This is a genomic window from Paenibacillus sp. FSL A5-0031, from assembly GCF_001956295.1.
Lineage (GTDB): Bacteria > Bacillota > Bacilli > Paenibacillales > Paenibacillaceae > Pristimantibacillus.
This window is the reverse complement of sequence record NZ_MRTD01000010.1, coordinates 173,014-230,684: the sequence shown is the minus strand read 5'-3', so window position 1 is coordinate 230,684 and position 57,671 is coordinate 173,014. Positions and strand designations below refer to the sequence as shown.

57 protein-coding genes (2 of these 57 only partly in view) are annotated in these 57,671 nt (G+C 44.9%); 47 read left to right on the top strand and 10 right to left on the bottom strand.

The genetic code is table 11. The annotated features are described in order from the left end of the window. From BK120_RS18950 to BK120_RS18935, 4 genes are all read left to right on the top strand, one after another. Nucleotides 1–969: the 3' portion of an AraC family transcriptional regulator gene (locus tag BK120_RS18950; RefSeq protein ID WP_076269069.1), read on the top strand. It extends 813 nt beyond the left edge of the window; only the last 969 of its 1,782 coding nucleotides appear in the window; its start codon lies off the left edge, out of view; its stop codon occupies nt 967–969. A 227-nt stretch (nt 970–1,196) separates the two neighbouring features. Then, nucleotides 1,197–2,210, top strand: coding sequence for an ABC transporter substrate-binding protein (locus BK120_RS18945; protein WP_083682190.1), 1,014 nt, complete (start codon nt 1,197–1,199; stop codon nt 2,208–2,210). A gap of 37 nt (nt 2,211–2,247) precedes the next feature. Next, nucleotides 2,248–3,009, top strand: coding sequence for an IucA/IucC family C-terminal-domain containing protein (locus BK120_RS18940; protein ID WP_076269067.1), 762 nt, complete (start codon nt 2,248–2,250; stop codon nt 3,007–3,009). A 188-nt stretch (nt 3,010–3,197) separates the two neighbouring features. Continuing rightward, the gene (locus BK120_RS18935; RefSeq protein ID WP_076269066.1) at nt 3,198–3,485 is read left to right on the top strand and encodes a 4a-hydroxytetrahydrobiopterin dehydratase; all 288 of its coding nucleotides are present in this window, start codon (nt 3,198–3,200) and stop codon (nt 3,483–3,485) included. 107 nt (nt 3,486–3,592) lie between these two features. On the opposite strand, the gene BK120_RS18930 is transcribed toward BK120_RS18935, so the two are convergent. The 5 genes from BK120_RS18930 to BK120_RS18915 all read right to left on the bottom strand — a co-directional run bounded on the left by BK120_RS18930 (nt 3,593) and on the right by BK120_RS18915 (nt 7,536). Next, nucleotides 3,593–4,447 carry an SDR family oxidoreductase gene (locus BK120_RS18930; RefSeq protein WP_076269065.1) on the bottom strand — a complete coding sequence of 285 codons (855 nt, stop codon included), beginning with the start codon at nt 4,445–4,447 and terminating at the stop codon, nt 3,593–3,595. Then, nucleotides 4,444–5,535 carry a mannonate dehydratase gene (gene uxuA, locus BK120_RS18925; RefSeq protein WP_076269064.1) on the bottom strand — a complete coding sequence of 364 codons (1,092 nt, stop codon included), beginning with the start codon at nt 5,533–5,535 and terminating at the stop codon, nt 4,444–4,446. Before uxuA ends, BK120_RS18930 begins: the two co-directional genes overlap by 4 nt. A 19-nt stretch (nt 5,536–5,554) precedes the next feature. After that, nucleotides 5,555–6,232, bottom strand: a complete 678-nt coding sequence (locus tag BK120_RS18920) for a GntR family transcriptional regulator (protein WP_076269063.1) — start codon at nt 6,230–6,232, stop codon at nt 5,555–5,557. 152 nt (nt 6,233–6,384) lie between these two features. Beyond that, nucleotides 6,385–6,543 carry a hypothetical protein gene (locus tag BK120_RS35320; protein ID WP_179089827.1) on the bottom strand — a complete coding sequence of 53 codons (159 nt, stop codon included), beginning with the start codon at nt 6,541–6,543 and terminating at the stop codon, nt 6,385–6,387. Between the two features lie 111 nt (nt 6,544–6,654). After that, nucleotides 6,655–7,536, bottom strand: coding sequence for an alpha/beta fold hydrolase (locus BK120_RS18915; RefSeq protein ID WP_076269062.1), 882 nt, complete (start codon nt 7,534–7,536; stop codon nt 6,655–6,657). 236 nt (nt 7,537–7,772) lie between these two features. Between BK120_RS18915 and BK120_RS18910 the strand changes: the two genes are divergently transcribed. From BK120_RS18910 to BK120_RS18855, 11 genes are all read left to right on the top strand, one after another. Beyond that, nucleotides 7,773–7,937 carry a DUF1328 domain-containing protein gene (locus tag BK120_RS18910; protein WP_076269061.1) on the top strand — a complete coding sequence of 55 codons (165 nt, stop codon included), beginning with the start codon at nt 7,773–7,775 and terminating at the stop codon, nt 7,935–7,937. Between the two features lie 73 nt (nt 7,938–8,010). Then, a complete protein-coding gene (locus tag BK120_RS18905) occupies nt 8,011–8,409 on the top strand; it encodes a YflT domain-containing protein (protein WP_076269060.1) in 399 nt (132 codons plus the stop codon). Nucleotides 8,410–8,610: 201 nt separating this feature from the next. Further along, entirely contained in the window at nt 8,611–9,747 is a 1,137-nt protein-coding gene (locus BK120_RS18900; RefSeq protein WP_076269059.1) for a SpoIIE family protein phosphatase, read from the top strand. Nucleotides 9,748–9,876: 129 nt separating this feature from the next. Continuing rightward, the gene (locus tag BK120_RS18895; RefSeq protein WP_076269058.1) at nt 9,877–10,491 is read left to right on the top strand and encodes a hypothetical protein; all 615 of its coding nucleotides are present in this window, start codon (nt 9,877–9,879) and stop codon (nt 10,489–10,491) included. Nucleotides 10,492–10,568: 77 nt separating this feature from the next. Then, entirely contained in the window at nt 10,569–10,901 is a 333-nt protein-coding gene (locus BK120_RS18890; protein ID WP_076269057.1) for an STAS domain-containing protein, read from the top strand. Continuing rightward, nucleotides 10,898–11,335 carry an anti-sigma B factor RsbW gene (gene rsbW, locus BK120_RS18885; protein ID WP_076269056.1) on the top strand — a complete coding sequence of 146 codons (438 nt, stop codon included), beginning with the start codon at nt 10,898–10,900 and terminating at the stop codon, nt 11,333–11,335. Before BK120_RS18890 ends, rsbW (BK120_RS18885) begins: the two co-directional genes overlap by 4 nt. 785 nt (nt 11,336–12,120) lie before the next feature. Next, the gene (locus BK120_RS18875) at nt 12,121–12,522 is read left to right on the top strand and encodes a GntR family transcriptional regulator (protein ID WP_076269054.1); all 402 of its coding nucleotides are present in this window, start codon (nt 12,121–12,123) and stop codon (nt 12,520–12,522) included. Further along, complete coding sequence (locus BK120_RS18870; RefSeq protein ID WP_076269053.1) at nt 12,515–13,204, top strand: ATP-binding cassette domain-containing protein; 690 nt, start codon at nt 12,515–12,517, stop codon at nt 13,202–13,204. The genes BK120_RS18875 and BK120_RS18870 overlap by 8 nt, the downstream gene beginning before the upstream one ends. Further along, entirely contained in the window at nt 13,201–14,043 is an 843-nt protein-coding gene (locus BK120_RS18865; protein WP_076269052.1) for a hypothetical protein, read from the top strand. The genes BK120_RS18870 and BK120_RS18865 overlap by 4 nt, the downstream gene beginning before the upstream one ends. A gap of 11 nt (nt 14,044–14,054) precedes the next feature. After that, nucleotides 14,055–15,332 carry a hypothetical protein gene (locus BK120_RS18860; protein ID WP_076269051.1) on the top strand — a complete coding sequence of 426 codons (1,278 nt, stop codon included), beginning with the start codon at nt 14,055–14,057 and terminating at the stop codon, nt 15,330–15,332. 9 nt (nt 15,333–15,341) lie between these two features. Beyond that, entirely contained in the window at nt 15,342–15,593 is a 252-nt protein-coding gene (locus tag BK120_RS18855) for a hypothetical protein (RefSeq protein ID WP_076269050.1), read from the top strand. Between the two features lie 99 nt (nt 15,594–15,692). On the opposite strand, the gene BK120_RS18850 is transcribed toward BK120_RS18855, so the two are convergent. Together BK120_RS18850 and BK120_RS18845 are read right to left on the bottom strand one after the other, a co-directional pair. After that, nucleotides 15,693–16,559: a CheR family methyltransferase gene (locus tag BK120_RS18850; protein WP_372239004.1), complete on the bottom strand. Its 867-nt coding sequence runs from the start codon at nt 16,557–16,559 to the stop codon at nt 15,693–15,695. Next, nucleotides 16,556–19,303, bottom strand: a complete 2,748-nt coding sequence (locus BK120_RS18845; RefSeq protein ID WP_076269048.1) for an ATP-binding protein — start codon at nt 19,301–19,303, stop codon at nt 16,556–16,558. The genes BK120_RS18850 and BK120_RS18845 overlap by 4 nt, the downstream gene beginning before the upstream one ends. A gap of 162 nt (nt 19,304–19,465) precedes the next feature. Here BK120_RS18845 and BK120_RS18840 point away from each other — a divergent pair, with 162 nt between their 5' ends. The 3 genes from BK120_RS18840 to BK120_RS18830 are packed head-to-tail and all read left to right on the top strand — an operon-like array spanning nt 19,466 to nt 21,155. Continuing rightward, nucleotides 19,466–19,897: a DUF948 domain-containing protein gene (locus BK120_RS18840; protein ID WP_076269047.1), complete on the top strand. Its 432-nt coding sequence runs from the start codon at nt 19,466–19,468 to the stop codon at nt 19,895–19,897. A 38-nt stretch (nt 19,898–19,935) separates the two neighbouring features. Further along, on the top strand, nt 19,936–20,376 hold the full coding sequence (rsbW, locus tag BK120_RS18835) for an anti-sigma B factor RsbW (protein ID WP_076269046.1): 441 nt from the start codon (nt 19,936–19,938) through the stop codon (nt 20,374–20,376). Beyond that, nucleotides 20,373–21,155, top strand: a complete 783-nt coding sequence (locus tag BK120_RS18830; protein ID WP_076269045.1) for a sigma-70 family RNA polymerase sigma factor — start codon at nt 20,373–20,375, stop codon at nt 21,153–21,155. Before rsbW (BK120_RS18835) ends, BK120_RS18830 begins: the two co-directional genes overlap by 4 nt. Before the next feature lie 82 nt (nt 21,156–21,237). Here the strand turns inward: BK120_RS18830 and BK120_RS35315 are convergent, their stop codons facing one another. Together BK120_RS35315 and BK120_RS18825 are read right to left on the bottom strand one after the other, a co-directional pair. Continuing rightward, nucleotides 21,238–21,384 (bottom strand): hypothetical protein, encoded by a 147-nt coding sequence (locus BK120_RS35315; protein ID WP_179089826.1) that lies wholly within the window; start codon nt 21,382–21,384, stop codon nt 21,238–21,240. 4 nt (nt 21,385–21,388) lie between these two features. Continuing rightward, complete coding sequence (locus tag BK120_RS18825) at nt 21,389–21,745, bottom strand: YtxH domain-containing protein (RefSeq protein ID WP_076269044.1); 357 nt, start codon at nt 21,743–21,745, stop codon at nt 21,389–21,391. A gap of 418 nt (nt 21,746–22,163) precedes the next feature. Between BK120_RS18825 and BK120_RS18820 the strand changes: the two genes are divergently transcribed. The 24 genes from BK120_RS18820 (at nt 22,164) to BK120_RS18705 (ending at nt 50,340) form a co-directional block, all read left to right on the top strand. Then, on the top strand, nt 22,164–22,745 hold the full coding sequence (locus tag BK120_RS18820) for a hypothetical protein (RefSeq protein WP_076269043.1): 582 nt from the start codon (nt 22,164–22,166) through the stop codon (nt 22,743–22,745). A 42-nt stretch (nt 22,746–22,787) separates the two neighbouring features. Then, on the top strand, nt 22,788–24,269 hold the full coding sequence (locus BK120_RS18815) for a methyl-accepting chemotaxis protein (protein WP_076269042.1): 1,482 nt from the start codon (nt 22,788–22,790) through the stop codon (nt 24,267–24,269). A 291-nt stretch (nt 24,270–24,560) separates the two neighbouring features. Then, nucleotides 24,561–25,580, top strand: a complete 1,020-nt coding sequence (locus tag BK120_RS18810; protein WP_076269041.1) for a phosphotransferase enzyme family protein — start codon at nt 24,561–24,563, stop codon at nt 25,578–25,580. A gap of 251 nt (nt 25,581–25,831) precedes the next feature. Further along, nucleotides 25,832–26,248 carry a hypothetical protein gene (locus BK120_RS18805; RefSeq protein ID WP_076269040.1) on the top strand — a complete coding sequence of 139 codons (417 nt, stop codon included), beginning with the start codon at nt 25,832–25,834 and terminating at the stop codon, nt 26,246–26,248. Between the two features lies 1 nt (nt 26,249). After that, nucleotides 26,250–26,777, top strand: a complete 528-nt coding sequence (locus BK120_RS18800; protein WP_076269039.1) for a nucleoside-triphosphatase — start codon at nt 26,250–26,252, stop codon at nt 26,775–26,777. Nucleotides 26,778–26,801: 24 nt separating this feature from the next. Beyond that, complete coding sequence (locus BK120_RS18795; protein ID WP_076269038.1) at nt 26,802–27,437, top strand: hypothetical protein; 636 nt, start codon at nt 26,802–26,804, stop codon at nt 27,435–27,437. A 97-nt stretch (nt 27,438–27,534) separates the two neighbouring features. Beyond that, nucleotides 27,535–27,858, top strand: a complete 324-nt coding sequence (locus BK120_RS18790; RefSeq protein WP_076269037.1) for a hypothetical protein — start codon at nt 27,535–27,537, stop codon at nt 27,856–27,858. Between the two features lie 882 nt (nt 27,859–28,740). Continuing rightward, nucleotides 28,741–29,370: a nitroreductase family protein gene (locus BK120_RS18785; RefSeq protein ID WP_256710948.1), complete on the top strand. Its 630-nt coding sequence runs from the start codon at nt 28,741–28,743 to the stop codon at nt 29,368–29,370. A gap of 104 nt (nt 29,371–29,474) precedes the next feature. Next, a complete protein-coding gene (locus BK120_RS18780; RefSeq protein WP_076269036.1) occupies nt 29,475–29,657 on the top strand; it encodes a YezD family protein in 183 nt (60 codons plus the stop codon). 24 nt (nt 29,658–29,681) lie between these two features. Further along, complete coding sequence (locus tag BK120_RS18775; protein ID WP_076269035.1) at nt 29,682–29,990, top strand: hypothetical protein; 309 nt, start codon at nt 29,682–29,684, stop codon at nt 29,988–29,990. A gap of 95 nt (nt 29,991–30,085) precedes the next feature. Next, nucleotides 30,086–31,054 carry an aldo/keto reductase gene (locus BK120_RS18770; protein WP_179089825.1) on the top strand — a complete coding sequence of 323 codons (969 nt, stop codon included), beginning with the start codon at nt 30,086–30,088 and terminating at the stop codon, nt 31,052–31,054. 98 nt (nt 31,055–31,152) lie between these two features. Continuing rightward, complete coding sequence (locus tag BK120_RS18765) at nt 31,153–32,262, top strand: ABC transporter ATP-binding protein (protein WP_076269033.1); 1,110 nt, start codon at nt 31,153–31,155, stop codon at nt 32,260–32,262. Between the two features lie 36 nt (nt 32,263–32,298). Beyond that, on the top strand, nt 32,299–35,253 hold the full coding sequence (locus BK120_RS18760) for an extracellular solute-binding protein (protein WP_076269032.1): 2,955 nt from the start codon (nt 32,299–32,301) through the stop codon (nt 35,251–35,253). After that, the gene (locus tag BK120_RS18755) at nt 35,243–36,139 is read left to right on the top strand and encodes a carbohydrate ABC transporter permease (RefSeq protein ID WP_083682186.1); all 897 of its coding nucleotides are present in this window, start codon (nt 35,243–35,245) and stop codon (nt 36,137–36,139) included. The genes BK120_RS18760 and BK120_RS18755 overlap by 11 nt, the downstream gene beginning before the upstream one ends. Before the next feature lie 48 nt (nt 36,140–36,187). Continuing rightward, entirely contained in the window at nt 36,188–36,991 is an 804-nt protein-coding gene (locus BK120_RS18750) for a carbohydrate ABC transporter permease (protein ID WP_083682184.1), read from the top strand. Nucleotides 36,992–37,003: 12 nt separating this feature from the next. After that, nucleotides 37,004–39,157 carry an SMP-30/gluconolactonase/LRE family protein gene (locus tag BK120_RS18745; protein ID WP_256710946.1) on the top strand — a complete coding sequence of 718 codons (2,154 nt, stop codon included), beginning with the start codon at nt 37,004–37,006 and terminating at the stop codon, nt 39,155–39,157. Continuing rightward, a complete protein-coding gene (locus tag BK120_RS18740; protein ID WP_076269029.1) occupies nt 39,154–41,424 on the top strand; it encodes a DUF5696 domain-containing protein in 2,271 nt (756 codons plus the stop codon). The genes BK120_RS18745 and BK120_RS18740 overlap by 4 nt, the downstream gene beginning before the upstream one ends. After that, nucleotides 41,421–42,287 carry a carbohydrate ABC transporter permease gene (locus BK120_RS18735; protein WP_076269028.1) on the top strand — a complete coding sequence of 289 codons (867 nt, stop codon included), beginning with the start codon at nt 41,421–41,423 and terminating at the stop codon, nt 42,285–42,287. The genes BK120_RS18740 and BK120_RS18735 overlap by 4 nt, the downstream gene beginning before the upstream one ends. Nucleotides 42,288–42,310: 23 nt before the next feature. Then, entirely contained in the window at nt 42,311–43,285 is a 975-nt protein-coding gene (locus tag BK120_RS18730) for a carbohydrate ABC transporter permease (protein ID WP_076269027.1), read from the top strand. Nucleotides 43,286–43,483: 198 nt separating this feature from the next. Beyond that, the gene (locus BK120_RS18725) at nt 43,484–44,818 is read left to right on the top strand and encodes an LLM class flavin-dependent oxidoreductase (protein WP_076269026.1); all 1,335 of its coding nucleotides are present in this window, start codon (nt 43,484–43,486) and stop codon (nt 44,816–44,818) included. Beyond that, complete coding sequence (locus BK120_RS18720) at nt 44,818–46,134, top strand: LLM class flavin-dependent oxidoreductase (RefSeq protein ID WP_076269025.1); 1,317 nt, start codon at nt 44,818–44,820, stop codon at nt 46,132–46,134. Before BK120_RS18725 ends, BK120_RS18720 begins: the two co-directional genes overlap by 1 nt. Nucleotides 46,135–46,162: 28 nt before the next feature. Next, on the top strand, nt 46,163–47,533 hold the full coding sequence (locus BK120_RS18715) for an ABC transporter substrate-binding protein (protein WP_076269024.1): 1,371 nt from the start codon (nt 46,163–46,165) through the stop codon (nt 47,531–47,533). A gap of 25 nt (nt 47,534–47,558) precedes the next feature. After that, nucleotides 47,559–48,881 carry an LLM class flavin-dependent oxidoreductase gene (locus BK120_RS18710; protein ID WP_076269023.1) on the top strand — a complete coding sequence of 441 codons (1,323 nt, stop codon included), beginning with the start codon at nt 47,559–47,561 and terminating at the stop codon, nt 48,879–48,881. 73 nt (nt 48,882–48,954) lie between these two features. Continuing rightward, complete coding sequence (locus BK120_RS18705; protein ID WP_076269022.1) at nt 48,955–50,340, top strand: ABC transporter substrate-binding protein; 1,386 nt, start codon at nt 48,955–48,957, stop codon at nt 50,338–50,340. Nucleotides 50,341–50,477: 137 nt separating this feature from the next. Here the strand turns inward: BK120_RS18705 and BK120_RS18700 are convergent, their stop codons facing one another. Beyond that, nucleotides 50,478–51,602 carry an NAD(P)-binding domain-containing protein gene (locus BK120_RS18700; RefSeq protein WP_076269021.1) on the bottom strand — a complete coding sequence of 375 codons (1,125 nt, stop codon included), beginning with the start codon at nt 51,600–51,602 and terminating at the stop codon, nt 50,478–50,480. A gap of 287 nt (nt 51,603–51,889) precedes the next feature. On the opposite strand from BK120_RS18700, the gene nfsA reads away from it, so the two are divergent. From nfsA to BK120_RS18675, 5 genes are all read left to right on the top strand, one after another. Next, on the top strand, nt 51,890–52,642 hold the full coding sequence (gene nfsA / locus BK120_RS18695; protein ID WP_076269020.1) for an oxygen-insensitive NADPH nitroreductase: 753 nt from the start codon (nt 51,890–51,892) through the stop codon (nt 52,640–52,642). A gap of 414 nt (nt 52,643–53,056) precedes the next feature. After that, the gene (locus BK120_RS18690; RefSeq protein WP_076269019.1) at nt 53,057–54,415 is read left to right on the top strand and encodes an LLM class flavin-dependent oxidoreductase; all 1,359 of its coding nucleotides are present in this window, start codon (nt 53,057–53,059) and stop codon (nt 54,413–54,415) included. Nucleotides 54,416–54,496: 81 nt separating this feature from the next. After that, nucleotides 54,497–55,471 (top strand): aldo/keto reductase family protein, encoded by a 975-nt coding sequence (locus BK120_RS18685; protein ID WP_083682180.1) that lies wholly within the window; start codon nt 54,497–54,499, stop codon nt 55,469–55,471. Between the two features lie 149 nt (nt 55,472–55,620). Then, nucleotides 55,621–56,211 (top strand): PadR family transcriptional regulator, encoded by a 591-nt coding sequence (locus BK120_RS18680; protein ID WP_076269018.1) that lies wholly within the window; start codon nt 55,621–55,623, stop codon nt 56,209–56,211. Next, nucleotides 56,208–57,671 carry the 5' portion of an ABC transporter ATP-binding protein gene (locus BK120_RS18675; RefSeq protein WP_083682178.1) on the top strand. Its footprint extends 378 nt past the window's final position, so only the first 1,464 of its 1,842 coding nucleotides appear in the window; the start codon lies at nt 56,208–56,210; its stop codon lies off the right edge, out of view. Before BK120_RS18680 ends, BK120_RS18675 begins: the two co-directional genes overlap by 4 nt.

The window sequence follows — 57,671 nt, the reverse complement described above, 5'->3', positions numbered from 1 at the left end:
TACCGAGAAATGATGCATCATCTCAAAGTTGATGTTTCGGAGAATGGTACGGTAATTATGCCTAAGCTGGAATTGGAAAGCGGCGAAAAGAAGGCGGCATCAGATCCTCTGGATGCTGTTATCCGTCGCTCACAGCGGACGATTGTTCATCTCAAAGGCGAGCTGCTGCTCCAGCGGCAGCCAGAGAAAATTGCTGTGCTGGACCCGCAGTTTATGGACCATATGCTGGCTCTAGGTGAGCTGCCGGCGGGCAGCGTCATCGTAACTGGAGATCATAGCAGTGTTCCTGAGTATCTAATAGACAAGCAGCGTTCGGTTAAGGCCTTGGGAACGATGGCTGAACCCGATCTGGAAGCTTTGCGTGCCTTAGAGCCCGATTTGATCATCTGTACTGAGTTCCACCAAAACATTTATAGAAGCCTCACGCATATTGCGCCGACCATCATGCTAGAGCGAAATCGCGATTGGAGAGAAACCTTGCGAACCATCGGGCGGATTACGGGCAAGAAGCTTGAAGCAGAGCAGGTCTTACAGCAGTATAAGCACAAAATCAGCGGACTGAAATCGGCACTGGCAAACAAGCTACATGGACAATCAGTCATGATGATTCGGCCGCGGGATAATATCATTAGGCTGCATACAAGCGCTCATCGTACAGCAGCCATTCTATACAGCGATCTGGGGCTGCATCCGCCGAAGCTAGCGGTTGACCGCAAAAGGACCAGCTCATTGATCGCTTTGGAAGGGCTGCCGGAGCTGGATGTTGACCATTATTTCGTATTGACCGACAACAAATATAAAGCTTGGTCGGAAGAGCTTCAGACCACTGCGACTTGGAAAAACCTGCGTGCCGTGCAGCAGCAGCATGTTTACCACGCCAAATCAAGCATTTGGATTGCTTATTACGGCCCCATCGCGATGAACCAGGTGGTCGATCAAGTGGCAGAGGTTTTCTTAGATGCCAAATAATTTGATATAACGGAAATAGTGAAGCATAACTAGCGCTTCGATTTCCATTTCTTATATAAACACGGTTGCATCCGAATCTACGTATTCGAGCAACGGTGTTTTTTTTGTCGCCACAATCCATGGGCAGTGGCGCAAATATCCATTGAAGATAACAGAGGGAGTCGTTATAGTGTTGTAAGTGAAGATGATTGTCATTCTCAACAAGAAAAAGAGGAGAGATTATACATATGTATTCAAAAACCAAATGGATTTGGACCTTCAGCCTGTTAGTAAGTTTGGTTATGATTCTTGGCGCATGCTCAGACAGTTCAAACAAAGGCAGCAGCAATGCTGGGGGAGGTAAGACGAATCAACCTCAAGCCCAAAATGGTGAGTCCGATAACAGCGGCTCCGTAACAGAACCGGCCCTTGCAGCACCAGTCACGATCAAACATTTGAAGGGTGAATTAACTCTCGAGAGCGTACCTAAGAAAATTGTCGTGTTGGATGTCCAGTACGCGGATCAAATGCTGGCGCTGGGCTTTCAGCCGGCGGGCAGCGTAATAGCTGAAACCGACAACGGACTTCCTCCCTATCTGGGCGATAAGATGGGCAATATCCCGTTACTTGGCACGTATATAGAACCGAATTTGGAAGGAATCATTGCGATAGAGCCAGATCTCATCATTGCAACAGAATTCCATGATGATATTTACGAAGATTTACTTAAAATCGCACCGACGATCACACTAGAGCGCAATGAGGACTGGCGGACCGTACTTTTGAAATTTGGGCAAATCTTGAATAAGCCGCAAGAGGCGCAGGCGCTGGTTGATGGTTACAAGCAAAAGATAAGCGATCTAAAAGCAGCATTGGCAGATAAAATGAAGGGACAAACGGTTGCTTTGATTAGGCCTAGAGATGAAATGATTCGTCTCCAAACGACATCCCATCGAACTTCACAGATTTTGTATGACGATCTAGGTCTGACTCCACCTAAAATGGCAGTTAACAGCAAGGACTCAAGCATGATGATTTCTCTTGAAGTTATCCCAGAGCTGGCTGCCGATCATTTATTTCTACTTCAGGATGAAACGAATTTGGAGCTAACAACTGAATTTCAAAACACATCGATCTGGAAAAGCATGAGTGCGGTTAAGGAAAATCAGGTATATGAGGAAAACACAGCGCAGTGGATTGGTTATTATGGACCGATTGCCATCAATTTGATTGTTGATCAGATCGCGGAGGCGCTCAATTAAAACCTTTTTGAACCAAAATGCCAGAGGGGGATTGTGTATGAATAAGCAGTCGCAGCTCGCGCAGAATGAGAGGGATTATTTGAGCCAACATTTTGGCTTGTGTGAATATGATGGAACCCGCTCAGTCGGATCGGTGAGAGCTTTGGACTTGCTTGACATGGAGATGTGCTCCGACTATTTGGACAGGCTGACCGTCATTCTACAGTCCCCATCGAGGATGGTCACAGCATCGCAGTTTTTTAAAAGGTACGCCTTTTTAACTACAGCACCGCTGCTGTACGCCATGACAGTTTACAACAAGGGACTGAATTTATCTGCACGTAATTGTATTCTTGGATCGTCACTGGGCCACTCTTGGCTGGAGCATGTCAGTCTTGCCGATAGTGATGCTGCAATGCCAGAAGCCAGCGAGCGGCATGTTTGGCGCAATACGGTTATGCAAGCTCTTTTTGCTGAGAACTTAGGGAAATTAGTTGCGGTCATGTCTAGAGCAGCGAACGTGCCAAAACCGATATTATGGGAAAATGTTGCGGTTCGTATATTCTCGCTCTACGAAAAACGAATCGGATTAACGGGTGAACAGCAAGAGCAATCCCGAGCCCGAGCAGATTTTCAGTATGTGATTCATCAGGCTCCTGGTGTTTTATTTGGGGAAAAACAAAATCCGCTAAGCCGCTTTTATGTCGAACCGACCTGTTCATCTGTTTCTAATACACCTATGCGGGTTCGCAAAACCTGCTGCTTCTACTATGAGGTCACAAGCGACAAAGAATACTGCACCAACTGCCCGAAGCTGTAGTGTTAAGGGGCACAAGTATCGTTCATCCAATAAACAGGATAAGCCTTAAAAATTAACGCTGTCCAGTTCCCTGGGTGGCGTTTTTCGTGTGGCCAAACTTGTTCAATCCTTTTCCTTGCTATAACATTATGAAATAAGCTGGGTGTTGTACAGTAGTGGAGTCATAGTGAGACGAGGGAGTGGAATGTATGAAGCTAACGGAGCCCGAAATCGAAAAAAGCTTGGCGGCATGTGAAGGCTGGAAGCGGGAGGAGGGTAAATGGATGATCAAAAAATATCGCTTTAAATCGTTTCCAAGCGCTATCGCTTTCGTAAACGAGGTTGCGCAAGCATCCGAGCGTCTGAACCATCATCCATTCATAGCTATCGATTATAAAATGGTAACGCTCCGAATGACGACATGGCATGATGGCGGCCTTACGGAGCTGGATTTTACAGCAGCAGCAGCTTTTGACCTTGCTTATGCCAGCGCTTGAATATACCCTTGATTAAGCTGAATTTTCTAAGCAAATGTATGGGAAAAGGTTAGCAGGCTGCCCCAGACGATAAGTTCATTAGGCAGCCTGCTATTTTTTATGAAAAACTAAACACCTGAATAGGCTAAAAAACCGCCGTCAACTGGAATCGTTGTACCAGTGACAAAACCTGCCGTTGTCTCGTCAGCGAGCCATAATAGAGTACCCAGCAAATCTTCGGGTTTGCCGAATCGGCGCATTGGAGTATGGGAAATAATTTTGCCTGAGCGTTCGGTTAAATGACCATCCTCGTCCAATAGCAGCTTTCTGTTCTGTTCAGTTAGGAAAAATCCAGGAGCAATAGCGTTAACTCGAATGCCGGATTCAGCTAGATGAACGGCCAGCCACTGCGTGAAATTGACGATAGCTGCTTTGGCTGCACTATAGGCAGGTACTTTGGTCATCGGCGATGGAGCGCTCATCGATGAAATATTTATGATCGTTGCGCCCTGACGGCCAAGCATTTGTTCTGTAAAGATTTGCGTTGGAATAAGTGTGCCGATAAAGTTGAGATCCATGACGCTGCGGAATCCTTCAATGCTCAAATTAAACAGCGTCGTTATATTTTCTGATTGAAGATGCTCCGGCTTAAAGGTCTCGTTCGTCGTATTCGCGCTAGGATGATTGCCGCCTGCACCATTAATTAATATATCGCATGGACCAAGCTTATCGAGCACAGCCGCTGCTGCTGCTTTCGTGCTCTCAGCGCTCGTGACATCACATGCGACAGCGCTGGCGATCCCGCCGGCAGCCTGTATCTCCTCAGCCACGGCAATCCCTTTCTCAGCGGTGCGATTGAGAATGGCGATTTTGGCACCTTGCCTAGCAAGCTCAAGCGCCATGACTCGGCAAAGTACGCCCGCACCGCCAGTGATGACAGCGACCTTGCCTTCAAATGACTCATGCTTAGGCAGCTGTGTCATGATTTGCCCTCCGAACCTGCAGTCGTAGCGGCTGCAAGCTGATACGCGTCCCAAAGCCCCCATAAATACATAATGCCGAGCGCGCGATCGTATAGGCCATATCCCGGTCTACACTGCTCATCGAAGATATGACGCCCATGATCAGGCCTTGCATATCCTGTGTAGCCAACCTCGTGATAAGCCCTCACAATGCCGGCGATATCAACGGTTCCATCTTCTGTACGGTGAGAAGTCTCGATAAAATCTCCGTTCTCATACACGCGGACGTTGCGGATATGGGCAAATGGGATACGGTCTGCAAACTCATGAATCATAGAAATAATATCATTGCTAGGATTTGCGCCGAGCGAGCCGCTGCAAAGCGTGATTCCGTTAAAAGGACTATCATACAGCTTGAGGAAAGTTCTGAAGTTTTCCTGACAAGTCATAATACGCGGCAACCCGAACACAGACCATGGCGGATCATCCGGATGAATGGCCATTCGAATGCCGTTGCGTGCTGCTACAGGTATAATTTCATTTAAGAAGTAACGAAGATTTTCCCATAGATGCTCTTCGGTCACGCCTTGATAAGCCTCAAACAGCTTCGTCAAATGCTGAAGCCGCTCAGGCTCCCAACCCGGCATAGTTAACGCTGAGTTCGCGTTAATCTCTTCAACAAATTGGAATGGATCGGCATCAGCTATTCGGCTATTTTCATAAAATAAAGCGGTTGCACCATTGCCCATCGGCTTGTGCAAATCGGTGCGCAACCAATCGAAGATGGGCATGAAGTTATAGCAAATAACTTTAACGCCAACGCTGCCTAGCTTCTCAATTGTTTTCTTATAATTGTCTATGTATAAATCACGAGACGGCAAACCAAGCTTAATGTCCTCGTGCACGTTAACGCTTTCAACGACATCGATATGCAAACCGTTTTGCTCTGCTTGCTGCTTTACCTCCAAAATTCGCTCCAGCGGCCATTCCTCTCCTGCCGCAACATCATGAAGCGACCAGACGATACCGTCTGTACCGGGAATTTGTTTAATATAGCTAAGGGGAACCGTATCGTTGCCTTCTCCGAACCATCTAAAAGTCATTTTCATGCGTATCAATCCTCCCGTTTTATTTGTAGTAATGAGGATACTTTTCCTTAAGCACGGCCTGATCGGATATGTTCTGAGTAAGATGCTCCGTCATGAGCCGTTCAGCAGTATCCGCATCTTGAGCTTCTACAGCTTCTGCCATCATGCGATGCTGCGCATAAAGATTTTCCCAGTGGAGATCATCCACTAGACGCAGCATACGGCTTCGATTGAGATGCCCATTCATTTGCTGCATATTCGACCAGGTGTTGCTCTTGCTGCAGCCTTCAAATAAGATGCGATGAAAGGCTTCGTCAAGCGAAAACATACTTTGGTTATCTTTGTTGTGAATGCTTTCCTGCTGAAGGTGAAGGTTGTTCTGAAGCTCGAGAAGGTAGGGCGCAGGAAAATGGCTGCACGCTAACCGAATGACAGCCCTCTCTAGATGCTCTCGCATAAATCTTGCTTCCTCTACGAGTGCAGTGTCGATTAATGAAACGAGTGTTCCCCGCTGTGGAAGCACTTGAACAAGACCCTCTTGAGCGAGTCTAAGGAAGCTTTCCCTCACGGGAGTACGGCTGACCTTGAACAAAATGGAAGTCTCATTCTCTGAAAGAGCTGTTCCAGGCGGCAGTTCCAGCTTCAAAATCTGTTCTCTTAGCTGCATATAAACGGAGTCTCTAGTGGATAGGGGCTGTTGACGTACATGGTAATCCATCGGCTCATTCCTTTCATCTTCACACTACCATACTACCATACAAGTATACAAGTGCGTAAGCATAAATTTAAAATGCCAGAAGGGCTGCCCCAAAAGTAGATAAACTACTTTTGAGACAGCCCTTCAATATGGTTCCATACGTTTATTTTGCGCTAATCGGCATTACTCCAAGTTGTTTCATTACCGCTAATAGGACAAGCAGGGAATTTTTCTCCCTTTTGGAGCTTATCTTTCTTGCCTGATTCTGAAATGTAGTTCCCAGCATGCTTAACAATTTCTCCCGTTCGATAAGAAGTATTCGTACTACTCATAGTAACTAGCACCTCCAGTTATTTTGTAGCAGGTAGATAGGGGGTTACCTGCTTATTCTTATTTACCCCGCTTAGCATGATATGAAACAGTTTGTAGTGAAAAAAGATAACTTAGCTGCTTGCGGCATTTTCCGTTTTTGCTTCAGTTCTCGTTTTCTCACGTTCTAATAGCGTTTTCAAATACGTCGACATCACTCTCGCTAGCTGATCGGATACTTCCATAAGACTCATATGTCCGACATCCTCGAATGTTGTCTCCAGAATATGAGGGTATTTGAACGTCGTTTCAGGTTGATCCAGACTCGTAACCGTGAACGTATCATTAGGTTTAATGACACCATCCTCTGCGCCTGCTACTAGCAAAATAGGGTATTTGGCTTCTGCCAGCACATGGCTGCGGTCGGGACGCATCTTCATCCCCTCTAATGTAGCGATAGCAGCGTGCGCCTCCATCTCCTGACCTACTCCAATGAGCTGATTGACCTCGTCGCGCATTTCTCCGACTTTATCATCGGTAAATAGATTAGGAATGATGCTGTACAAATATTTTGAAATGCCTTTTTCGTGAATCGCTTCAATATCTGTATCACGTTTCTCCTTTGTAACCTCGGAGTCGGGAAGCACAGTCGAATGGATAAGGGCAAAACCTGCGAGCTTGTCCGGATATTTCTCTGCAAAGGCAGCTGTTACATAACCGCCCAAGGAATGACCGAACATAACAACCTTCTCAATTGCAAGTGCTTCCAAAAGTGCTGCAATATCCTCGGCCATAGTCTCCATTGTATACGGGCCCTCAGGAGCAGATGAACCGCCGTGACCGCGGAGATCAGGGATGATGACGCGATATTGATCACCTAATACAGGACAGATTTTTTGCCAGTATTGAGATGAGCCGCAAAAGCCGTGGAGCAATACAATGACGTCTCCTTTACTACTGCCACATTCTTCATAGACTAAATCGATGCCATTAACGTGTATACGCTGCTTTTCCATCGATCATCACCAGCCTTTTCTATTATCGATTTGTTTTGGTGTAGTCTCTTAACCTATTCCAGAGCTTCTGAAACATTTGAAAAAACGGATTATTTATTGCTTCATTAATAGCCCTATTTTCAATTCGGAAGTCTGAGAATGGGTTGTTTCAAAGGTCAATAGGCTGGTTAATAACATGACAAGTTAACAAATTAACCAATCAACAAAAACACAGCTTCAAAGGAAGGATGATTCCGATGTTAGGATGGGCATTATTATTTTTCATCTTTGCCATTGTCGCAGGCATTTTCGGATTTCTAGGCATTGCCTCCGCATTAGCCGGGATAGCAAAAATATTATTCGTCGTATTCGTTATTCTCTTTATTGTTTCTCTCATCGTTGGTAGAAGACGAGTCAGTTAACTTCATCTAACAAAGTAGAACAACACTAATTTAAACAAAACGATTCCAAACAAAAACTGAGGAGGAATTTACTATGAACCATTTATCCAATACGAAGGTACACACGGTAAACAACGCTGTCGAGGTGCAAGAGCAGGTTTATAAATTTCAAACGGAAGGTTATGCGAAGGACAAAATTTTTGTACTGACGCATGACAAGGACCGGACAAATCGTATTGCTGACAACACGGACGCTGAGAAAATCGGCATTTCCGAAGAAGGTCTAGGATCGGCGATCGCAAACATTTTCCGCTCGACCGGAGATGAGCTGCGGGCTAAGATGAGATCACTTGGTATTTCGGAGCAAGAGTCACAGCGTCTTGAACGCGAGATGGATCAGGATAAAATCTTGGTCATCGCATGGGGCGGTAAAGAATATACAGGTGAAGAATTTGACCCTGCCGTATACTACTACCCTCAATACATGGGTTAACAAGAGGCTCCACAACTACCAAGAATTCAATCAGGGCCTATCCGCGAGGGTAGGCCCTTTATTAGAAAGCTAAGTTTCAATTTTATAAGTAAGCTTATAAGTTAATATGCTGCTTGGTAATTTTACTTATAAAAATTTGACTCTACTACCGCTTACGCTCAGAATATAAGTAGTAGTTATTGGAGCTAAAGGAGCCTGCATATGAGTATTATAATTGTAGATGATAATGCTACTAACCAGATTATTATTAAAGCTATTTTAAATAAAGAAGGTTATAAAAACTTGAAAATCGCGTCCTCGGCAAAAGAGCTTTATACGATGCTGGACATTGATTGTACGTTATCGACTGAATCAAACGTAGATTTGATTTTGATGGATATGATGATGCCGGAGATCGATGGCTTAGAAGCTTGCAAACGAATATTGCAGGTGGAGCGCTATAAGGATGTTCCGATTATTTTTGTTACTGCGCTTGGCGATTCCAGCAAGATGGCGGAAGCGCTTGATGCCGGTGCCAGTGATTACGTGATGAAGCCGATTAACAAGATGGAGCTGCTCGCTAGGATTCGTTCTGCTTTAAGGCTCAAGCGTGAAATTGATTGGCACAAAGAAAGAGACAGGCAGATTAAAGCAAAGCTGGAGCTAGCCAAAAAGGTGCAACGAAATGTATTAAGCCAGCCGATCAACGATGATCATGTGGCGATAAGCGCTGTATATCAGCCTTCTTCGGAGCTTGCGGGCGATTTCTACGCATGGTACCCGATTGATGAGAATCGTTACGGCGTTATTTTGCTGGATATGATGGGACATGGCATTTCTTCTTCATTGGTTTGCATGTATATCTCCTCGGTTCTTAAGGATACAATTACGCATATTACCGATCCAAGTCTTGTTATGCGCGAGCTGAATCGGTATATGAACCAGCTGTATAAGAAGGAAGAACTGCTTAACTATTATTTTACCGCCATTTATTTAGTACTGGATACGAATAAGCGGGTCATTGAATATGTAAATGCCGGACATCCTCCGGGAAAAGTACTAATTGGCGACGAGACAACCTTGTTGACTGCAGGCTGCTGTGCGATTGGGCTGTTTGAAAATATCGACATCCAAAAGGGCAGCATCTCTTACGAGGATCATATGAAGATCGTTCTTTATACGGATGGATTAAGTGAATCTCTTGGAGATAAAGAAGAGGATAAGCTTAATATGCTTGTCGAACAGCTAATAAAAGAAGATGCGAGTGAGCATGCGGAAATGGTCAGTGCATTTTTATCGGAGCATGCGAGTGTCAGCCAGAAGGACGATATATGCTTAGTCATGATTGAAACCAAATAAATTTCCGGCTTGGAGATATCATTATATTTTAAAAATAAATGTTTAACCTGTTTCAAAGCAATCCGAACGGTTTATATGTAAGTATAAGCAAAAGGAAGCTCGACAATCCCGCATAGGAGGGAGATAATTATGAGGACGTTTATTCTTATTGGTTGTTTAATCGGAGGTATATTCGCATACACGGGAGATATTGGACAGGTCACCGCAACGTATTCGCCAGTGACTGCTTCAAGCCCAGTGAAGGCGATAAAGGCTGAGGAAGCAACTCATGAAATTGTAATCGCTTCTGCATCTCCCTCTACTGTAACCGAAGTTACCTATGCAGCAGAATCAACACCGGTTGTGAAGGCAAAGAAACCAAAATTTACGCTTCAAACGGTTAACGGCATCACGCTTTATGATGATCCAAGCCTTGTGATTCAGAAGCTGGGAAAACCAAAAAGCAAAACGGTGGACCCGGATTTAACCGATCTGATCACCTATGAATACCCGAATATGAATGTCATCTTTAGCGGTGAGTTCATACAATCTGTTGAAATGGCGGAGAATACCAAAACGCTGCTGATTGATGGAAGTGAAGTTGCAGCGACAGTAGATGCTGTAAAGGATGCGTTAGGGGAACCCGATTATGTGACGGAGGACGGTATCGTATTCGAGCGAGATGAAGCCTTATTAAAGCTTTTCATTGATGCGGATACGCAGAAGCTGACGTCCATTCATTACTTCCACAGCTTCTCTATGTAATAATTCACTTGTACAGCTTGTACAAGGAGAAGGATCTTGATACTATTTATTAAACAAAAGTGAGCGGAGTGAATGGAATGAAAGCTGAGCAATTTCAAGTCAAGCAAGAAGAGACACAAAATCAAATTATTCTTCATGTAAGCGGAGAGTTGGACTTATCTGTAGTGCCGCAGCTGCGGGCAGCTCTGGAGCCGGTTATGAACCGCGAAGATAAAGCATTGATTCTAAATCTTAAACATTTAAAATATATCGACAGTACCGGAATCGGCATTATCGTTTCGGTGCTAAAACTTCGTGATGAGCTAAAAGCGCCGTTTTTCGTGCGGGATATTCCTTCCGCGGTTAAGCGTCTGTTTGACATCACAGGCATTTCAAGATATTTAATAGAAGGGACAGAGGCCCAAGCATGAATGCCATTCGTTTACAAATACCGGCCCATGCGGACTATATCGATCTGGTCAGAATCTGTCTATTCGGAATTGCCTCAAAGATGAGTTATGCATATGAAGAAATGGAAGATATGAAGGTGGCTGTTTCTGAAGCCTGCAACAACGCAGTTATTCATGGCGTTCAGAACTCCGCTCAGGAGGTTATCGACGTTTCCTTTGAACCAACTGAAACGGGATTAACGATCAAAGTAAAGAATAGTGGATCAGCTTTCCCTTTATCGGATGCACTCGATAAAGCAGCTCCGCTCCCTGAAGCCGACGTTAGCGGGCTTCGTGTCGGAGGCCTAGGCATTTATTTAATGCAGGCGCTGATGGACGAGGTAGAAGTTCATCCATTGGAGAATGGTACGGAAGTCGTCCTAACCAAATATTTGGATGCAGCAGCAGAGGATTAGTGTGATTAAGGTTACAAAAACATAAAAAAAGCGGTGCAGGAATTTTTCCTGCACCGCTTTTTTTAATTTCGATCCAGGGTTACTGGTTGTAAGCATGAGAAAGCAAAACGCGGCCTAGGCATACTATTAGCAGCTGCGAAGCAGAAATAGCTTGAATTCCTGCTTATTTTTTTCCTGCTCATATTCACTGTGGGTTTTAGTCAAACTTCTGAGCGACAGCAAATAACGTTCCTCGCTGCATCGCTTTTTTTCACTTGTTATTTGCAGCTTATATCCCTCAGAATGACTCGAATTTCTGATCTCATCCCATTCAGGCAACCTCTGTTTATGGAAAAGGACTAAGCAATGATCCACATCCACACAAGCTCGCTTATCTAACGAACTGTAATGTGCTTATAATGCTGAAAACTAAGGTTCTGAAGTTTTAACGAATCCTATTGGCGTTATTTCATGCTTTATAGGGTGTCATAAGCTATTTTCCTCGAAATAACAATTCTGGAGTTCGTTAAAAGTATAATTCATTACTAATGGATGAGATAAGAGCTGCTGGGTTCGTTAGCTATATATCCAATAAGATAACGATCCGCTCGGAGATTCATTCTGCTTAATGTCTACTAAATAAAAAAGGAGGCGCTATTTCCAGTGTAGCTGTATCCACTTTTGGGAAAGCCCTTCTTTTTTATTGTCTAATTTCCCATTGACTTCCAAGTGTATTACATGCATAATACGCTTATGAAGTGTATTACGCGCGTAATACACATTTGCGATGAATGTGAGGTATGACTATGAACACGATTGAAGGCTGGACGGAAGTTGCGTTCAATAATCGGGACCCTGTTTATTTGCAGGTGGTCCGTCATTTTAAAGAACGAATCGCAACGGGCAAGCTTGCCGCTGGCCAGGAAACTCCCTCCAGAAGGGAGCTGGGCACGCTTATGAAAATTAATCCCAATACGGTACAGAAAGCGTATAAGGAAATGGAGGAGCAGCAATTGATTATTACGGAAGGAAACTCACCTAGCCGAATTACGAATGATAAAGAACTGCTGAATCAAATAAGATCGGAGCTCATTGGCGAGGCGGTAGGTGCTTTTGTGGCGTCGGTGCGCAAAATTGATGTACCCATCGAAGAGCTGCTGCAGCTGGTAAAGAACAAATATGAGGAAGGTGAGCCGGAGCATGATTGAGGTAAAAGATATACATAAGCGGTATCGACGCCGCGATGTTCTGAGTGGCGTTTCTTTTACCGTGCAAAAGGGAGAAATCGCTTGCCTTATCGGCGTGAATGGAGCTGGTAAGTCAACGATTCTGAAGGCAATCATGGGACTGACTCCAATATCGGCAGGCTCGATCCTTATTGATGAACAACTTTTAAGTCCAAGCTTGTATGAGAAAATAGCGTTCGTGCCCGATCATTTGACGATGCCAACCAGCATGAAAATATCCGATGCAATCAAGTTTATGGCTGACTTTTATGAAAGCTGGAATCCAAAACGCGCAAGTGAGCTCATGCAGTTTTTTAAGCTGGAGTATTCGGATAAAATCGGGAACCTGTCGAAAGGAACTGCCGCTAAATTCAATCTCATGCTGGGATTAGGACAAGATGCTGATTATATCTTAATGGACGAACCGTTTTCCGGCATCGACTTGTTCAGCAGAGAAACGATAGTGGACGTGTTTACGAGTGAATTGATTGAGGGGCGTGGCGTTTTGCTCACAACGCATGAAATCGGAGAGATGGAGCAGCTCATTGATAAAGCTATTTTATTGCAGAACGGTAAAATAAACAAATCGTTTTACTGCGAAGAAATGCGCAGCGAGCAAGGGAAATCAGTCATTGATGTGATGAGAGAGGTGTACCGAGGATGAACCGTTATTTGAAGCTTGTTCATATGGAAGTACATCGTTTTCGCTGGGTGCTCGCTATTCTAATGGCAATTGTTGCGATTACCCAATTTGCTTCGCTCATTTGGGCGACGACCAAAGAATTGTCATTTCGAGAAAAGCTATTGTTAGAGACTGTAGACAAGAGTCTCCTGGGTGGCTTTTCTCCTCAATATTTATCGTTTGAATGGGCCATTTTCAGCTCGCAGATGGGTTATATTTTGCCGATGTTCCTTTGTATGGGTGTACTTGCCTTATATGTTTTTGTTATCTGGTACCGTGATTGGTTTGGCCGTTCTACTTTTGTATATCGATTGCTTATGCTGCCAACGGCTAGAAGGAATCTTTATTTAGCCAAAATATCGGCATTTCTCCTGTTCGTTCTTGCGTTTATTTCGTTTCAATTACTATTGCTCATGGTTCAGCATATCGTATTCAACCTCATCGTTCCGGCTGATCAGCGAATAGACTCCCATATCGTTGAAGCAATCATCAGCAATCAAGCACTTATATGGCTTATTCCGCAGCAGTTTGAACAGTTTGTTTATTTATACGGCTTTGGAGCCATCGTTGTAGTAGCTGTGTTTACTGCCATTTTGCTGGAGCGAAGCTATCGTCGTTTAGGCATTTTGTATGGCGTGCTTTATTTGGCCGGTTGTGTGTTTGTTGTGGCAGCTCCATTTTTATTTTTGTATATGGATCAGTACTATAGTTATTTGTATCCCTATGAAATATTTGCGCTTGGGCTAACCTTGTGCATTCTTGTGCTCGGCATTTCGGTGTGGCTCGGCATGCGGCTGATGGCCAAAAAGATTACGGTGTAAGGAGAATGTTCATGAGACGTTATTGCTTATCGATCTTAATGGTTGTGCTCGTTGTAAGCGGAATAGCCACTTATTATTCATATGGCAGATTAGATTTTTTGCCTGATTATAAGCTGGAAACGATACAAGGCGATGCCAAGGAAGGCGCTGTTATCGAATTATCAGGCTCTCAATATTTAGAGAGACGCTCCGAAGCTCTAAATATTAATTCCAAAGGAAGCGAATATTACAGGTCGAATGAAAATATGCGTAAAAATGTGCTTAGCGGAGACTCGTGGTTCTATAAGCAGCCTGACATTAAGCAAATGATAAAAGACCATAAGTCATTTATGCGGGGTAAACTTAATGCTCAAGGCTTTTACAGGGACGAGGAGTGGGTCATTTATGCAGAAGTCAAAGCAGAAAAAAAGGGCTCAGAAGCCGCAATGGCGGTATTTCAGCTGCAGCTGCTTGAAGAATCAACAGACAAAGTATCGAAGCTTAAAGTGACTTATGAGCTGCCGAGAGCTGTGAAAACGACAAGAGTGAACAATTTCAGCAATAATTATATGAATTTAGTGGATGTTCAAAAGGTAGATGAAGAGATTCATTTGCTCGTCAGTACATATGATTACGACAACGAGAGCAGCAGGTACGAGATATTTGTCATCGATATGAAAAGCGGGAAGCTGCGGCGTAATACGAATATCGAGTCACTGGGCATCAAGTCCACAAGCAATAAAAAAGATGTTCAAATCCAAATTGGACATATGGGGGATTCAAGTGGCCAATACAGTACTCCTCTCGAGAAAGTACTCTTTATTGTAAGGGAAGAGAAAATTAGCCAACAAGATCGAGAAGCGAACAAGGTGCCAGAAACGCTAAGCGAGAAATATTATGCCTATTCCTACCGTACGGGCTTAATGACTGAATTGACTAATTTAGTTATTAAGGAAGCGTGGACGAGTCTGCAGGGCGATGAATATTATGTAGCAGAAAGTGGACCTGAACACATCACCTTATCGCGGTATCATTTATCAACGAATAAATTCGAGCAAGCTTATGCCAAATTATCCGCAGACCAGTTGAACGTAGACGAGATCAAATTCCCGTTGATTAAATCAAATCGTGTATACGTTATGACCAATCATGCAGATGTTGCCGGAGCATCTGTACTCGATCTTGCAACAGGGGAATTGCTCTACACAGGGCGTGTAGTTGAAATCGGCAATGACAAGCAAACACCAGAGGAATTGAAGGAGAATCTACATTTGAATAATATGGATATCGTCGGAAAAATAAATGGATGAGGAAATGTTATGAGCAGAGCCATTCTAACACCTTGCAAGCTCCAGCAGCTAAAAGGGATTGAGCAATACGCCTATCAGGTTGCTCACTTTATTTTGCAAGATGCATATCTCGCAGAAGAGGCAGCAAAAGCTGCTTTATTGCAATTATGCCTTGCTCACAAGCCATTCGAGGGAACGGCGGAGGAGCTGCAAGGCCTAGCGAAAAAACTAACGATTAGTGCCTCAATTAAAGCAGCAGGTTCGGTTTCGATTAGCCGATAGGAGACAAACGAAATCATCCATACGTTAAAACGGAAAGAGCCAAAATCCTTAGGAAAGGATTTTGGCTCTTATTTGTTTCGTGAGCTGAAGCAGCTTTAGCTAATTACTTATTTTGCGGAAAATTCGTTCTGACTGATTAAAATCCTCGTATTTGATTTTATGAACCGAGATTAGTGATTCCATATTGCCTAGTGCCAAGAAGCCTTGTAGAGCGAGGCTTTCAAAAAACAAAGTATGAACACGACTTTGCAGATCCGGGTCAAAATAAATGAGAACGTTCCGGCACAAAATAACATGAAACTCATTGAAAGAACGATCCGTTGCCAAGTTATGCTGAGCAAACATCAAATTTTCTTTGATGTAAGGATGGAATAAAGCATGCTCATAATCAGTCGTATAATAAGAGGAAAATTCTTTTGTACCGCCAGCCTGCAAGTAGTTTTTGGTGAATCCTTGCATTCGTTTGAGCGGGAACTTCCCTTGTTTTGCACTCTCGATAACATGCTCATTCATATCCGTCGCATAAATCTTCGCTTTATCCAGCAAGCCCTCCTCTTGGAGCAGGATAGCCATCGAATAAACCTCTTCTCCAGTCGCACAGCCCGCATGCCAAATGCGAATTTCAGGAAGGTTCCTAAGAAAAGGAATTACATCCTTGCGGAACGAAGCAAAGAAATTTGGATCACGGAACATTTCGGTTACTCGTATGGAGAAATCATTAAGCAAAATATGAATAAATCCAGGTTCATGGAGCACCTTCTCTAGGAGAGAGGTGATCGTAGGCAAGCCTTCCAGATTCATTCGATGCGTAATGCGTCTGCGAAGCGATGAACGCAAGTAATTGCGGAAGTCATAACCATAGACGCGGAAAATGCCATCCAATAACAAATCGATTTCGATTCGTTCCAGATCATCGAGCGTTAATTCATTATAATCTACAGCTTCTTCATTTCCTTGACTGGTCAATTGCCCACCTGCTTCGTCAACCATACCCGCATCAGCGAGAAAAGCTGGTCCATATTTAGAGGTTTGCTAATATAATCGGAAGCACCGGCTTCCAAACATTTGTCGCGATCGCTTTTCATCGCTTTCGCCGTAAGCGCAATAATTGGCGTATCCTTCATTTCAGTATCCTGACGTATGATTTGCATCGTTTCAAATCCATCCATAATTGGCATCATAATGTCCATGAGCACAATATCGAAGTCGGATTGTTCTTTTATAATGTCCAAACATTGTCTACCATTGCTTGCCACTGTTACGTTAAATGCTTTGTTCTCAAGCGCTTTGACGAGAGCGAATACATTACGGGAATCATCCTCGACAAGCAGCACCTTTTTCCCTTTAAATAGAGTGCATTCATCTTCCGATAAGTCAGAAATGTTATGATCGGCAATATCAGGCGCGGCATCGATGGCCACAGTTTCTGAAGCTGCTGCAACCTCTTGATTAAGGGATACAAGCTGTTCTTTCTCCATATCAGGCAGGCTTGGTACGTAGAGAGTAAAAGTACTCCCTTTTTTTGGCGAGCTTTCAAGGACGATACTGCCGCCAAGAAGCTTAGTAAATTCATTGCAAATGGATAAACCTAAACCTGTTCCGCCATATTGACGATTCGTTTCGCCATCGACCTGCTGGAACGCTTCAAATATTAGCTGCTGTTTATCCAGTGGAATGCCTATTCCGGTGTCGGTTACAGATATGGCCAAAACGTCTTTATTTATATGTGCTGGTACAAGTTTTTGTACTTCATGCGAGCCAGCCTTTTGGATGCTCAGAGTAACTGATCCTTTTTCCGTAAATTTAAAAGCGTTGGATAATAGATTTTTCAAAATTTGCTGCAGCCGCTGACCATCTGTATAAAGCAATTGAGGGACATTAGCATTGACGTTAATATGGAAAGCTATCTCTTTCTGCTCAGCGACAGGTTGGAATAGCAGCTTCATATGTTCAGGAATTTCACTTACGTTTACTTCATCCATCGTCAAGATGAGCTTTCCGGCCTCGACTTTAGACAGATCAAGAATGTCATCTATTAGCGTTAATAGATCATTACCGGAAGTATTAATGACTTTAGCATACCCTTCTTCATCCGAATTAAGCGTATGGTTCTCATTTTCCGCAAGGAGCTGAGAGAGAATTAAGATGCTGTTTAATGGAGTACGAAGCTCATGAGACATATTAGCCAAGAAATTGGATTTGTACTGCGAGCTTTGTTTAAGCTGCTCCGAATAGGCCTCAAGCTCTTCTTTTGCTTTTTCCAATTCCTTTGTTTTCTGCTCAGCAAATAGATTCTGTTCCTCTAGATGCTCGGTAGTCATGCGCATTTCCTCTTGCTGCATCTGAAGCTCTTCAGACTGTGTCTGCAGCTCCTCGGTTTGCGTTTGAAGCTCCTCCGTCATCACTTGCGATTCGCTAAGCAGTCGCTCGATTTCCATTCGGCCAACAACGCTGTTAATCGCAACGCCAAAATGAGTATCGATTTGTTCAAGCAGCTTTAGGTGCTGAGAAGTGAACGACTCGGTGGAAGCAAATTCAACGACAGCTACTACTTTGCCTTCATACTCGAAAGGCACGATCAGGATGCTCTTAGGCTGAAGCGTTCCAAGACCTGAGGTTAAGTTAATAGGATGCTCTGGAGCCGTGTTCAACAAAAACGTACGTTTTTCAAGCGCTGCTTGACCGACAAGGCCTTCGCCCAACCGGAAGCTTTCTAGTCCAGACTGGTCGCCATGGGCTGCATAGGAAGCCATTTTCACAAGTCTCTGCTGCTCGCCTGCACCTTGGCGGAGATAAAATAAGCCATAGGCAGCACCTAGAATTGGAGCAAGCTTCGTGAGAAACGAATCGGCTAGCGTTGAGGTATCATTAATGCCTTGATTCATCGTTGCCACTTCGGCAACTTTTGTTTTGATCCAATCTTGATCGTTTATATTATCAAGCAAACTGTTGGTTGCTTCGGCGAGATCTTTAATTTCATCTCGTGTATTTACTTTAATACGAGTGGATAAATCCCCTCCGGAGGATGCGATATCGTTTATCGTCTTCACAACCTGTTGGATCGTTTTGACGATTGCGCCGGAAACAAATGAAACAATAATGAAAGCAACAACGGATACGATAAGCAGCATGAGATACAAGCTAATAATGAGTATGTCATTTCGATTTTCCAATTCAGCAATGTGCTCTTTCGTTGAAGTGATCTCATTTTGTCGCAAGGTTTCTAACTGTATCCGAAGCGAATCAATATGGTCTTTTCCAATGTCGTCATTAAAGAAATCAATAATGCCTTGCGTATCGTTATTTTTGCGCATGGTTAGAGTAGGCTCACCGGCAATTTCGATCCAATTTTGTATGGTCAGTTTTATCTCTTCCATACTTTTGAGTGTAGTTGGATTGTCGGATAAATACTGGTACAGTGCGTTATAGTTGGCTTCCCATTCGCTTTTTCCACGAATATAGGGCTCTAAATAAAGGTCATTGCCCGTAATCACATAACCGCGCTGGCTAGTCTCCATGCTTACGACATTATAGCGAATACTGGTAATCAAATTATGAACTTCGATGTCTCGACTTGTAATGGACTCAATTTCTGTTTGTAAGGATGATATTCTCTCGCTGACGACAAGGATAGAAACGCCCAAGCAGAGTATGATCAGAAAATAGCCGAGTAAAATCTTTGAGCGGATTTTGAAACGTAAATTACCCAATAGAATAAACTCCTTTATATGAAAGAATTCTAGTAACAGTCTCTCTTTATTATAGCATGAAAGAGTGCATAGAATATTCCTACCTCTATTATGAGAAAAACCGCTTTTTGTTTCAAAGAATGAAATAGGGGGTATGTAATGAAAAAAAGGAAGTGATGACCGATGGATCTACTTATGCAAATCAGTATTGCGGTTATAGCGATTGCTTTTCTTGTTCTCTTGTATTCACTAATTCAAACGTTGAAAGTATTGCGAGGTGCACTCGATGAAATGAGGCAAACCGTTGGCTCGCTGCGAACCGAAGTGACTCAAATTAGTGTTGAGGTGAAGGAGGCCATTCATAATACGAATGCAATGACACTAGATGTACGAACGAAGCTAAGCTCGCTCGATGTGTTGTTCGCATCTGTCAATGATCTTGGTCACGCCTTGCACTCATTTACTGGAGCGGCTAAGGAATCCGCAGCAAGCGTAGTTGCTTCCATTAAAGGTGAAGGCAAGAAGAAACCAGCGTCAGAACCTAGCTTAATAAGTACGATATACGATGGTGCGATTTCCACAATAAGGATATGGAATAAAGTTAAGAAAATATAAGCTATAATAGGAACATAGAAGAGAGGACAGAAGCGACTATGAACTCATTCATTCGTTTATCGATTCCGGCGAGAGCAGAATTTATTGATATTGTTAGACTTACATTATTTGGCGTTGCGAACAAAGCAGGTTTCTCCTATGAGGAAATTGAAGATATGAAGGTTGCTGTAACCGAGGCTTGTACGAACGTTGTACTCCATGCGTACAGCAACAGCCAGCCTGGTGTAGTGGATATTAGCTTCGAACTTGAGGAAGAAGGGCTTTCTATTCGCATCAAGGACGAGGGTACGAGCTTTAAATATGAGCCATCCGCAAGTAAAACCGAGTCTCTGCACAATAAAGAACTAAGTGAAGTAACGGCTGGTGGACTTGGGCTGTTTATGATGCATGCATTGATGGATAAAGTGGAAGTGTTTTCTGAGAGAGGCACCGAGGTAATTTTGACCAAGCTATTTGGTAGGAAAGAGGAGATGGCATGAACGCAAATTCATCCTTCCTGGATCCAGAACATATGATTGAAAAAATAAAATTGTATCAGCAATCGAATTGTAATGAAGTTGCAACCGTATTGCTGCAGCATTTTGAGCCTATTGTGAAAATGGCCGCTGCAAAGATGTCGCGCAGCAGACCAGATCTCTATGAGGATTTATACCAAGTCGGTCAGCTGTCTATGCTGCGTTTATTTAGGCAGTATGACAGCTCGCGTGAAATCCCATTTGAGGGATATGCAATGAAGAGCATTATCGGGCATTTGAAAAACTATTTGCGAGACAAGTCTTGGTATATCCAGGTGCCGAGACGGATTAAAGAAAAAGGCTTGCTGATTCAGCAAGCCATCGATCACTTAACCGTCGAGCTCGGCCACTCGCCCAAAATGGAAGAAATTGCGGTTCATTTGGGGCTTTCGGTGGAAGAAACGATAGAGATACTCTCTTGCCGCGAATCCTATCATTATGTATCGCTTGATACTCCATTATCAAGCGAAGGGGAAAGCGCTGCTACTATAGGCGATCTAATTGGCTCAGACAAGGACGATTATCAGAATGTTGATAATCGTCTAGACTTGGAGGAGGCGATGGATCAACTGAAAGCAGAGGAGAAGAAGGTACTCATTCTTGCTTATCACAATGGTCAATCTCAGCGTGATATAGCTGATCAGCTTGGCGTATCGCAGATGAGTGTTTCTCGCATACAAAAGCGGGCTATTGAGAAGCTGAAGGTACTCTTAGCAGATCATAGCACTGAATTTGGAACGTAAAAGCACTTTTATTATTTTATAATATATTAAAAACCCCCTTTCCATCTTGATGGAAAGGGGGTTTTTGTTATAAGCCATATAGTTATTGAACAGGATCGGGTACCATGCCATTCTCAATGACTTGCGCATTGGTTTCCATGTTCTCCATATCCTCGCCAAGCTTAATCATCTCTTCTTCTGTAGGTGCCATTGAATTTGTAGTTGATTCAAGCTCGTCCTCGTCTTTCATTTTATTACCTCCCGGTTGTTGCAAGTCCATCCTTGACATCATCTTTAGCAGAGGAAATGGAATCCATAATATGCTGATTTGATTTTTTGGCGTGATCTACCAAGTCGCCAGCTTCCTCTTTGATATTAGTTGCTATATCCTTCGTGTTTTGTCCAACGGTAGCAGCTAAATCCTTTGTATTATTTCCCACCGTAGTGGCAATTTCCTTTGTCTTCTCGCTAATCGTCTTGAACTTGTTGGAGAGATCCTCCCGCAGGTTTGCACCTGTTTTTGGTGCGAACAGCAGAGCTGAAATAGCACCGATAGCACCTCCTACGATTGCGCCAATCAATACGCCGTTACTAGAGTTTTCTCGTGACATTTGTCATCTCTCCTCGATTTGTATTTGTCGATCAAGTTGATCAACGTTGTTTGAATTTCTTAATTATATATAAACGAAAACAAACGTTTTGAAACAAAACAATAAGGAAACTATTGACAATTAAAGGGAGACGATGCTACGATTTGTTTCGATTTCTCACTTACTTGCTAGGAATTATGTGATATGAACGGTTGAGTAATCGAAAGCATGGAATAATTTATATAAAAAGATTGAGAAGGAGGGCGTTTATATTTAGTAAGAAGAAAAATTGGAAGAAGCTTTAGAAAAGTTTTTAAAATTAATATATTTATTCTCTTAAATTGGTTAATTATTGAGTTAATTATTCCGATAAAAAAATTGCCTGCCTATTTCACCTATGTAGAAACTCGCAAAAATAGAGAGATAGAGGAGAGAAATCATGTTTAAACGAGTGGAGAATGAGCTGGAGCTGGCTATGTTTAACGGCATTTGGACAACCGTCTGGATGGAGAAAGGTTTTGAACTTGAATTTTCTGAACACACTCTTGAGAGATTCGTCATTGTGACAGAGGAAGGACATTATGTAGGGACATCTGAAATTAAGCCCTATTCCTTGACTTCAAGCTCCATTAACGATGCAGGTCCGTTTCAAACGCATCCGAAAATTATTGAAGCAGGCGACGCTGTAGCTGAAATTGACAAAATTGCACTGCTCCGATCCTATAGAGGAAGGCATATCTCAGATTTGCTCTCGTCGGCAGTCTACATAGCAGAGAAGCTGCAGCTGAAATATTTTGTCTCTTTGCTTGAGCCGAAATTTATGAGGGCACTTCGTATTTCATATCAAGTACCATTAGAAAAAGTAGGAGAGAAGGTGTTCTATAAGGGAGATGACGTCATTCCCGTATTGTTCGATATGGAAAAGATGTATCGCAACAAAAATAGTTATGAATGGCTCGTCTATCCGCAAGAAGCGGTTTTGGCTGCAAACGGTGCAGGAGGAACTGGACGTACCGTTTAAACGTATGAAAACATGAGTTAACTCAGAAAAGGCGGAAATGTCATGAAAAAAGAATTAACAGAACTAGACAAACGGAATCGATTGTTAATAAAAATCCTGTGGAGTTTGCTTGCTCTCGGGATCGTTACAGATCTTGCTATTGGGCTTGATGCAAAGATGGTTCTTCTTCTTGCGGGAGTCGGTATATTTTTGTGCGGTGCAGCTACTTTCATGACATACCGTGGCATTTTTACACAATCTATTAAATTTTTTGTACCCTTTATATTGACCATTATCGTTACTTTATTAATTGTATCGGATCCGAATCCTATTGTGAGCACGTACTTTTTAGTTTATGTAAACCTCGCAATCATTACTCTTTACGCAGACTATAGACCGATTATTTTGACAGGTGTTTTGGGAGCCGCAGTAAGCACATATTTATTCTTTGATCCTGTGCTGCAGCCTAAGCTATTCCCTAACGAATCGCTTGTTTATTTATTTTTGTATCTCTTATTTGCTACCGTTGCACTCGCATTCTCAGCGGGCTTCAGCGGCAAATTGCAGCGGCAGGTAACAGACAAGCAGCGGGAAGCTTTAGCTTCTAAGGATATGGCAGAGGCGCTGCTCGCTAAACTAAACTCTTCTATTATTGTGTTAACGGAGTTCAGCAGCAGCCAGCAGCTGACGGTTCGTTCCACTGGAGAAATATCGAAAGAGGTAACGGCAACGTTCTCCGAAATGTCGGCTGCGATCGAGAAGCAGACAGGGACTATTATGAACATTAGTGAATCCTCGCAGGTCATTGATACTTCGGTTAAAACGCTTTTGGAAGGTACGGAGCAGCTGAAGCAATTTTCTACGGTTAACGCAGATTTGACGGAGAACAATCGGGAGAAAATGGCTGTGTTATCGTCAGAGGTAGAAAGCGTTCGCTCTATCATTACACATACCGTGGACATGATGATTGAACTCAATGAGCAAAATGATCGTGTAAGCTCAATTGTAGAAACGATTAGTACGATTGCTGAGCAGACGAATCTACTTGCGCTTAATGCTGCGATTGAAGCAGCTCGCGCAGGAGAGCACGGCAGAGGTTTTGCTGTCGTATCAGGCGAGGTGCGCAAGCTTGCAGATAATGCGAGAGCGGCGACGAATGAAATATCTGAAATTTTGACGGGTATTCGTTCACAAATCAGTGCTGTACATGCGCAAGTTGAAAGCGGCCAAGCGGCAGTGACAACGAGCAGAGATGTATCTTTGCAGGTTGAGAAGCTTATTGATCAGATAAACGAGAATACGGAGCTTGTAAAAAGGCATTCCGATTCAGTTGGCAGCTCTGCCAATGAATTGCATGAGCGTTATGCGAGCATGTCGAGTGAAATGCTCAATATCGCAGCTACAACGGAACAAAATATGGCTTCTGTTGAAGAGGTCCATGCCAGCATGGAAACACAGGATATGAAGATTCATACGATGGTAGAAGAATATGCTCAGCTTGATCAATTGCTTTCAGAGCTTAAGCAAATGGCGGCGAAGCATTAAGCTGATTTGTCATAAGCTTTATTGAAAACGCCAATAGAAGGAGTCTGCTTACCTCGAATGGGGCTGGCGGCTCCTGAAATGGCGTTTTTTTGTTAGTTTTATATGAATATGCATGAATAATTTACGCGCAAATATGGAATCACAAACCTCTGTTATCGTTGAGCAGATAATGGAGTAATTTTGCGTACTAAATGATTTCTAAATGTTTATTACTTAGGTTCACGGCATGATAGCCATTATAATGACAAGAACAATGAAAATAGTGGTTAGAGCCGTTGAAGGGGATAAGATATGATTGATTTTTTTTGTTTTGATACAGATGAGAATAGGATATCACTGCTAGCTCGAGCGAGAAAAGTTGCATTATCGGCACTGCTGGAGTATGACTTGGAATGGGTGAGCATTCGATTTGTTCAGCTATCCGACACGATCACATATAAAATTGAGACAGATACAGCGGAAAAATATTTGCTACGAATTCATTCGGATCGACTCAGCATAGAGGAAATTCGTTCAGAGCTTGCTTTGCTTCAGGCCTTAAATAAATCGGAGGATTTGCATGTGCCAGAAGCGCTGGCAAGCTGCAGCGGCGCTTATGTTTTGGAGATCGATACGGAAGCCGGCTATCGTCGTCCGTATGTTACTCTGATGCGATGGGTAGATGGCGAGCACGCTAGCGGGGAGTTTTCGGATCATACGGTTCAGCTTATGGGAGTCATGATGGGAAGGCTTCACAAAGCGGCTGCAAATTTTGTCCCAACTTCTGATTTTGTTCGTCCTGTTTGGGGAGCAGAGAGCTTTAGTCGTCAAATGGCTAAGCTGGAACAGTATTATGGATGTTTTCTATCGGGTGAGGCATGGAGCTCGTATCAAGCAGCAGCTGAGAAAATCATATCGGAACTGGCTGCAATGGAACGAAGCGGAGATAACTACGGACTCATTCATGCGGATTTGCATAGCGGCAACATCGTTTTTAACGAGGATCTGCCGTATGCCATTGATTTTGGCAGATGCGGTTTTGGTTATTTTCTGTACGATATGGCAGGCTCGCTATTAGAGCTTTATCCGAAGCATCGCTGGCTGTTTATTCAAGGCTACGAGAGCGTAAGAAAGCTGGAAACGGACTATGTTAAGAGGCTTGAATGTTTTTTCGTCATGTTCATGATCGAGAATTATTGCCACCATGCTTCCGATCCAAGAGAAACAGATAGTTTAATTGCAGAACAGCCGTATGCTCAGGCGTATATAAGAGATTATTTAAACGATACACGGTTTTTATTCCAAGTTATCGAACCTATGGAAATCGATTAACTTAGGAAGGAAGGATAAAGGAAACTGGCAAATGTTTTTCCATCAAGGTACACCTGTATAACGAGGGTTGATAGGTGGAAAATATGATTTTAGTTCCACAAAGGCTGATCGTTGTTAAGTCCGTGCGCTGCGCGGGCTTTTTTTGTGTATGGAGCGAAGCATCAAAATAATAAAACAGATAAGGCAATTGTGAAACATTGTAAATTAAATAAACGTTTAATACTTATCTAAGCAAACAAGGCGGTGTTTAATTGGAGATAGTCAAACATTTTTTTCTTTGGATTTTTATGATTATATTGTTTGTTGCGGCAGCGGTGGTCTTGGAATTATTCGAGGGGAGCAAAATTATGACAACCGAATATTATGGTCTCCGTAATATCGGGCTGACGTTCGTTTTGCTGATGGTTGTTTACGCCTTCCTTTTTTATCCGATTACATTGCTGCCCATCTCTTTGGTTGTTCATAAGCTGGTGAAATCACTAATGATTAAGGCTTCAATCTATATCCTGTTTGGTGGATTGGTGGGCGTATATATGTTTCATTATTTATATGATAATTTTGTCTCGGGATACGAGTTGAATAGAAATAGCTCTATTATAATATTTGCGGTTGTGGGTTTGTTATATGCCCTAGCAGAAAATATGCTGCACCGCCGAATGAGGGAATGATATGGAAACCTGTTTTTTGTTGACTGGGAAACCGCGAGTAGGCAAATCGACTGCCATTATACAGCTCATTAACCGAATAGGCGCTGAGCATGTTGGAGGATTTTATACGGAAGAAATACGAAATGAGACGGATCGTATTGGATTTAACTGCGTAACATTGGTTGGAGAAAGCGTAAGAATAGCAAGTGTAGATAGTACAAGTTCCATAAGAATAGGAAGATATGGCGTTGAATTAGAAGCTTTTGAGAATTTAGCTCTAACGTCAATTAGACAATCCTTGAAGACGAAGAAGGTAACGGTTATTGATGAAATTGGCTACATGCAAATGTTATCGGTACCTTTTCGGAAAATGGTCTTTGACCTAGTTTCAAGCTCTCAGCATCTCATCATAGGCACGATTTGCTTGGATAGCCATCCCGAAATTGACAAGATAAAGGAACTGCCAGGCATTAAGCTTTACGTTATGAATGAAGAAAATAGAGAATTAACAACAGAGGCGTTGGAGAACGATCTTTTTAGGTTATTGTAGGTGGTATAGGGGGAGATATAAAGAATGTTTGATGAAATCCACGACAAGCTGGAAGAAATGCGTAAAGAAACAGATGAGTGCTATTTCTGTATTGATAAGAGTGAGTATGTTGACGAGAATATCATATTAACGATTACAATCTATAGAGATGAGTCAGGAGTAAGAGTGGAAAAGGGGAAACAATGGGAAATTATTTGTGAAACCGTATTGGATCAAAGGCTAAGGTTAGATAAGGCGTTTGGCTACCTTGATCTTTTAAATAAGCATCCTTATTTGTTTAAGTATAATAAACCGGAATATAATATTTATGGTCCAAAAGAAGCTTTTAAAAATGATGAAATAGCTGGAGCCATTTATCACGAGTTGCAAAAATATTTACAACGCTTTTTTGCGTTGGAGACGATAAGTCATTACATGCCTAGTTACGGCACATACGGTTATCAGGAAAAGGACAGATATGCTTCATTTTGTTCAGGACCGATAGAAATCGTAAATATTTATAAAAAGGTGTTTCAAGCCCACTCCTTAAATCCTGGGATTGATCGTTCCCCTATTAATCATAATGATAAGGGTAAAATGAAACTTTTACTTATGCGTCAACATGAAGAGCCTTCTTTTGTAGTTGCAAAGAACTTTACATACAGGGAAGTTGAATGTTGAAATACATCTGTTATCTATGGCACTACGCAACGAAGTAGAGTAGTCTGAGTCTCAACATATTTTGGTGAAAATTTTTATTAAAAGGGGAAATCATGAGATGAGTTATGATATTCATATTACGAGAGCAAATCATTGGACAGATAGCGCGGATAATCCAATAACATTGGAAGAGTTAAAAACCTATTTTGCTGCGAAAAAAGACTTTGAATATTCGAATCTGTTTTCTATTGCCGGTCCTTTCAATATTTCAATTGATGGAGAGTTTTTCATTTGGTCATATGAAGACATTAAAGTACCATTTAGTTATTCAAAAGGTAGGATAACAGTCCCTGAGGCTGAAGGGGAAGTAATGGATAAGATGAAAGAAATTGCGACTGAATTGCAAGCGATAGTGCAGGGAGACGAAGGGGAAGCTTATTAATTTGATAAAGAAGCTTCCTAATCCACGTTCTAAGTGGGTGGGGAGGCTTTTTTTGAATGGGCAGATTTGCTCGATAATGAGTATGTGTGAGGTTAATCGTATTTTGAGTAATCGATCTACTAACAGGAAAAACTCCTGTTAATTTCTCAGTTTATACGTCAAATGCTCAACTAACAGGAAAACCTCCCGTTAATTTCGCGAAATTAGCTCTAATTGAGGAATAAGAAGAAATTTAACGGGAGAATTTCCATGTAATTAGTTGAATTAGCCCCTTTTTGATGAATTAACAGGAGAAATTCCCGCTAGCGTAGGGATTCTCGTAACAATTGAAGGGATTTACGTGTAAAGAATCGATTTAGTAAAGGGTTTGGGTAACATTTGCGTGAATCCCGCGTAAAAATCGAGTTAGCGTAGGGATTCTCGTACCAATTGAGTGGAAATCCCGTATGAAGAATCGAGTTAGTATAGGGAGTTTCGTATCATGGGGAAATTCATACGAAGAATCCAGTCAGTATAAGGATTTAGGTAATAAATTAGTGAATTGAGCGTGTGAATCTTCAGTTGGCGTAGGGAGCTCAGTAGCAAGTGGCGAAGCAAGCTTGGCCTTTGCAGCAGCGAAAGCATGGTGCTAATTTGTAAAAAAGAGTCGTATAAATTAGTCCGATAAGTGTTGACGGATGGAAAACATCATGTTAAATTTAATTTATCCTATTGAATTAGTCGGAAATGAATAATGACACTTGCATCGTCATTCATGGCAATGGTTTCGCTGTATTTGATTGCAAGTCGCGCTCGCTAGAAAACTGGAGGCGCATGCCAACCGAATGCCGAATCGGTTGTCGTGCGCCTTCTTTTTATTCAAAGGAAGAGGAGATGGGGATAGTGAGTCATGTTGGTTTTGGAGCTAATGCTCAGTCACTTGAGCAGCAATACAGTAAAGAGGTTGCCGATGCAAGAAGCCCTGATTATCCTGTACACCCGCTTATTCTGAATCGATGGTCGCCACGCTCCTACTCGGAGCAGCTTGTGAGCGATGAAGAGCTTTATACGGTTTTGGAGGCTGCAAGATGGGCGCCATCGTCCAGCAACTTGCAGCCATGGAGATTTTACGTCGCAAGGGAAGAAGCCGAGCATGAGCAGTTCCGCAAGTTCATCGTGCCTGGCAACCGCTTGTGGACTGATCGCGCACCCGTGCTGCTGCTTCTAGCTTCTGAAGCGGTTAAGCAAGATGGCAATCCGAATGTGTCCCATGCTTTCGATACAGGAGCTGCTTGGGCAACTTTGGCGCTGCAAGCGAGGCTGCTTGGTCTATCGACTCGTGCCGTTGGAGGATTTGACCGAGCGGAAGCACGCAAGATTTTAGAAGTACCCGAACATATTGCACTGCATGCCGTCATTGCACTCGGTCATCGTGGAGGACTTGATACGCTCGATGAAAAGTTTCGCGATAAAGAAATTCCGAATGGGCGACGCCCCTTGGCTGAGAGTCTATTGGAGATTAAGGTAGATTAAACGGCTAATCGCATTTCTGGAAACCCGTGTGACCAAGCATTTGGTTTGATGGCACTTATACATTTAGTTTGAACACACTCATAAATTTGGAGAGGATGTTGAATATGTCCAGAACGGTTGAGGTTGCTGATGAATGGTTGAAGCGAATACAGGATCAATTGGCAGGCGTTCAATATGGCATCGTTCAAATTACGATTCATAATGGTCAAATTGTACAAATTGATCGGACGGAGCGCAGCCGTTACGAGGTGGAGAAGCTGCCATCTGCTGCTCGCAAGCAAAGATAACCGTTATAAGTGGAGAGGATGCGTATGAAGAACGATAGGAGCTCCAGTTTATATGAATGGCCGGATCTTGCCTTCCATCATTACTGCTTGCAAATGTATCGGCTGAACCGTGGTGTCTACAATACCATTGATCAATGGCTGTATGACAACGGTTATGCTGGAATTAAAGGCCGGCGGAAGATGATTATTCAGTTTCTAGATCACATGATCAAGCTGCAGGCGGAAGAAGGCCATAAGTATTTATCTTTTGGCAAAGGAAATTTGGTCGCTCAGCTTAGCCAATTTGCTGCTGAACACAAAGTTCCGGTAATAAGAGCCTTGGCCGCATACTAATAATGAATATATTCGACCGGAAAACCGGAGACATTTTGCAAATGCAAACCCTGTCTCCGGTTTTTTTTGTACAAAATTTGAGGAGGATAATGAACATGGAATATCGTAAATTGGGAAGAACAGGACTAAAAGTATCTGAGGTGAGCTTAGGTACGATGGCGTTTGGAAGATGGATTGATGAGGATGCATCTGCTGCGATTTTGGATGCCGCGCTGGATCATGGCATTAACCTCGTTGACACTGCTAATGTATACGGGGAAGGCGAGTCGGAACGTATACTGGGCAATTTGTTAAAAGAAAGGCGCCACCAAATTGTGCTGGCAACCAAAGTTCATGGCCGCGTAGGCGAAGGGGTAAATGATTCGGGGCAAAGCCGCTATCATATTTACAAAGCTGTTGAAGACAGCTTAAAAAGGTTGAAAACCGATTATTTGGATCTGTATCAGGTACATCGATTTGATTCTAATACCCCCCTTGAAGAAACGCTTCGAGCGTTAGATGATCTGGTGCGTCAAGGGAAAGTAAGATACATAGGCGCTTCTAATTTTGCTGCATGGCAGCTTGCGAAGGCTCACGGTATAAGCGCGCTGCACAGCCTGCATCGCTTTGAAAGTCTCCAACCGGAATACAGCATCATCTCGCGTGAAATTGAGAAGGAAATTATACCTTTTGTGCAATCGGAGCAAGTTGGCGTTATCGTTTATAGTCCGCTTGGCAGAGGAATACTCTCTGGCAAGTACCGGGTTGGAGAAGCGCCGCCTGAAGGATCACGGCTTGCGGCAGGCGAGCAAAGGCTGGAGGAGCTTTTGAAGAAAAATGCAATTCCAGTTGCTGAGGCGATTAGACCTTTGGCGGAAGAAAAGGGCCTTACTCAAGCGCAATACGCATTGTCTTGGGTACTAAGTCGTCCTGGCATTACGTCGGCAATTCTAGGCGCTTCGAAGCTTGAGCATATTACGGAGGCTGCAAAAAGCTGGGATGTTAAACTAAGCGCTGAGGAACTAGCGAAGGCCGATGAAGCAACCTCCAATTTGGAGCCGGCAAAAGAAGCCATTCCGAGCTAATTCTATAATTAAATACATTCTACCGTATCAATGGAGGATATCAGAGCAGTGCGTGATATCCTCATTTTTTTATCAAGTTCGGATGGGAGGCGGTAAGCATGGCGGGAGTAACGATTAATCATCTATACAAAAGATATGGCAAAGACAAACACGCGGTTGTGCAGGATTTCCAGCTGGAAATTAAAGATAAGGAATTTATCGTTTTCGTCGGTCCTTCCGGCTGCGGCAAATCGACGACATTAAGAATGATTGCGGGGCTTGAAGAGATCTCCGAAGGCGAGATTTATATTGGAGAGCAGCTCGTCAATAAGCTACCTCCGAAGGACCGTGATATTTCGATGGTTTTCCAGAACTATGCCCTCTACCCCAATCTAAGTGTATATGAGAATATTGCGTTTGGACTGAGGATGCGCAAGCTTCCGAAGCATGAGATCGATTTGGCGGTAAAAAATGCTAGCCGAATTTTGGAGATTGAGCCTTATTTAAATCGCAAGCCAAAGGAGCTGTCGGGCGGTCAACGCCAGCGGGTGGCGCTTGGCAGAGCTATCGTGCGTGATCCGAAGCTGTTTTTGATGGATGAGCCGTTGTCTAACTTAGATGCCAAGCTTAGAGTAACGATGCGAATGGAAATAACGAAGCTGCACAAAAAATTAGGAACAACCTTTATATTCGTTACGCATGATCAGGTGGAAGCGATGACGATGGCGGATCGTATTGTCGTGATGAAGGGCGGCGTCATTCAACAATGTGATACGCCGGAGCTGATCTACTCCAAACCTTCGAATACGTTTGTTGCGAGCTTCATAGGTTCTCCTCAAATCAATTTCATTCATGGACGCGTGCAGGAGAATCCGCAGGGGCGATTAGAGTTTCATACGAATCGTTTTCAACTGAAGTTAAATGAAGTGATGGAGGATATTTTACGCAAAAATAACCAACTAAACAAATCGGTAATATTAGGTATAAGGCCGGAAAATGTGAAGCTGGAAGGCTTGTTCTCGGAGACGATCATTACCGGAACCTATAAGGACAATGAACTTATGGGCGCTGATCGTTTTCTTTATTTAGACATCGGACAGGAGAAGCTGCTTATTGCACGCGTCGATCCCGATAATCGTTTTGCTGAAAATGAGAAAGTGAAAGTAGAGCTTGATCTATCGAAGGCTCATTTCTTTCATAAGGATACGGGTGAAAGATTTACAGAATGATCGGTATTTGCGAAGGAGGGAGGCGGCTTAACCTTTATGAATAAAAAACGGAAATGGCTTGTCTATGGTGCCAGTATTGTCATAGCAGCATGGCTGCTTAATGCTGGAGCGGCAGTAAACTCAGAATCTGGAGACAAAACCGATACGGTCCAATATGACAAGCTCGTAACTACATTTAATTATGAGGTTGACCCTTATTTTAGCGATGCGCTGGCAGCATGGCAGGAGAAGGGGCTGAGCAATGCAACAACTTCAATTCAGCTGGATGCAGCGAAGCCATCTCGTGTATCGAATGAAGAGGAGATCAAAGCAGGCGATTACGACGGTAAATCAAACATACTGATTTGGAATACAAGGAACACAGGATGGGTTGAATATCAAGTTGACGTTGCAGAGAGTGCGCTGTATGAAATCCACGTTTCTTATAACCCTCTGAAGGATGGAAGAAAGGGACCGATCGGGTGGGAGGTAACGATAGATGGCCAAAGACCGTTTAGGGAAGCCTCTTCCATATCCTTATATCGGACATGGGAGGATGTGCGTCCTATTCTGAAAAACTCAGACGGCGATGAAATTCGTCCTCGTTCGATTGATGTGTCGGGCTGGAGCGAGAAGCCGTTAACGGATTCAGGAGGGGCATATGCGCAGCCTTTGCAATGGCATTTCGAACAAGGAACGCATACCATTCGATTGCAAGGGTTTGACCCTGTTGCGCTTGAGCGAATTAAGCTTGTTCCGAGCAAGCAAATACCAGATTATGCTGAAGTTAAGGCTGCGTATGCCGATACGCCTTCTCTTGCAGGCGATGTATTGACGATTCAAGCGGAGGATTTCACGAGCAAAAATGATACGGCAATAAAGCTATTTTCGGATAAAAACTCACGCACGCTGCCGCGGTATACGGGAAGAATTATTTACAATACGGTCGGCGGTCCGCGCTGGCTTGAACAAAATCAGGAAATCTCATGGTCGTTTGAGGTGCCGGAGAGCGGCTTGTACAAAATAGGCTTTCGCGCTCTGCAAAATACGATAGCTCAGAAAACCTCCTACCGGGTCGTTCGAGTGGATGGAGAGGTACCGTTTAAGCAATTTTTAGCGTATGGATTTCCTTATTCTACTGGTTGGAACGGAATGATTTTGCAGGACGAAAAAAAGAATCCGTATTTGCTTAAGCTTGAGAAAGGAAAGCATACGTTGTCGCTAGCCGTCACACAATCGCCTATCAAGTCAATTGTTGTGGATGTCGAGAAGCTGATCGCTCATTTGGATGCGATTGACTGGGATTTGCGTACGATTACAGGTTCGAGCTCGAAGAAGACCATTGACCGCAATCGTACGTGGAACATGGAGCAGGACTTCCCGGGGATGACTGACAAGATGGCGCTGGCAGCGGATGTCATGGAGTCACTGTCGAAGCGGGTAGTGAAAGCAAACGGCAACAAGGATTCAATCAGTCAAGGACTCGATACATCAGCGAAGGATTTGCGTGCATTGCTTAAGAAGCCTGAAGAAATTCCTTATCAGGTCGAAGAGATTTCTTCGATGAGAGAGAAATTCGGTACTTTTATCGATACACTGCTCAAGCAATCGCTGCAGCTGGATGAGGTTTATATTATTCCCGAGAAGACGGATGCTCCGAAAATGGAAGCTGGTTTTTTTGGTCGGCTATGGGGCAGCGCTCAAAACTTTATTTATTCTTTCGATGCGAGGGACAGCCTTAACGACTTGGATGACAAGAAGCTGAACATTTGGGTTCAGCGCGGCAGGGATTACGTGGATCAGCTGCAGCAGCTTGCAGATGAGTCGTTCACGCCAGAAACAGGCATTGAGGTAAAGGTGAACCTGCTTCCAAATGCTGAGCTGTTGCTTATGTCTAATGCAGCTGGCGTGCAGCCGGATATTGCCCTTGGCTTGACGCAGGATTTGCCGGTCGATTATGCCATTCGCGGTACGCTGCAGGATTTAAGCAAGTTTGAAGACTTTGATCAGCTGTATCCGAAGTTCAGTCCGGGATCATGGCTGCCGCTGCACTACGATGGCGGTTATTATGGCGTGCCGGAAACGCAGTCGTTCCAAGTTCTCTATTATCGCAAGGATATTTTGAAGCGTATTGGAGCTGAAATTCCCGAGACATGGGAGGACGTTTATCAGTTATTGCCTACGCTGCAGCAAAACTTTATGAACTTCTACGTAAATCCGAAGGAGTTTACGCATTTTTTCTATCAAAACGGCGTGGAGTTTTATGAACCCGGCGGTGTGAAATCAGGTCTCGATGGTCCAGAAGCATATCGTGCCTTCAAGCAGTGGACGGATCTATTTAATACATACGCTGTGGAGCGGGAGGTGCCGAGCTTCTATCAGCATTTCCGCAGCGGAACGATGCCAATCGGCATATCGGATTACAACATGTATGTGCAGCTTTCGGCTGCTGCGCCTGAGCTGAATGGCCGCTGGGGTATCGCGCTTATTCCCGGTACGAAGCAGACGGACGGATCGATAAGCCGCTGGGCTGGCGGGGGGCAGCGTACGGGTGTCATTTTTGACAAGTCCAATAAAAAAGCAGAGGCATGGCAATTCCTGAAGTGGTGGTTGTCAGCTGAGGTGCAGGAGCAATATGGCTCTGACTTAGAAGCGGTCAATGGCGTCGCTTTCCGCTGGAATACGTCCAACGTGGAAGCCTTCACGCATCTGCCGTGGAAAAAGGAGGATGCTGAAATTATTTTGAACCAGTGGAAATGGTATAAGGATATTCCGAATGTGCCCGGCGGATATTTCTTGGAACGCGAGATTCATAATGCATGGAATCGATCCGTTGTTGGAACGGCGAATTATATGTCCTCCTTGGAGCAAGCCGTTCGGGACATTAACCGTGAGCTTCTAAGGAAGCAGCAGGAATTTGGCTACATTAATGAGCGAGGCGAACAGGTGAATAAGCTGGACATTCCTATTGTCGATCAGCCTTGGGAAGGGATTGATCGTTATGTGGAGTAGATTATGGTCGTATCGCATTTCGTATTTGTTTATCGCGCCGTTTCTTATATGCTTCGCTCTGTTTATTGTTATTCCGATTCTTGCGGCGGTAGGCTTAAGCTTTACCTATTACAACGGGATTGAGCCTCCTCGCTTTATTGGCTGGAGCAACTTTCAGTATTTGATCGCGCAGGATCTGCTGTTCCTAAAATATGCGCTGCCCAATACATTTAAGTTTGCTGTCATTGTTGGTCCCGGCGGTTATGCTGCCGCCTTCCTGCTCGCATGGCTTATTTCACGGCTGCGCGGCGGCGTTCGCAAGTGGGTGGCGCTTGCGATGTATACGCCATCGCTTACCGTTGGCATAGCGATGACGATTATCTGGCTTCCCTTGCTGTCGGGCGATCGCATTGGCTATTTGAACAGCTTTCTATTAAAAGCAGGCCTTATCGACGTGCCAAAGTTATGGGTGACAAGTCCAGAGTTTCTTATGAACTCGATGATCGTCGTCACGTTGTGGTCGAGCATGGGTGTAGGCTTCCTAGCGATGCTCGCGGGTATTCTTAACGTGGATACGATACTTTATGAGGCTGGAAGAATCGACGGCATCAGAAACAATATACAGGAGCTATGGTATATTACGATTCCGTCCATGAAGCCGCAAATGCTGTTTGGCGCCGTAATGGCGATCGTTACGACCTTTAAGACCGGATCCATTGGTGTTGAGCTATCCGGTCAAAACCCGACGCCCGAATATGCCGGGCATTTGATTGTGAACCATATTAACGATTATGGTCTCATCCGTTTTGAAATGGGTTATGCGGCGACGGTTTCGGTGTTTCTTCTTATATTTATGTATTTCGCGAACAAGCTCAGCTGGGGATTGTTCGGTACGAAGGAGGAATAACAGCTGAAACAATCAAGCCTTGGTATAAAAATAAGCTTTAATCTGTTTATGCTCATCCTATCCGTCATCATGGTCCTGCCGATCATTTATATTTTTAATCATGCCTTCAAGCCTTATCATGAATTGTTCGTCTATCCGCCGAGCTTCTTTGTGAAGGAGCCGAACATTCAGAACTTTGTTGAGCTCTTTTGGGTAACGTCCAATTCAATCGTTCCGGTATCGCGCTACTTGTTCAATAGCTTGTTCATTTCGGCTGCGAGTGTTGTTGGCGTGACGTCGGTGAGTGCGCTTTGCGCTTATCCGCTGTCGAAGCATCCTTTTCCGGGCCGCGCATTCATCTTTGCTACGATTATTCTGATGCTGATGTTTACACCAGAGGTAATTCAAATTCCGAGGTATTTGGTCGTCAGCCACCTTGGCATTATGAATACGTACTGGGGGCATTTGCTGCCCGTACTTGCTTTGCCGGTAGGCGTGTTCCTGCTCAAGCAATTCGTGGATCAGATTCCTGATTCACTGCTGGAGGCTGCACGAATAGACGGGGCAAACGAATTTATCGTATTTGCTCGAATCGTCATTCCGATGTGTATGCCGGCCATCGCGACCGTTGCGATCCTCGCCTTTCAGAACTCTTGGGGCAACGTGGAGACATCGATGCTGTTTATGCAGGACGATGAAATGAAAAACTTTCCGTTTTTCCTATCGACATTGACCAATAACTTGGCGAACAATGTGGCACGTCAAGGCGCCGCTGCTGTAGCAGCGCTTATTATGCTCGTTCCGAATTTAATTTTCTTTGTTATTTTGCAAAGCAAGGTCATTTCGACAATGGCGCATTCCGGTATTAAATAAGGGGGAAATCGTTTGAAGAACAGGAGGCTGCGGATTCGTCCGATCATTATAATCCTGATTACGGCGATTTACATAGCTTGGCCCATCTCACCGGCCACAGCCTCGCAGTTACCGTACGAAACCTACTATAAGGATGGATTCGGACAGCTGGTGAAGACGCAAGCGGCTTACATTCCTGCTGGCATTATTGGCACGGATGTTGAGATTACGGAAGCAAACCAAGCTGCGGGAGCCGAAGGGAAAACAAAGCTGCAGCTTAATCAGCCCAAGGATCTATTTGTGGATGATAAGGACCATATCTACATTGCAGACACGGGCAATAATCGAATCGTACACTTGGATGAGCACGGCCAATATATTCGTGAAATCAAAGTAACAGAAAGCCCGCTCAAGAAGCCAAGCGGCATTTATGTCGATGAAGCTGGAGAGATTTACGTTGCAGATACGGGCAACAACCGGGTCGTAAGGCTCGATCAAGAAGGCAAGCTGCTAAAAGCATTTGGCCGTCCGGAGTCCAGCTATTTGCCGCCGGCTTTCAAGTATGACCCGGTTAACCTCATTGTAGATAAGCGCGGCTTTATTTATGTAACGACGCTTGGCGCTTTTCAAGGCTTGGTGCAGCTGGATCCTGAAGGCAATTTCATTAGTTTTTTTGGGCCGAATCGCGTAAGCTTCTCTTTGTTTGACGCATTTAAGCGATTTGTATATACGCGGGAAATGTATCAAAGGGAGCTGAAGAAGCTGCCTGGAGCTATTGCGGGCTCAACGATAGACAAGAACGGATTTATTTATACGGTGACGAAGGAAATTAGCTCGGATCAGGTCAAAAAGCTCAACATCGCGGGTCTCGACCAGCTGGTAGGCAAAGGGGAATTCGCCGCCTTGCAGCCAGTGCGTTCTTACGGAGAGGTATTTCACAGAACTAGGCAAAGTGTAAGTCCTCAGCTCAATGATATTACGGTGGATGGTGCCGGCAACTTTACTGTGATCGACTCTGTAGGCAATATGATTAGCCAATATGATTCGAATGGCAATCTGTTGTTTTTCTGGGGCGGGGATGTCATTACCGCTACGTCCAAGACAGGAATCGTCAAAGCGCCAGCAGCTATTGCGAGCAATTCCAAGGGTGAACTGCTCGTGCTGGACAGCGTTAATAATTTCATTCAAGTGCTGCGGCTGTCTGAGTTCGGCCATCTCGTCCATGAAGCGAATCAATTAACGCAGGAAGGGAGATACGAGCAAAGCGAGCCGCTCTGGAGCGAGGTTCATCGTTTAAATGCACAATATACACCGGCACTGATCGGTTTGGCGAAGGCCGCTTACAAAAAAGAGGAGTATGCAAGGTCGGAGCAGCTGTTTTATCAGGCGGGCGTAGTAGGCGGCTATTCAGAATCCTTTTGGCAAAATCGGTTGACATGGTTTCAGAAGCACTTTGGCGTCCTCATGAATGTGGCGCTCGTGCTCGGCGTCGTGTATCTTCTATGGAATGCTTTATCCAAAAAGCTTCGCTTAAAAGGCAAATCGTCAGCTAAACGCAGTGCTAGGCATCCGATACTTGAACAGCTGCAGCATATGTTCTATTTAATAAAACATCCTGTAGACGGCTTCTATGCTATTCGGTACGAAAACAAGGCAGGTTGGTTAAGCAGCATACTGATACTTATATTTGCACTAGCATCGTACGGATATATACAGGCGGGAACAGGCTTTGTCTTTAACCCTGCTGTGCATGTCGGTATTGATCTGTTTCCCATTACGATTCAATTTGTTGGGATTTGGCTCGGCTTTGTCGTCTCCAACTATTTAATCAGCTCGCTTCTTAGAGGTGAGGGACGGTTCCGAGACGTATTTTATGGCAGCTGCTACGCCTTATTTCCGATTATTCTCATCGGTATACCTGTAACTCTGCTCTCCAATGTGCTGACCTTAAACGAGCTGGCGATCTTTAAGTTTTTGAAGCTGTTTATCGTTTTATGGGTAGTCTTCCTGTTCATATGGATGGTGCAGGGCATACACAACTACACCTTTATTGAAGCTATTTTTATTATTCTACTATCGTTACTTGCGCTTGCTATTATTGTCATTCTCATTTTCATCTTAATTAGCTTAAGCATAGAATTGGTCAACTTTATTAATTCCTTATATCAGGAGGTGATCATCCGATGACTGTGCGCAAAATAAACATAAAGCTCGTTATGAAGCTGCTGCTCTCTGCTGTTTTGCTGATCGGTATAGGATGGTTTGCTCTTGTGGCGGTTGGGTTATGGGGCAAGCCCGCTGATGTGGCCGTAGTTGCTGGAAATCCATTTGAAATGAAAGGAACCGTTCCCTATAAGGCGGGATTGCCAGTTGAAGCAAATTTTGAGCAAATCGCAGAATCAGACCAATTAAAGCTACTTGTAGATAAGGCATCTGCTCACTTCCAAGTAATCGATAAAGCAACAGGGAAGATATGGCGTTCTTATCCAGAGCCGAAGTATTGGGAGGAAGAAACGGTTCCGAATACGTGGAAAAATAATTTAACTTCTCCTGTCATTATTGAATACGTAAATGCAAAAAACTACAAATCCTCCTCTGTAACTGCCGGATTAATCGAGAACCAAGGTTACTTGGAAAATTTCCAGGCTGCGGAAAATGGATTCACAGTGACCTTCGCGCTGCCGAAGGTGCAGTTGAAAATTCCGATTGAGGTGCGTCTGCACAAGGATTATGTAGAGACGAGAATTTTGGATGAGGGAATCGTAGAAGGCGCATTAAGCTTATTGAATATTAAGCTATATCCTTTGTTTGGGGCCCAGCCGTCTGCTGGGCAGGAGGGTTACCTTTTGCTGCCGGACGGCTCCGGTTCGTTGATCCATTTTGAGGCAGATCGTTTGATGCAGCAGTTGACCTACAATGAGAGTGTTTATGGGCAGGATCTATCCTATTACAACGAAAATACAGGCAGACAGGGGATTACGATGCCTGTATTCGGCCTAAAGTCAGGAGATCAGGCGTTTGTTGCGATTATCTCTGAAGGGGAGGCGTTCGCGAATGTTTATGCAGCGCCGTCAGGCGCGGTGGGCCGCTCAAACTGGGTGACGACCGAATGGCAGTATCGGAAGAAGTTTTTCCAAAGTGTAAGCAAGAGCACGGGTGAAGGCTTCTATACATACAGCGGCGATAAGTTTATAACGAATGCTCGCGCAACACGTTATTATCCACTGCTCCCTAATAAAAGTGATTATGCTGGCATGGCGGAGGTTTATCGCAATTATTTGATTCAAGAGCAGGGTGTAAAACCGCTGGAAACAAATAAAAAGGACATTCCGCTGTTTGTGGACATTGTAGGCGCAGACATCGAGAAGGGGCTTTTTGCAGATTCATATTTAAAAGCGACCACGACAGAAGAGGCGACCGAGCTTGTTCGTTCGATTTATGACAGCGGCATTCAGCATCTGCAAATTCAATTCTCAGGGTGGCAGCAGGACGGTTACAGCACGCATGGCGGCTACTTTCCTGTAGATAAGCGCTTAGGTGGAAACAAAGGGATGAAAAGCTTTATTTCCTTCGCTCATACCTTGGATATTCCGGTTTATTTGACTGCGAATTATACGCTCAATACGAATGGCGATGATCGGTTCTGGTGGAGACGCGACGGCTTGCGCAATTTGGCAGGAACGGTGCTGGAGGAAAGGGGAAATGAGGACCAGGACGCAGCGAAGTTTGTAAGCCCGAGGTTTTATGAGAAGGTGGTCTCGGCCGATTTGAACAGCTATAAGAGCTTGGGAGCAGACGGCATCTATTTCGAGGATGGCATCGGCAAGCAGGTCAATACGGATTTCAACAGCCGATACTCGGCGAGCAGGGCAGAGGTTGTCGATGTACAGCGCAGCATTTTGAACAAAAGCAAGGAAGCACTCGGGTCGCTTGCGGCGAATAATGTGAATTTCTATGCGCTAGCCCAAATCGATCATGTCCACCGCCTAACCGCTGATTATTCGTATGATGTCTTCATTAGTGAAGCGATTCCTTTTGCCCAAATCGTTCTCCATGGCTTGCGCACATATTCGCTGGAATGGTCTAATTTGCGCGATGAGTTCGATGATGAGCTGCTTCGCAGCATTGAATATGGGGCGTACCCTGCTTATGTGCTTAGCGGCGACAAGGCAGCTGATTTGAAAAATTCCTATTCCTACTGGTATTACAGCTTGAACTATAAGGATTGGATCGATCATTTACGAGCTGAATATGCCAAAACAAATGAGGCGCTTGCAGCTGTGCAGGAGCAGTTTATTACGGGACATCGTACACTCGCTCCAAATGTGAAGGAAACAGAGTACGGCAGCGATTATCGTATCATCGTCAATTATAATCAGACCGATTACAGCAAGGATGGCATTATCGTTCCAGCAAAAGACTTTGTCGTCATAAAAGGAGGAACGAAGCCATGAGATGGAGTCGCAAGCTGGAAAATACGACAGTTAGAAAGCTCGAAGGCTCCCTATTTATCGCGCCATGGGTGTTTGGCTTCCTCGTTTTTGTGGCTTTCCCGCTCGGCTATTCGCTGTATATGAGCTTTCATCAGGTGAAAATTACGGTGAGCAGCGTCAACTATACGTTTATTGGACTAAGCCATTACCGGGAAATATTGATCGCGAACGGAAGCTTGCTCTATGAGGAGCTGTTCCCGTTTCTAAGGGAGTCAGCCATGATGATTCCGATCATTCTTGTCTTTTCCCTGTTTGTCGCTATTTTGCTTAATTTGCGTTTTCCAGGCAGAACGCTGTTTCGGGTTATCTTCTTTTTGCCTGTTATTTTCTCCTCCGGCCAGATCGTGCAGGAGTTTATTGCGCAGGGGGAAGGCTCTCTCAGCATTATGGAGACGCTGCGTATCGACTATTATTTGCGTGAATACGTTCCGGGATCATGGGCGGCTCCGATACAAAAGGTTATGAGCTCATTTGTGCTTGTCCTTTGGTATTCAGGCGTGCAAATTCTAATTTTTCTCGCGGGACGCCAGACGCTGCCGGCATCAGTGTACGAGGCTTCCCGTATTGACGGCTCTGGACCTTGGAATACATTTTGGAAAATAACGCTGCCCGGACTTGTCCCTTATATTTTCTTGAACTTAATGTACACAGTAGTCGACTTATTCACCTTCCCATCCAATCCGATTGTCAGCCGAGTGAATACGAGCAATTATGGCAGCTCCAGCGCTTTGGCATGGATCTATTTTTTAATCATCCTAACCTTCGTACTCTTGACCTTATTGCTATACAGCCGAGTGGATAAGTCGCTTTCAGGAAAACGATAAGTGGGAAAGAGAGGTGAGCGTTCATGAAAATTGTGAAAAAAGGAAATGAGATTGCGACTAATCTATATAGCGATGAAAAGCTGCGAAGAAGCTTGACTGGTCTCAGGTATCGGCTGCTTGGAGCTGAAATAGATAAGGGCATTCTCTTCAAGCTGTTTGTTTATATTATTCTGATCAATGTCGCCTTCATCTATATGAAGCCGATTCTATACATGGTGACGACGATGGTGAAGGATGCGAGAAATATTCTTGACCCTACCGTTATTTGGGTGCCGCGGTCCATATTTTTGGGGCATCTGCAGCAGGCGAGTGAAATGCTGAATTACACGAAGAGTTTCCTCATTAGCGTCTCGCTGGCTTCTTCCGTAGCGGTGCTGCAGGTATTTTCCTGTGCAATTGCCGGTTATGCGTTCGCAAGGCTGGAGTTCCCCTTCAAAAAAGTATGGGGAGCTCTGCTGTTGTTTACGTTTATTATGCCGCCGCAAATTACGATTTTGCCATCGATTATGCTCTTTAAAGAGTTCGGCTGGCTGAACACGTTTTTGCCGATGGTTGTCCCCGCTTTATTTGGCCATGGCTTGAAAGGAGCGATGTTCGTAATCATCTATCGATCCTTCTATTCCACATTGCCCAAAGAGCTGGACGAGGCTGCGCGTATGGACGGCGCAGGCCCTTTCCGCCTGTTCTTTCGCGTCATGTTTCCGCTGTCGAGGTCGGCTACCGTTGTGGTCGTACTATTTTCCTTCGTCTGGAACTGGAATGATTTTTACTTTCCGTCACTCTTTATGTTTACTGCGGAGAACGTACCTCTCTCCATTACGCTGGCAAGAATGGCTGGCGAGATGAAGCTTGCAGAAGGAGCGGGGGAGATTACCGTTTATGCCGAAGCGATCAAGATGGCGGCTTCTTTCCTAATTATTATGCCGCTGCTTGTCGTGTATTTGTTCGCTCAGCGGTGGTTCATTGAAGGGGTAGAACGGACAGGATTGGTAGAATAGTAGATCAAAAAAAACGTTGACATTACGAAGTTGAGATGATAAATTCTTAGCACTTACTATAATCCTTATAAAACCAATTGATTTAATTGGAAATAATCGACCGGATAGCCGGAGATTGCCTTAGGGCAGCTCTGGCTATTTTTTTTGGGGAATTGAACAAGGTATTTCATTCGAAAATGACTTAAGGGGAGTCGTGCGATGAGTGGATCGGAGAGAAAACTAAATCTTAATGCGTTTCTGGCCGCATCAGGCCATCATGAAGCATCGTGGCGGCATGCGGATACGCATCCGGAGCGAGGTGTTGATATTAAACACTACTTGAAGCTGACTCAAATTGCCGAACGCGGCTTGCTCGATTCTGTATTTCTGGCGGATGGCTACTGGGCGGGATCGGGATCGCTTGAACCGTTCACCATGCTGGCAGCATTAGCAGCAGCAACCAAACATATCGGTCTAATTGCAACGGTAGAAACCACCTATAATCAACCGTTTCATATCGCAAGGAAGTTTGCTTCCTTAGACCATATTAGCAAGGGTCGTGCAGGCTGGAATATCGTGACGGGAGCGGGACCGGCTGCAGAACAGTTCAGCAGGGAGCAGCATCCGGAGCATCATGATCGTTATGAATCAGCGGAGGAATTTGTAGAAATCGTCAAGCAGCTGTGGGACAGCTGGGAGGATGACGCGCTGCCAAATGACAAGATAAGCGGCATTCTTATCGATGAAGCCAAGGTTCATACGATTGATTATGATGGGAAATATTTCAAAGTTAAGGGACCGCTGAATATCGCGCGGCCGCCGCAAGGTTATCCTGTACTCGTCCAAGCGGGCTCATCTGAGACGGGCAAGGAATTTGCCGCTAAGCTGGCGGAGGTCATTTTTACTGCTCAACTAACCTTCGAGGAGGCAGCAGCCTTTTATAAAGACGTGAAGTCACGTTTGGCGAAGTATGGCAGGACGGCGGATCAGCTGAAAATATTGCCTGGACTTAGTCCGATATTGGCGGATACAGAAGCAGAGGCGCAGGATCTGGAAAATGAGCTGTTTGAGCTTATCGATCATGAAGGAGCGATTAAGCGGTTATCGGGCCGCTTAGGCGTTGATTTGTCTAATCATTCGCTTGATGACCTTGTCAATTTGGATGGTGCACAAACGACAGATCAGGTAAGCGGCATGAAGAGTCGCCACCAGCTTATTTTGGATTTAGTAGAACGCGAACAGCCGACGCTCAGGCAATTGATCAATCGCTTAGCAGGGGCAAGAGGGCATTTTACTTTTACGGGTACACCGCTGCAGCTGGCCGATGTCATTGAAAAGTGGTTCAAGAATGGGGCGGCTGATGGCTTTAATGTGATGCCACAGGTGTATCCGAGCGGGCTGGAGCGCTTTGTCGATAAAGTTATCCCTGAGCTGCAAAATCGCGGATTGTTCCGTACCTCCTATGAAGTGCAAACGCTGCGTGGAAATCTAGGTTTAGCAAGACCTGCAAATAGCTGGCAGGCCAAAAAAACGGAAGAAGAGGTGCATTTCTAATGAGTGAAGCGAGTCGAAAGGTTCATTTGAACGTTTTTTTGAGAGCGACAGGCCATCATGCGGGAGCTTGGCGGCATCCGGATGCGCGTCCGGATTTGGAACTGGACATTGATTATTTAGGGCAGCTGGCTCGAATCGCTGAGCGTGGCAAGCTGGATTCCGTATTTTTAGCAGATGGATATGCAGGCGGCGGCAGCAAGCTGGAGCCGTTTACGCTGCTCGCAGCACTTGCTTCTGTAACGGAACATATCGGCTTGATTGCGACAGTCGGGACCGTATATAACGATCCGTTCCATGTCGCAAGGCAATTCGCCTCGCTGGATCATATAAGCGGAGGCAGAGCTGGCTGGAATATCGTGACGGGTGCGGGCTCAGCTGCCCATAACTTCAGCAGAGACGAACACCCAGAGCATGCGCAGCGCTACGAGACGGGCGAGGAGTTCGTGGAAGTGGTGAAGCAGCTATGGGACAGCTGGGAAGACGACGCCCTTATTTTCGATAAAAAAGCGGGTAAATTGCTGGATGCAAATAAGGTGCACGAGATCAACTTCAAAGGACATACCTATTCGGTGAAGGGACCGCTCAATATTCCGCGTCCGCCGCAAGGATATCCGGTGCTCGTGCAAGCAGGCTCCTCCGAGCAAGGCAAGGAGCTTGCAGCGAAAACGGCGGAGGTTATTTTTACGGCGCAGCAAACGTTCGATGCAGGCCGTGCCTTCTACTACGATGTGAAATCACGTTTGGCGAAGTATGGGAGAACGGTTGATGAGCTCGTTATTTTGCCAGGGCTCGCTCCGATTGTGGCTGATACGGAAGCGGAAGCGCGCGAGATTGAGGAGGAGCTGCATGCTTTTGTAGATACAAGGCGTGCGCTTGATAGCTTATCGGAGCGATTCACGGTGAATTTGAATGATTATCCGCTGGATGCGCAGGTGCCGCTGGAGAAAGCCAAACCTGCTGAGGAGTTCAACGGCATTCGCAGCAGGCAGGAGGTCATTATCGATGCGGCGCGCAGAGAGAGCTTTACGATTCGCCAGCTTCTTTATCGCAGCAATGGAGGACATGGGCATATCACGTTTACCGGGTCTGTGCTTCAAACCGCAGATTTTATTGAAAAATGGTTTAAAAACCATGCGGCTGATGGCTTCAACGTGCTGCCGCAGCTCTTTCCTACAGGGCTTGAAACCTTTGTAGACAAGGTCATTCCAGAGCTGCAAAACCGTGGGTTATTCCGTTCCGAATATGAAGGTAAGACGCTTCGTGACAGCTTAGGGCTTCAGCGTCCCGCCAATACGCGCCATCTTCAGCAAATATAAATAAATAATAGAAATGAGAGGATATCGGATGAAGAAACTAGGGGTTATTATCGTCATATTTGTTCTTGCAGCATCGATCTCCGCATGCGGGGGAGACAATAACGCACCTGCAAAGCAGAATGATGCATCAGGCAAGAAGGATGCAACGAACAGTGCGACCGAAACCGCGGATTTCAAGAAGCTTGGGGATGAGCCGCTAAAATTATCGTTTTATTCCACTGGTGCTACCTTTACGGACGTGGAATTCGAAGCAATGATTGCAGGTCCCATTCATGCGAAGTATCCGAATGTAACGATTGAACGAATAACGCCAGCAGCGACGACGACTCCGGAGGAGGTGCTGTCCACACATGTGCCGGACATTATATTTGGCAGTGTGCAGCAGCGGGTTATTCGGACAGGTGTATATCAGGATTTAAGAGAATTAATCAAAAAACATCATTTTGACGAGAGCCGTCTCAAACCGATTGGCTACGATTATATCAAGGACATAACGAAGGGCAAAGGAGATGCAGTTCTCGCGCTACCTTTCAATATCAATCAGCATGTTTTGTATTACAACAAAGATATTTTTGATAAATTCGGCGTTCCTTATCCAACCGAGAAGCAGTTGACATGGGACGAAGCGGTCGAGCTTGGCACGAAGCTGACCAGAACAGAAAACGGCATTCAATATATCGGGCTAGTTGTAGACAATTTAACTGGTTTGGGCAAATCGCTGGGCATCCCTTACTTGAACCGCGAGACGGGGCAAGCTGCGCTCGATACGCCGGAATGGCTTCGTGTATTCGAACTGCAGAAGAAGATTTTTGAAATACCGGGTTATGTAGCGCAGGACGGCACATGGAACTGGACTCGTGACCATTTCATGAAGGATCAAAACATTGCCATTCGGGTATCTTGGCTTGCCAATATGGTTGGTCCGCTTGAGGAGCTGCGCCAACAAGGTGTGGAATTCAACTGGGATATTGCGCCGGCGCCAAACTTCAGCGATCAGCTTGGCAATACGAGAGAAGCGCAAATCCACTCTATTGCGATCAACAGCCAAAGCCCGCATCAAGATGAGGCGTTTCAAGTGATCGCAGAAATTTTATCGGATGAGGGGCAGCGGATTATTGCTAAGAACGGGCGTGTTCCAGCTATTATCAATCCGGAACTGGAGAAGGATTACGGCTTAGAAATACCGGTTCTACAAGGCAAAACCGTTCAGAATGTTTTTATTGGGAAGCCCATTCAAGAGCATTTCATTCATCCTTATGAATCGAGCATTACGATACGGCTTACCGAAGCAGCTGAGGATCTTGCTATCCATGGTCTAGATGTTAACTCGGCTATACGCAAAGCAACGGATGCGATTAATAAAGATGTAGAGACTTTAAAAACGACGATCGGTCAATAAGCAGACGATGGAGAGGGGATTAAATATGGGAGAATCGGAGCGCAAATTAAATCTCAACGCCTTTTTGTTCGGAACCGGCCATCACGAAGCTTCATGGCGGCTGCCGGAGGCGGAGCCGAGCCGCAACCTTGATTTCGAGCATGTGCTGCAAATCGTTCAGACGGCTGAAAGAGGACTAATGGATTCCGTATTTTTGGCTGATGGCTATATCGGACGCTCCAATAAGCTCGAGCCATTCACAGAGCTGGCTGCGCTGGCAAGCAGGACGAAGCATATCGGTTTAATTGCTACGGTTGGCACTACGTATAATGAACCTTTTCATGTGGCACGGAAGTTTGCCTCTCTAGACCACATAAGCAAAGGGAGAGCGGGCTGGAACATCGTTACGGGTGCTGGATCAGCCGCACATAATTTCGGGAGGGAGGATCATCCCGATCATGCGCTGCGTTACGAGGAAGCAGATGAATTCGTAGAAATCGCCAAGCAGCTTTGGGACAGCTGGGAGGATGAGGCGGTCATTAATGATAAAACGTTAGGAACTCGCGTCCATAAGGACAAAGTCCATACGATTGATTTTAAAGGAAAATATTATTCGGTGAAGGGACCTCTGAATATCGCAAGGCCGCCGCAGGGTTATCCTGTGCTGGTGCAGGCGGGTTCCTCGGAGAGCGGCAAGGAATTTGCGGCAAAGGTAGCGGAAGTTATTTTTACCGCGCATCAAAGCATTGAAAGTGCTCAGCAGTTTTATAAGGATGTGAAATCAAGACTGCCGAAGTATGGAAGAGAGGCTGACCAGCTGAAGATTTTGCCGGGTATTAGCCCGATATTGGCAGACACGGTGGAGGAAGCGAGAGAAATCGAGAGCGAATTATTCAATTATGTAAATAAAGATGGTGCAATTAAACAGCTATCGGAACGATTAGGCATTGATTTATCCGAGTATCCGCTTGATGAGCCGCTTTCATTGGAGGGTGTGCGTGAAACGGATGAGGTTAATGGCAATAAGAGCAGACATCAGCTCATACTGGATCTCGTCCGCCATGAGCAGTTAACGCTGAAGCAATTGATTAATCGCCTAGCAGGAGCCAGAGGACATTTTACGTTTACGGGTACGCCTCTGCAGCTTGCAGATGTGATTGAAAATTGGTTTGTTAACGGCGCTGCTGATGGGTTCAATGTTATGCCACAGATTTTCCCGAGCGGCCTTACGCAGTTTGTAGATAAGGTGATTCCAGAGCTGCAAAATCGCGGATTGTTTCGGACGGAATATTCAGGAACGAGCTTGCGAGAGCAGCTTGGATTGAAGCGGCCGGCGAATATTCGTTATGAGAGCAAAGCTGTACTTTAAAAGACTAGGTGAGAGCTTGTTGGCTATTAAACGACACAGCTGTACCTCATGATAGAGGAGAGAGAGTTTAATCATGAAAAAACTTACGATAGGCGTAGTTATTTTAATGTTGTTTGCTTTATTGGGGGCTTGTGCCAGTAAGGACAATACACCGGCCAATAAGGCTGAGAGCAAAGCAAATAAGCAGCAAGAAACGAACACAGCCGTAGCGGAAGAAGCGGACTTCAAAAAGCTCGGCGACGAGCCGATTACGTTAACCCTTTTCAGCACGAGCGGCACTTTTCCTGACGTGGAATTTAATACGCTTATAGCGGACCCAATTAAGAAAAAGTATCCAAATGTAACCATCGAAAGAATAACGCCTGCGGCAACAACTACAAATGAAGAAGTGCTTTCCACACATGTTCCGGACATTATTTATTCCTCCTCTTCCTCCCATCAGCGCATTATTCGAACGGGTGCCTATGAGGATTTGAGAGAGCTGATTAAACGCCATCATTTTGATGAGAGCCGGATCAAACCGATTTTGTATGACTACATCAAAGATATAACGAAAGACAAGGGAGGCGAAATCTATGCGATTCCGTTTAACTCCAATCAGCATATCCTCTACTATAATAAAGATATTTTTGATAAGTTTGGTGTTCCGTATCCTACAGAAAAACAGCTGACCTGGGATGAGGTGCTGGATATTTCTGCAAAGCTGACTCGTACGGAGAATGGCGTGCAGTATATCGGTCTATCGGTTGATAACCTAACGGGGCTAGCCAAAGGGCTGGGGCTGCCGTACGTCGATCATGATACGGGAAATGCTGCACTCGATACGCCCGACTGGCTGCGCGTGTTTGAGCTTAACAAGCGCATCTTTGAAATTCCTGGTTACGTAACGCCAGACCATACATGGAACTGGGGACGCGATCAATTTATGAAGGATCAAATTATCGGCATGCGGGTAACTTGGCTGGCAAATATGATCGGTCCGCTGGAGGAGCTGCGTCAGCAGGGCGTTGAGTTTAATTGGGATTTCGCTCCGGCACCAAACTTTAGCGACCAGCTGGGCAAAACAAGAGAGGCGCAAATTCATTCGCTTTCGGTGAACAGCCAGAGCAAGCATAAGGATGAAGCTTTCCAAGTCATTGCTGAAATTTTATCGGATGAGGGCCAGCGGATTTTATCTAGAAATGGCCGGGTTCCGGCTGTTATTAATCCAGAGCTGGAGAAGGAATATGGGCTGGACATTCCAGTGCTGCAGGGTAAAACGGTGCAAAACGTGTTTATTGGCGAGCCGCTGCAGGAGCATTACGTTCATCCCTACGAACTGGAAATAACGACAAGATTGACAGAGGCGGCTGAGGATTTAGCCATCAACGGGTTGGATGTAAACTCTGCAATTCGCAAAGCAACGGAGGCCATCAATAAAGACGTTGAAACGCTCCGAACGACAATAGGAGATAAGTAGATTAGAGAGCCAAAGCAAAGGTGCAGCGTAAAATGCGGCCCCTTTGTTTTGTGCTGTTCATTTAAGCAGATTGGAATAGGATAAGGAAGGAAAGCGAAGGAGCAAGTGAATGTTGCATTCATTTGCCCCTGCTTTTATTACGTATGCTGCTGGATATGAGGAATAATGGATCGGCATGCTTGGCGCAAGCCAGCAACGAAGCCGAAAGCGGGACCATGTGTATAGGTCGCTAGTGGGCCGGCAAAGTAAAGTCCAGGTATGCTGCTTTCAAATTGCGCGCTTAGCAGAGGGAATTTTGCATTAGAATACGGCTCTCGCTCGATATGCTGCAATACATGGGGCGGCAGAAAAGGTACTTGGTCAAGATTGATCTGATAGCCGGTAGCGGCAATAACATGATCGACGAGGCGAGTTTCATTGTTTCCAAGCTGGAGCAGCACCTTGCCATCAATCGTAGCTTCTGCATGCGCAATGGCTGCGCCGCCAGTCATCGTCACTTTCCCTTCTACGTAGGGCTTTAAGAAAGGAGCAACACTGCTTTGACGCGGTGTATTTCGCCGCTCCTCCTTGAGCTGGTCGGACTGTAGATAGAACTGTTCAGCGGAGTCGAGGAGCTTCTGGCCAGATTCGACATTATCCTCGCTTGCATACTGAACGGCGTCACGCCGGAACAAAAGCTCAACCTCGCTTCCAGCCATATGAAGCAGCGCGGCAGCTTCCCAAGCGCTTTGGCCGCTGCCGATAACAGCTACCTTCTTGTTTGCGTAGGGCTTAAAATCACGATGAGCGAAGGTGTGGGAGATGAGCTGAGGCGGCAACGAGCTTAGTACTGGAGGGATGTAGCTATAATGCTGCAAACCTGTAGCTATGACCACATGTTTGGCTTGATATTGCTTACCTTCGTGAGTGATCACGATGAAGCTTGAGGATGAATAATGAAGCTCTGATACATGCTCCGAAGTGAAGATGATATCGGTTTGTTTGGCAAACCATAAGGCATAATCAACAAAATGAGGACGAGGAAAGGGGGGCTGCAGTTCTATGCCGGTTTCGCAGCTGAATCGTTCAATGGTGAATTCATCATTCTTATCGGAGAGACTGATGTAGCGGGGATGGGTGCGAATGAACATATTTTGCGGCATTTGCTCCTTCCAGAAAAACATAGGTTTGCCCAGAAGGACATAGGACATTTTGCTTGCGGCTGCATGAGCGGCAAGTGAAATTCCGTAGGGGCCGGCGCCAATAATGATGAGATCAACCACAGATTTCACCTCCATTTGAGTTGTTTTGATTTTATGACGAGTATTATACTAAGAATAATATGTTTTGCAATACACTTTTTTCTAAAAGGTACGATAGATCGTATTGCGTACAACAATGATGATTGACAAAAGATTTATTACGTGATAAATTTTCAGTACATTTTTCGCACTAAAACAGTTTGAATAATCGGAATTATAGTTCTACCGGAAAACCGGAGACAACAGTTGATCTGTGTCTTCGGTTTTTTTGTTTCAAGAGCACTTATTCATGTAGAGGAGGTATAGCAATGAACGAAGTTATTGCTTTATTAAAAAACCATCGCTCCATCCGCAAATATAAAGACTCGCCCATTCCTGAGCAGCATTTGGAACAAATCATATTGGCAGGGCAAGCAGCCTCCACCTCATCCAATATCCAAGCTTACAGCGTAATTGCGGTAAAGGACTCTGGGCGGAAACGAAAGCTTGCGGAGCTTGCTGGCAATCAGCAGCAAATAGTGGAAAGTCCGGTGTTTCTCATCTGGTGTGCCGATCTAAATAAAGTCAGATTGGCAGCAAGGCTGCATGAGGATGTAGAGCTTCGTCAGAACGTGGAGCTGTTTCTGCTCGGAACGATTGACGCGACACTGGCTGCTCAAAATGCGGCAATCGCTGCGGAGTCACTTGGTTATGGGATCGTTTATATCGGTGGAATTCGCAATAATCCTAAAGAAGTAACGGAATTGCTTGAACTGCCTGAGCTTGTCTATCCGGTGTTTGGCATGTGCGTAGGCGTTTCTGATCAAGAGCCTGATCTTCGTCCAAGATTGCCGCTCGCAGCTGTCTATCATCAAGAAACGTATAAGCAGAGCGGGTTGGAGGATGAAATTATTGCTTACGATTCGATCACTCGGGAGTATTATGCTACGCGCAAAGGTGGAGGCAAAGGCGGAGAGCAGGAAACAAGGTGGTCTCGTGAAATGTTAAGAAGGTTTAAGTCGGATCGGCTGCGTGATCATTTGCATGACTTCCTTGTAGGTCAAGGGTTCAAGCTGAAATGAATTTATTTATAAAAGGCACAATCCATACCATACGACCGGACCACCGGAGATTTAGCTGACGATAAGCTAAGTCTCTTTTTATTTAGTTAGACTCATTTTATTTGGAATCTTATCTTGTTTTTTAAACTAACGGGAAAAACTCCAGCTAATTTTGCGAATTAATCAGATGGGTGCCATTTAACAGGAAAAGCTCCTGTTAAATGGGCGGAAATAAGCGGTTTTATCAGAAAATGCCTAAAATAACAGGAGAAATTCCTGTTAAATCCATGCTCTCTTCGAATTCCGCTGAATGAACAGGAGAAATTCCTGTTAAGTACTCAAGTGGCACCGAATAGCGTGGTGAAGAAACGATGCCTGAGAATCAACATTAAACTTAAAGTGTTTTCATAATGAATCGAAAATGAGGGATGGCAAATGAGCGAGATTAAGCGGGACAAGAAGGCGCATTTTAACGTGTTTTTGCGTGGAGCGGGTCATCATTCTGCCGCGTGGAAACATCCGGATTCGAATCCAAAGGAGGATTTGGATTTGGAGTATTATGCGAACATTGCAAAGATTGCGGAAAGAGGGCTGTTTGATTCGTTGTTTACAGCCGACAACTATTCCGGACTTGGCAGGAGACTGGAGCCATTTACACTTCTCTCTGGGCTTGCTGCGCTGACTAAGCATGTTGGACTTATCGCTACCGTCAGTACAACCTATAACGATCCTTACCATGTAGCGCGGAAATTCGCTTCGCTGGATCATATCAGCAAAGGGCGGGCTGCTTGGAATATCGTAACGGGGCATTCGCAAGATGATGCTGAAAACTTTAATAAGACGGAGCATCCAGACGTGCAAAAGCGCTACGAAATCGGCGATGAATTTGTTGAGGTGACGAAGCAGCTTTGGGATAGCTGGGAAGAGGATGCGCTGATCTATGACAGAGCCGCAGATGTCTCGTTGGACAAAAGCAAAGTGTACGAAATTAACTTTAAGGGCAAATATCACACGGTAAAAGGACCGCTTAACATCCCTCGGCCTCCGCAGGGATATCCGGTTCTAGTGCAAGCGGGCTCCTCGGAAAACGGCAAGGAGTTGGCAGCCAAAACAGCGGATGTTATTTTTACAGCACAGCAAACATTAGGTGCTGCTCAGGCGTTTTATGCGGATGTGAAGGGGAGATTGCAGAAGCATGGAAGGACGCCGGAGCAGCTGCTCATTATGCCAGGGCTTAGTCCGATTGTGGCTGATACGGAAGCAGAAGCCCGCGATATTGAGGATGAATTTAATGGACTGCTGAATACGAAGCAAGCGTTAAAGCGGCTTTCCAACTATTTTACAGTCGATTTGTCAGAATATCCGCTTGATAGTCTTGTTCCCGTCGATAAAGCAAAGCCATACGGAACGATAACGACAGGCATTACAAGCCGGCAGGAGGTAGTGGTGGATGCCGCGGTACGAGACAAAATGACGATTCGTCAGTTTCTTGCTCGAAGCGCAGCCGGTCATGGTCATGTATCGTTTACGGGTTCTGTACTGCAAACGGCGGATTTCATTGAAAGCTGGATTAGAAATAACGGCGCGGACGGCTTTAATATTTTGCCGCATATTTATTACAGCGGGTTGGAGACGTTTGTTGATAAGGTCATTCCTGAGCTGCAAAATCGCGGACTCTTCCGAACGGCCTATGAGGGCAAAACACTGCGCGAGAATTTAGGGCTGGAAAAGCCGGAAAACAAACATAAAGCGATATGGGCTTTAAGCAGAGAAGCAGAAAAGATAAACGGCTGATGGTCTTAATGAGGCAGCAGTTGTCATTCCGCTGCCGCAGCAGAAAACTAACGTTTGTATACATTTGAGGAGGTTGTTCATATGGCGATTCAATATCGAAATTTAGGCGCAAGCGGATTAAAGGTTAGTGAGATTAGTCTCGGGAGCTGGTTGACGTATGGCGGTTATGTCGAGCGTGAAAATGCAGTGAAGTCGATTCAAACGGCGTATGATCTCGGCATTAATTTTTTTGATACAGCTAATGTGTATGCGAAGGGTGAAGCCGAGAAAGTAGTCGGAGAAACGCTGCGTGCTTATCCCCGTGAATCCTATGTGCTGGCGACCAAGGTCTATGGAAAAATTGGCGACGGACCGAATGATCGCGGGCTCTCTCGCAAACATGTGATCGAATCGGCAAATGCAAGCTTGAAGAGGCTTGGACTTGAATACGTAGATGTGTTCTACAGCCATCGCTTTGATCAGGAGACGCCGCTTGAAGAAACACTGCGCGCCTTTGAGGATTTGGTCCGTCAAGGCAAGGTGCATTATGTCGGCGTCAGCGAATGGACGGCTGCTCAAATAACTGAAGCGTTCGCCATTGCAGACAAATATTTACTCGATCGTATTGTCGTGAATCAGCCTATCTATAATTTGTTTGAGCGCTATATCGAGAAGGAGATTATACCGCTTGGCATTAGAAAGGGCTTCGGGCAGGTCGTGTTCTCGCCGCTTGCACAAGGGCTGCTCACAGGGAAGTACTCTTCCAATCAACATGTACCAGAAGAGTCGCGAGCCGCGAAGCAAGAAAATTTTAAAAACCGCATAACGGAGGAAAAGCTGGCGAAGGTTGAGCTGCTGAAGGAAATCGCATCCGAATTGGAGCTGACGGTAGGTCAACTGTCATTAGCATGGATTTTGCGCCAGCCGAACGTATCCAGCGCTTTGATTGGTGCAAGCCGTCCCGATCAGGTCGAAGAAAACGTGAAGGCATCAGGTATTGAACTTGATCATGAGACACTAGAACGTATTGCAGCGGTTATCGATAACGGCCCTGTATCTACACGAGGTTCATTCTAATCATCTCTGGCCAAAAATGAGCAAAGTCCAGTAAAGAGCATCCCGTTACTGGACTTTGTCATGAAATCGCAAGAAGTAATTGCCAGTTAACGATATATCGTATAGTATGTAAATTAATACGATATATCGTTAACGAAGGGGATTACACAATGACGAAAGAATGGCAGCCAGAGGAACAATTGTTTTTACATCATGCGAATGAAAGGGAGGGACACGGCTCGGGCAGACGTTTTTTCAGCCGCGGCGGAGTCAAATATGCTTTGCTGGCACTGCTTGAACAGGAGGGCATGCACGGCTACCAAATGATGAAGGCGCTTGAGGAGCAATCAGGAGGCACCTATAAACCAAGTGCTGGCTCGATCTATCCCACGCTGCAGATGCTGCGGGATCAAGGATTTGTAGAGTCTTCCAAGCAAGACGGCAAAAAGGTGTTCGAGATTACAGAGGAAGGCAGAGCTTATTTGCTGGAGGAGAGCGAAAATGCTGCAACAGGAATGGAACGACCTGAGCAGGCTGAATCCGAAGACGAAGGCGCTCCCTTTGAGAGAAGAAAGCCGAACCGTCGATTAACGCCTGCTGGCAAGGAGCTGCTGCATTTGCTGAAGGCTGCAGAACGAGCGGCTGTCACTGATCCGAGCAAAGCTGCGCAGCTACGCGTCATCCTGGATGACCTTCGAGTATCGCTTCGCCAAATCACAACAGAAACCGACTGTGACAGCAAAGAAGGCGGCGCGATATGAGAGAGCAGCACAATTCAGCGCCGGCATTTCGAGGCGGGGCGGGAATGGGCGGCATGAGAAAATTCGGAACAGGCGAGAAAGTAAAGCCTGCCAGCATTTACAGCATGTTTATACGAATATATGCGCATGCGCGGACGCAATTGCCCGCATTGATTGCAGCAGTTGCCTGCGTTATCGCCATATCGCTGCTTGAATTCATCGTTCCGCAGCTAACGAGACTGACGATTGACCACATCATTCCGAATAAGCTTTTTAATAAACTGCTGCTTATCGGCGGCGGCGTCATGGGAGCAGCTGTTGCGCTCGGTGCTTTGCGCTATATTAGCACTTCCCTTATGGCGTCTATCGGTCAAAGGGTGCTTTACAATTTGCGAAACGACTTGTATCGCCATATGCAAAGCCTTGATATTTCTTTCTTCGATCGCAATCGTACCGGTGATTTAATGTCTCGGGTTACGAATGACGTAAGCATCCTACAGCAAATGATTTCCTCCAGCATGATGCAGTTGTTTACCGATTTTTTCACCTTTACGGCCATTGCGGTTTATATGCTGTGGATCGATTGGAAGCTGACGCTAATGCTGCTTGCAACCTTCCCTTTTATGATTTTGACAACTAGATTTTTCAGCAAAAGAATGCGCTCCTCGTTCCGAACGGTACAGGAATCGGTGGCTGATGTAAGCGATCATCTGCAAAATACGTTAACCGGCATCCGCCTTATTAAAGCGTTTACTGCCGAGAATTACGAGTCTGAACGATTCTCCGAACGAACACAGAAAAATATGGATGCGAATATTCAGGTGACTCGCCTGCGAGCCGCTTATGAACCTATTATTGATTTTCTTAATTTTCTTGGCCTTGCAATCGTCCTTGTTTTTGGCGCATGGCTTGCAATGAAAGAACAAATGACAGTGGGTACAATCGTTGCTTTTATAGCTTATCTCAGACTGCTGCAAAACCCGATTCGTCATTTTAGCCGCATTATTAATACGATTCAGCAATCGGCCGCCGCTTATGAACGCATTATGGAGGTTATGAACACGAAGGCTGAAATTATTGAAAAGAAAGGAGCTGTGAAGCTTCCGCCAGTGAGCGGGCATATTGTTTTTGATCATATTGATTTTGCTTATTCAAAGGATTCGACTGTGTTAAACGATTTCCAATTGGAGCTTGCGGCAGGCAAGGTGACAGCGCTTGTTGGATCTTCGGGCTCTGGCAAAACAACCATTGCACATCTTATCGCTAGATTTTATGAACCTCAGTCTGGCGACATCACGATTGATGGTTATTCCTTAAAGGATATAACGATCGCGTCTCTTAGGGAGCAAATCGGCATCGTATCACAGGATATCGTGCTGTTCAATGGCTCTATTGAAGAGAATATTCGGTACGGCAATTTGCATGCAACAGATCAGGAAGTTATTGCAGCGGCAAAAGCGGCAAATGCTGCCGGCTTTATA

Excerpts from the sequence above, each read along its gene's own strand:
- BK120_RS18945 (WP_083682190.1), top strand. The coding sequence starts at position 1,197 with ATGTATTCAAAAACCAAATGGATTTGGACCTTCAGCCTGTTAGTAAGT.
- BK120_RS18940 (WP_076269067.1), top strand. The coding sequence starts at position 2,248 with ATGAATAAGCAGTCGCAGCTCGCGCAGAATGAGAGGGATTATTTGAGC.
- BK120_RS18935 (WP_076269066.1), top strand. The coding sequence starts at position 3,198 with ATGAAGCTAACGGAGCCCGAAATCGAAAAAAGCTTGGCGGCATGTGAA.
- BK120_RS18930 (WP_076269065.1), bottom strand. The coding sequence starts at position 4,447 with ATGACACAGCTGCCTAAGCATGAGTCATTTGAAGGCAAGGTCGCTGTC.
- uxuA (WP_076269064.1), bottom strand. The coding sequence starts at position 5,535 with ATGAAAATGACTTTTAGATGGTTCGGAGAAGGCAACGATACGGTTCCC.
- BK120_RS18920 (WP_076269063.1), bottom strand. The coding sequence starts at position 6,232 with ATGGATTACCATGTACGTCAACAGCCCCTATCCACTAGAGACTCCGTT.
- BK120_RS35320 (WP_179089827.1), bottom strand. The coding sequence starts at position 6,543 with ATGAGTAGTACGAATACTTCTTATCGAACGGGAGAAATTGTTAAGCAT.
- BK120_RS18915 (WP_076269062.1), bottom strand. The coding sequence starts at position 7,536 with ATGGAAAAGCAGCGTATACACGTTAATGGCATCGATTTAGTCTATGAA.
- BK120_RS18910 (WP_076269061.1), top strand. The coding sequence starts at position 7,773 with ATGTTAGGATGGGCATTATTATTTTTCATCTTTGCCATTGTCGCAGGC.
- BK120_RS18905 (WP_076269060.1), top strand. The coding sequence starts at position 8,011 with ATGAACCATTTATCCAATACGAAGGTACACACGGTAAACAACGCTGTC.
- BK120_RS18900 (WP_076269059.1), top strand. The coding sequence starts at position 8,611 with ATGAGTATTATAATTGTAGATGATAATGCTACTAACCAGATTATTATT.
- BK120_RS18895 (WP_076269058.1), top strand. The coding sequence starts at position 9,877 with ATGAGGACGTTTATTCTTATTGGTTGTTTAATCGGAGGTATATTCGCA.
- BK120_RS18890 (WP_076269057.1), top strand. The coding sequence starts at position 10,569 with ATGAAAGCTGAGCAATTTCAAGTCAAGCAAGAAGAGACACAAAATCAA.
- rsbW (WP_076269056.1), top strand. The coding sequence starts at position 10,898 with ATGAATGCCATTCGTTTACAAATACCGGCCCATGCGGACTATATCGAT.
- BK120_RS18875 (WP_076269054.1), top strand. The coding sequence starts at position 12,121 with ATGAACACGATTGAAGGCTGGACGGAAGTTGCGTTCAATAATCGGGAC.
- BK120_RS18870 (WP_076269053.1), top strand. The coding sequence starts at position 12,515 with ATGATTGAGGTAAAAGATATACATAAGCGGTATCGACGCCGCGATGTT.
- BK120_RS18865 (WP_076269052.1), top strand. The coding sequence starts at position 13,201 with ATGAACCGTTATTTGAAGCTTGTTCATATGGAAGTACATCGTTTTCGC.
- BK120_RS18860 (WP_076269051.1), top strand. The coding sequence starts at position 14,055 with ATGAGACGTTATTGCTTATCGATCTTAATGGTTGTGCTCGTTGTAAGC.
- BK120_RS18855 (WP_076269050.1), top strand. The coding sequence starts at position 15,342 with ATGAGCAGAGCCATTCTAACACCTTGCAAGCTCCAGCAGCTAAAAGGG.
- BK120_RS18840 (WP_076269047.1), top strand. The coding sequence starts at position 19,466 with ATGGATCTACTTATGCAAATCAGTATTGCGGTTATAGCGATTGCTTTT.
- rsbW (WP_076269046.1), top strand. The coding sequence starts at position 19,936 with ATGAACTCATTCATTCGTTTATCGATTCCGGCGAGAGCAGAATTTATT.
- BK120_RS18830 (WP_076269045.1), top strand. The coding sequence starts at position 20,373 with ATGAACGCAAATTCATCCTTCCTGGATCCAGAACATATGATTGAAAAA.
- BK120_RS35315 (WP_179089826.1), bottom strand. The coding sequence starts at position 21,384 with ATGAAAGACGAGGACGAGCTTGAATCAACTACAAATTCAATGGCACCT.
- BK120_RS18825 (WP_076269044.1), bottom strand. The coding sequence starts at position 21,745 with ATGTCACGAGAAAACTCTAGTAACGGCGTATTGATTGGCGCAATCGTA.
- BK120_RS18820 (WP_076269043.1), top strand. The coding sequence starts at position 22,164 with ATGTTTAAACGAGTGGAGAATGAGCTGGAGCTGGCTATGTTTAACGGC.
- BK120_RS18815 (WP_076269042.1), top strand. The coding sequence starts at position 22,788 with ATGAAAAAAGAATTAACAGAACTAGACAAACGGAATCGATTGTTAATA.
- BK120_RS18810 (WP_076269041.1), top strand. The coding sequence starts at position 24,561 with ATGATTGATTTTTTTTGTTTTGATACAGATGAGAATAGGATATCACTG.
- BK120_RS18800 (WP_076269039.1), top strand. The coding sequence starts at position 26,250 with ATGGAAACCTGTTTTTTGTTGACTGGGAAACCGCGAGTAGGCAAATCG.
- BK120_RS18795 (WP_076269038.1), top strand. The coding sequence starts at position 26,802 with ATGTTTGATGAAATCCACGACAAGCTGGAAGAAATGCGTAAAGAAACA.
- BK120_RS18790 (WP_076269037.1), top strand. The coding sequence starts at position 27,535 with ATGAGTTATGATATTCATATTACGAGAGCAAATCATTGGACAGATAGC.
- BK120_RS18780 (WP_076269036.1), top strand. The coding sequence starts at position 29,475 with ATGTCCAGAACGGTTGAGGTTGCTGATGAATGGTTGAAGCGAATACAG.
- BK120_RS18775 (WP_076269035.1), top strand. The coding sequence starts at position 29,682 with ATGAAGAACGATAGGAGCTCCAGTTTATATGAATGGCCGGATCTTGCC.
- BK120_RS18770 (WP_179089825.1), top strand. The coding sequence starts at position 30,086 with ATGGAATATCGTAAATTGGGAAGAACAGGACTAAAAGTATCTGAGGTG.
- BK120_RS18765 (WP_076269033.1), top strand. The coding sequence starts at position 31,153 with ATGGCGGGAGTAACGATTAATCATCTATACAAAAGATATGGCAAAGAC.
- BK120_RS18760 (WP_076269032.1), top strand. The coding sequence starts at position 32,299 with ATGAATAAAAAACGGAAATGGCTTGTCTATGGTGCCAGTATTGTCATA.
- BK120_RS18755 (WP_083682186.1), top strand. The coding sequence starts at position 35,243 with ATGTGGAGTAGATTATGGTCGTATCGCATTTCGTATTTGTTTATCGCG.
- BK120_RS18750 (WP_083682184.1), top strand. The coding sequence starts at position 36,188 with ATGCTCATCCTATCCGTCATCATGGTCCTGCCGATCATTTATATTTTT.
- BK120_RS18740 (WP_076269029.1), top strand. The coding sequence starts at position 39,154 with ATGACTGTGCGCAAAATAAACATAAAGCTCGTTATGAAGCTGCTGCTC.
- BK120_RS18735 (WP_076269028.1), top strand. The coding sequence starts at position 41,421 with ATGAGATGGAGTCGCAAGCTGGAAAATACGACAGTTAGAAAGCTCGAA.
- BK120_RS18730 (WP_076269027.1), top strand. The coding sequence starts at position 42,311 with ATGAAAATTGTGAAAAAAGGAAATGAGATTGCGACTAATCTATATAGC.
- BK120_RS18725 (WP_076269026.1), top strand. The coding sequence starts at position 43,484 with ATGAGTGGATCGGAGAGAAAACTAAATCTTAATGCGTTTCTGGCCGCA.
- BK120_RS18720 (WP_076269025.1), top strand. The coding sequence starts at position 44,818 with ATGAGTGAAGCGAGTCGAAAGGTTCATTTGAACGTTTTTTTGAGAGCG.
- BK120_RS18715 (WP_076269024.1), top strand. The coding sequence starts at position 46,163 with ATGAAGAAACTAGGGGTTATTATCGTCATATTTGTTCTTGCAGCATCG.
- BK120_RS18710 (WP_076269023.1), top strand. The coding sequence starts at position 47,559 with ATGGGAGAATCGGAGCGCAAATTAAATCTCAACGCCTTTTTGTTCGGA.
- BK120_RS18705 (WP_076269022.1), top strand. The coding sequence starts at position 48,955 with ATGAAAAAACTTACGATAGGCGTAGTTATTTTAATGTTGTTTGCTTTA.
- nfsA (WP_076269020.1), top strand. The coding sequence starts at position 51,890 with ATGAACGAAGTTATTGCTTTATTAAAAAACCATCGCTCCATCCGCAAA.
- BK120_RS18690 (WP_076269019.1), top strand. The coding sequence starts at position 53,057 with ATGAGCGAGATTAAGCGGGACAAGAAGGCGCATTTTAACGTGTTTTTG.
- BK120_RS18685 (WP_083682180.1), top strand. The coding sequence starts at position 54,497 with ATGGCGATTCAATATCGAAATTTAGGCGCAAGCGGATTAAAGGTTAGT.
- BK120_RS18680 (WP_076269018.1), top strand. The coding sequence starts at position 55,621 with ATGACGAAAGAATGGCAGCCAGAGGAACAATTGTTTTTACATCATGCG.